The organism is Streptomyces sp. CBMA152, from assembly GCF_014596475.1.
In the GTDB taxonomy this organism is placed as follows: Bacteria; Actinomycetota; Actinomycetes; order Streptomycetales; family Streptomycetaceae; genus Streptomyces.
The window spans coordinates 1-57274 of the sequence record NZ_MECJ01000033.1 but is presented as its reverse complement, the minus strand read 5'-3'; the positions used below and the strand labels follow the sequence as shown (position 1 = coordinate 57274).

Genomic DNA, 57274 nt, shown 5'->3' with positions numbered 1-57274 from the left:
TCCGGGATCAGCCCGCGCACCTTGAGCATCCGCAGCGAGTGCCGTAGCGAGCCGTAAATATGGGCGGTCGCCTCGCGCAGCCGCTCGCGCGGGCGGCTGTTCTCCGGGTCGTCGACGACGGCCGGGAGCGCGAGCGGCGCCTCCGCGTCCGGCAGCAGCACGCGCACCGCGACCCGGCCCGGCCGGGGACCCCCGGCGCCGACCGCGACCAACGGGCCTGCCAGGGCGGATGCCAGCGTCTCGCCGTTGAGGCAGTACGCGTCGATCGTGACCTCGTCCTGGTGGAAGTACTGCGCGACGCGCTCGCCGAGGAAGATGCCGGCCGGGCGGGGCGAATGGCGGCGCGTCCCGGGCACGGTGTGTCCCACCGTCGCGAGGGGCCGCGACACCGTCGGGGGAGTGCCCTGCTGGGCCCGTTTGATCAGGCCCTCCTGCTCAAGCAGGACGAGCGCGCCGCGCACCGCGCCGCGCGAGACGTCGTACCGCTCGCAGAGCTCGGCCTGGGTGGGGATCCGGGCGCCGACGCGCAGGCCGCCGCCCAGGATGTGCTCGCGCAGGCCGTCCGCGACCACATCCCGCGGACGCCGCTGTCCGCCGGGTGACGCGCTGTCTCCAGACACGCCTCCACTCTACAACGGCCTGCCAATGAAGGAGAGTTGTCTGCCGAAGCCTGCCATTGGGCGCACCGGGTGCGGGAGTTCGGAGGGTGGATACGCGAGTGCCCTCCTCTCCGTACGTACGGAGAGGAGGGCACTCGGTGCGTCGGGCTTACAGCCCGTAGCGCTCGCGGGCTTCCTTCACGGACGAGGCCTTGACCTCGCCGCGGCGGGCCAGCTGGGCCAGGGCGGCGACGACGATCGACTGGGCGTCGACGCCGAAGTGGCGGCGGGCCGCGTCACGGGTGTCGGAGAGGCCGAACCCGTCGGCGCCGAGCGAGGAGTAGTCCTGCTCGACCCACTGCGCGATCTGGTCCGGGACCTGGCGCATGTAGTCGCTGACCGCGAGGACGGGGCCCTCGGCACCGGCCAGCGCCTGGCGTACGTACGGCACGCGCTCCTCGCCGCGCAGCAGCGCGGCGTCCGCCTCCAGGGCGTCGCGGCGCAGCTCGGTCCAGGAGGTCGCGGACCACACATCGGCGGCCACGCCCCACTCCTCGGCGAGCAGCTTCTGGGCCTCAAGGGTCCAGTGGATCGCGGTGCCGGAGCCGAGCAGCTGGATGCGCGCGGGGTTGGCGCCGGCCACGTTCAGCCCGGCCGACTCGGCCGTGTTGAAGCGGTAGAGGCCCTTGACGATGCCCTCGTCGATCCCGGCCGGCTTGGCGGGCTGCGGCATGGGCTCGTTGTAGACGGTGAGGTAGTAGAAGACGTTCTGGTCCTCGCCCGGGGCCGCCTCGCCGTACATCCGGCGCAGACCGTCCTTGACGATGGTGCCGATCTCGTACGCGAACGCCGGGTCGTACGTCAGCGCCGCCGGGTTGGTCGCGGCGATCACCGGCGAGTGGCCGTCGGCGTGCTGCAGGCCCTCACCGGTCAGGGTCGTACGACCGGCGGTGGCGCCCACCAGGAAGCCGCGGCCCAGCTGGTCGCCGAGCTGCCACATCTGGTCGGCGGTGCGCTGCCAGCCGAACATCGAGTAGAAGATGTAGAACGGGATCATCGCTTCGCCGTGCGTGGAGTACGCGCTGGAGGCGGCGATGAAGTCGGCCATCGAACCGGCCTCGGTGATCCCCTCGTTGAGGATCTGGCCGTCCTTGGCCTCGCGGTAGTACATCAGCTGGTCGCGGTCGACCGGCTCGTACGTCTGGCCCTTCGGCGAGTAGATGCCGAGCGAGGGGAACAGCGACTCCATACCGAACGTACGGGCCTCGTCCGGGACGATCGGGACCCAGCGCTTGCCGGTCTCCTTGTCGCGGATGAGGTCCTTGACGAGCCGCACGAACGCCATGGTGGTGGCCATGGACTGGTTGCCGGAGCCCTTGTCGAAGGCGGCGAACGCCTTGTCGGCCGGGGCGGGCAGCGGAGCGAGCGCGTGGGTGCGGCGGGCCGGGGCGGGACCACCGAGGGCGGCGCGCCGCTCCTGGAGGTAGCGGACCTCGGCGGAGTCGGCACCGGGGTGGCCATAAGGCACGACGCCGTCAACGAACTGAGAGTCGGAGATAGGCAGGTCCAGCAGATCCCGCATGTTCTTGAACTCGTCGTTGGAGAGCTTCTTCATCTGGTGGTTCGCGTTCTTGGACGCGAAGCCCTCACCGAGGGTGAAGCCCTTGACGGTCTGCGCCAGGATGACGCTGGGCGCGCCCTTGAATTCGAGGGCGGCCTTGTACGCGGCGTACACCTTGCGGGGCTCGTGACCACCGCGCGAGAGGTGGAAGCACTCAAGGATCTTGTCGTCGGAGAGCAGCTTCGCCATCTCGACGAGGGCCGCGTCCTTGCCGAAGAAGTCCTCGCGGATGTAGGCGGCGTCGCGGGTCTGGTACGTCTGGACCTGCGCGTCCGGGACCTCGCGCAGGCGCCGGACGAGGGCGCCGGTGGTGTCGAGCGCGAACAGCTCGTCCCAGGCGCCGCCCCACAGCGACTTCACGACGTTCCAGCCGGCACCGCGGAACTGGGCCTCCAGCTCCTGCACGATCTTGAAGTTGGCGCGGACCGGACCGTCGAGGCGCTGCAGGTTGCAGTTGATGACGAAGGTCAGGTTGTCCAGGCCCTCACGCGCGGCGAGCGCGAGTGCGGCGGTCGACTCGGGCTCGTCCATCTCGCCGTCACCGAGGAAGGCCCAGACGTGGGACGCCGAGACGTCCTTGATCTTCCGGTTGGTGAGATACCGGTTGAACCGAGCCTGGTAAATGGCGGAGAGCGGACCGAGACCCATGGAGACGGTCGGGAACTCCCACAGCCAGGGGAGGCGACGGGGGTGCGGGTAGGAGGGCAGGCCGTTGCCGCCGGACTCCTGCCGGAAGTTGTCGAGGTGGGTCTCGTTGAGTCGGCCGTCGAGGAAGGCGCGGGCGTAGATGCCGGGGGAGGCGTGGCCCTGGATGTAGAGCTGGTCCCCGGACCCGTCTGCTTCCTTGCCACGGAAGAAGTGGTTGAAGCCGGTCTCGTAAAGCCAGGCGGCGGAGGCGAAGGTGGCTATGTGGCCGCCGACGCCGTGCTTGGAGCCGCGGGTGACCATGGCGGCGGCGTTCCACCGGTTCCAGGCCGTGATCCGGCGCTCCATCTCCTCGTCACCGTCGATGACGGGCTCGGCGGAGCTGGGGATGGTGTTGACGTAGTCCGTCTCCAGCAGCTTGGGCAGGGCCAGGCCCGCACCCTCGGCGTGCTGGAGCGTGCGGCGCATCAGATACGCGGCCCGGTGCGGGCCGGCGGCCTTGGCGACGGCATCGAGGGAGGCCGCCCACTCGGCGGTCTCCTCGGTGTCACGGTCCGGGAGCTGGTCGAGCTCGCTCGGAAACTTGGCTACGGGGTCGGTCATGATCGCCGCCTTCCGGACTGGAGGGGGGTGGAGAAAAAGGGGCCTTGTCTGGCAGGACAGGGCGGTGGACCGGGTAAGTCCGCCGTTGACTGTAAGCCGACGATCGATGATCGATCAAAGTGTTGAGCGAAAAACTTCGCGAGAACGGGAAAGTCGGCACAGGGTGCCGCGGAATGGGGCACGGGGTGCCTTGTTTTCGCAGGTGGGGTGGGGTGCGGATGAGCGGGGGTGCCGGAGTATGAGCGGGTCCCACCCCCTCCGTCCCTACACCGATCCGGGGCTGCGCCCCGGGCCCCTCGGTCGGCTGCGGGCCGGTGGGGGCTGGTCGCGCAGTTCCCCGCGCCCCTAGGAGGGCCCGAAGGGCCCATTTAAGGGGCGCGGGGAACTGCGCGAGCAACCCAGCACGATCCGCAGCCGAAGCGGGGTGCAGGGGCGCAGCCCCGCCCGGGGGTCCGGGGGCTTCGCCCCCGGGTAACCCTCCTCCGCCCCCACCCACCCCCGGAGGGTTTAGGGAAGGGGTGGGGTGGGGCCAGGACCGGCTAGGCCCGGGGCGCGCAGCCCAGGACGTGGGACTTGACCAGGGTGCCGATGCGCGGATCGTGGCGGCGGAAGGCCTCCACCAGCTCCTGGTGCTCCTCCGCGTAGGACTTCTGCACCGTCCCCAGCCACCGGATGGACAGCGCGGTGAAGACCTCGATCCCCAGGCCCTCCCACGTGTGCAGCAGCACACTGTTGCCCGCAGCACGGACCAGTTCACGGTGGAACCCCACCGTGTGCCGCACCTGCGCCGTCCCGTCCGCCACCGCATCCGCCTCGTACAGCGCCGCCACATGCGGCTCAAGCGCCGAGCAGTCGGCGGCCAGCCGGTCCGCCGCCAGCTCGGCGGCGATCTGCTCCAGACCGGCCCGTACGGGGTAGCTCTCCTCCAGGTCGGCAGCGGTCAAGTTCCGTACGCGTACACCCTTGTTGGGCGCCGACTCGATCAGCCGCAGCGACTCCAGCTCCCGCAGCGCCTCCCGCACGGGAGTCTGGCTGACCTGGAGCTCCACCGCGATCCGCCGCTCCACGATCCGCTCACCCGGCTTCCAGCGGCCACTGACGATCCCCTCCACGATGTGCTCGCGGATCTGCTCGCGCAGCGAGTGGACGACGGGCGGGGTCATGACGGGCTCCTTCACGCGAGCGGTGACCTCTAGACAATACGGCGGCGCCCCCACCAGGAATCACTCCGGGCGGGGGCGCCTTCGTCACAGACCGTACGGCCGCGCGCCTTACAGGCCGAGCTCGACCTCGAACTCGCCGGCCTCCAGGATCGCCTTGACGGCCGTCAGGTAACGGGCCGCGTCGGCGCCGTCGACCAGGCGGTGGTCGTAGGAGAGCGACAGGTACGTCATGTCACGGACGCCGATGACCGTGCCCTCGGCCGTCTCGATGACCGCCGGGCGCTTGACCGTGGCGCCGATGCCCAGGATCGCGACCTGGTTCGGGGGCACGATGACCGTGTCGAACAGCGCACCGCGCGAGCCGGTGTTGCTGATCGTGAAGGTCGCGCCGGACAGCTCGTCCGGGGTGATCTTGTTGGCGCGGACCTTGCCGGCCAGCTCGGCGGTCGCCTTCGAGATACCGGCGAGGTTCAGGTCGCCCGCACCCTTGATGACCGGCGTCATCAGACCCTTCTCGGAGTCCACGGCGATGCCGATGTTCTCCGAGTCGAAGTACGTGATGGTGCCCTCGTCCTCGTTGATCCGGGCGTTGACGACCGGGTGGGCCTTCAGCGCCTGGGCCGCCGCCTTGACGAAGAACGGCATCGGGGAGAGCTTGACGCCCTCGCGGGCGGCGAAGGAGTCCTTCGCGGCCGCGCGCAGCTTCATCAGCTTGGTGATGTCGACCTCGACGACCGAGGTCAGCTGGGCCTGCGTGTGCAGCGCCTTCATCATGTTGTCGCCGATGACCTTGCGCATGCGGGTCATCTTGACCGTCTGGCCGCGCAGCGGGGACGCCTCCAGGGAGGGGGCGGCCTTCGCGGCGGGGGCGGCGGCCGCGACCGGCGCCGGGGCGACGGCCTTGGCGGCCTCGGCCGCGGCGATGACGTCCTGCTTGCGGATACGGCCACCGACGCCGGTGCCCTTGACCGCGCCCAGGTCCACACCGGACTCGGAGGCGAGCTTGCGGACCAGCGGCGTGACGTACGCGCCGTCGTCACCGGAGGTGGCGACCGGGGCCGGAGCCGGGGTGGCCGGAGCGGCCACCGGGGGGGCTACCGCAGCCCCCGCGGCTGCGGCGGGAGCACTTCCCGCGACGGGCTTGTCCGCCGTACCGGGCGTACCCGGCTTGTAGTCGGCGAAGAAGTCCCACCAGGCACGGTCGACCGAATTGGGGTCCTGGAGGTACTGCTGGTAGATCTCGTCGACGAGCCACTCATTGGCACCGAAGCCGGCTGCAGGGTTCTTGCCCTGCCCGTCTTGGTCGGTCGAGACGCTCGAATTACTGGGGGACTGAGACGACACGGCGGCAACCGCCCTCTTCCGCTTCACAAGGTGATGGACAGCGGAAATAAAGGCTACGCCTCCCTGGCCTGGAGGTGCAGACCGGGCGTGCCACAGTCGCGTAAGTCACACCGGAAAGCGTGTTTCGGGGCAGGATTTGGCGGGAAACAGATCGGGTTCCGCTCGTGAGTGGGTACGCCACAGCGCGGTTGCGGCCCTCGTAGGACCACATCCCTTGCCCACTCACACCCCGCTTACAGCGGCTCCACTGGAGCGGCTGCGCCGCGCGAATGTCTGCTTCCGGTTCGAGACTACGTCAATTCGCCGGTCGGGTGACGCCCGGAAGGGTGACCTGGATGCGGCATCCGCGTGATGATTCGGCCACGCCGATGTGACCGCCGTGCAGATCCACCGCCCAGCGGGCGATCGCCAGGCCCAGGCCCGTACCGCCGTCGCTGCCCGGCCCGTGCGGCGCCGAGGCGTCGCCCCGGTTGAACCGCTCGAAGACCCGGTGCCACTCCGACTTCGGGATGCCCGGACCCTCGTCCAGGACCTCCAGGTCCAGCGACTCCGGCTGCGGGCCGCGCCGGGCCCGTACCGTGACGCGGCCGTGCGGCGGGGAGTGCTTGACCGCGTTGTCGATGAGGTTGGCGACCACCTGGTGCAGCCGCTCCCGGTCCGCGTGCGCGGTCAGCTCCGGCGGCGAGACGTCCAGATGCAGATGCACGTCCGTACGGGTGTGATTGCCCGAGCCGGACGAGAGCCCGCGCCGGGAGGCGGCCAGATTGGCCTCCTTGAGCACCCCGGACAGATACGGCCAGACCTCGAAGCGGTGCGCCCGCAGCGGTACGACGCCGTGGTCGAGCCGCGAGAGGTCAAGCAGCGTCTCCACCAGGCGGCCGAGCCGCTCGGTCTGCTTCAGCGCCGTGCGCATCGTCTCTGGGTCGGCGGCCGAGACGCCGTCCACGACGTTCTCCAGGACCGCCCGCAGCGCCGCGATGGGCGTACGCAGCTCGTGCGAGACATTCGCCACGAGTTCCTTGCGGTGGCGGTCCACCGCCTCCAGGTCCTCGGCCATGCGGTTGATGGTGGAGGCGAGGTCGCCGAGCTCGTCGCGGCGGTCGGCGCCGCGCACCCGGCGGGTGTAGTCGCCGTGCGAGATGGACCGGGCGACGGTGTTCATCTCGTCCAGCGGCGCGGTCAGCCCGTGCGCCACGAACTGGGTGATCAGCAGCGTCGCGATCACCGAGAAGACGGTGATGAACCGCAGCTCGGTGCGGGTCTGCACGGCCACCATCAGCAGACCGGTGGTGATGAAGACCGAGACCACGACGAGCGTGCCCAGCTTGGTCTTGATCGAGACCGAGATGTAGCGCAGCCGGCTCAGCAGGCCGCCGCGAACCGGGGCGCGCGGCCCGTTCCTACGGGTCCGCCCGCTCACCGCTCCGGCCGCCGCCCGGCTCATGGCGCCGGGGTCTCCAGCGCGTATCCGACGCCATGGACCGTGCGGATGCGCTCGGCCCCGATCTTGCGTCGCAGCGCCTTGATGTGGCTGTCCACGGTCCGGGTGCCCGAGGCGTCCGCCCAGTCCCAGACCTCGGCGAGCAGCTGCTCGCGCGAGAGCACCGCGCGCGGGGTGTTCGCCAGGCAGCTCAGCAGGTCGAACTCGGTGGGCGTGAGGTGGACGTCCTCGCCGCGCACCCGTACCCGTCGCTGAGCGTGGTCGATCTCCAGCTCGCCCAGGCGCAGGATGCCCGTGCGCGGGGTCGCGGCGGCCAGCGTGGCCCGCTCGACCCGCCGCAGCAGCACGTGCACCCGCGCCGCCAGCTCCCGCATGGAGAACGGCTTGGTCATGTAGTCGTCCGCGCCGACGCCGAGCCCGACCAGCATGTCCGTCTCGTCGTCGCGGGCCGTCAGCATCAGCACCGGGACCGGCCGGCGGGCCTGGACCCGGCGGCAGACCTCCAGGCCGTCGAAGCCCGGCAGCATGATGTCCAGGACCATCAGGTCCGGCTGCCAGGCCTCGGCCGTGTCGACGGCGGCAGGGCCGTCGAGGGCCGTCTGGACCTGGAAGCCCTCGGCTCTCAGCCGCGCCGCGATGGCGTCGACGATCGTCGTGTCGTCCTCGACGACCAGCACCCGGCGCTGGGCGCCGGGGGTGGCCGCTACGCCGTTGTGGGTGGTGTGTGCCTGCTCCATCGCCCCGCCCTGATATTGCTTCCGGGGATCAGTGGGGTGATCCCCTGTGTCGGTCAGAGACTAGAGGCACCGGCCGCGTCCCGGCTACGCAGGGCGAACAGCGAGATGGACCACGTCAGGGACGCCCCGGGCAACTGCGATCTCTTCGGTCCTAACCCCGTGGAATCCGGCATTACGGAGAGCTTCCCCGAAGGCGGCCGACGGCTGCGCGGACCACACGGCGAGCACTCCGCCCGGCGTCAGCCGCTCCCGGCAGGCGGCGAGACCGGTGGGGGAGTAGAGGCTGTCGTTGCTCTCGGTCACCGTCCAGTCGGGCCCGTTGTCGATGTCCAGGCAGAGCGCGTCGAAGGTGTCCGGGGCGGTGTGTACGTACGCGACCAGATCGGTGTGCAGGACCTCGGTGCGCGGGTCGGCGAGCGCGGCCCGGGAGAGGGGCGCGAGCGGGCCCGTACGGTGCCACTCGATGACGGCCAACTCGCGTTCCACCACGGCGATCCGGCCCCACCGGGGGTCGGCGGCCGCGTGCGCCAGGGAGAAGCCGACACCGAGCCCGCCGATGAGTACGGAAGGCGTCTCGCGGCCGGTCGGCAGTGCGTCGTACGCGGCGTCCACCAGCAGCCGCTCGGAGCGTCCGTCGGAGGTGTCCATCAGGAACGTTCCGTTGGCGATGATCTCGAAGTGCGGGCCGCGTCTGCGGAGCACCACCTCGCCGTACGGTCCCTCGCGGCGGTCGAGAGTGATCGGGTCGGCGGCGGGCATCGGAAGACCTCCTCGGGAACGGAGCTGACGACTCCTTGCGCCGACGCATGGTCCGCGTCAAAGGTTGTCCAATGTGGCACAAGTCATAGACGTGTTGGGGAGCGTTCGCAGAGGGTGAGCGTTGTACAAGGGACGCTTACAAGGGAAGCGACAGGGTCGAGGGCGGGGGAGAAGACGGTCATCGAGACGGCGGAGGGCGGGGCCATCGCGAAGCCCCCTGTGACCAGCGCGGAAATCCCCGACGCGGACAGACGTCCGCCGCTGTGGGCCGCATGGGAGCTGCGGACGTGTCTGCGCCGGGCGGCCCATGTGCTGCCGTCGCCGACCGGCACGCCGTTCACCTTCGCGTACACGTTGCTGCTCCTCTCCACGTCGCTGTACGCGGAGTTCGGCGACCCGGACACCGTTCGTACGCTCGTCGAGAGCTCCAGCACCGATGTGCAGCACCTCACCCGTACGCCCGTGCTCGTGCTGCTCGCCAGCGCGCTGTGGATCGCGGGCGGGATCTCCTCGCCGTGGGCCGTCGGCTTCGTCTTCATCCTCACCGCGCTGGAGCGCCGCGTCGGCGGGCTGCGCGCGGCCGGGGTCTTCCTGCTCGGGCACGTGGTGGCGACGCTGGCCACCGAAGTGCCCGTGGGTGTCTCGGTGATGGCCGGTCAGCTGCCGGACTCCTCGCTGCACCGGCTCGACTACGGCATCAGCTTCGGTCTGATGGCGAGCGTGGGCGCGCTGGCCGGGCTGCTGCCCGCCGTGCTGCGCTGGCCGCTGCTCGGCGTGGTCGTGGTGCTGATCACGCAGGACCTCTTCGACATGGTGGATCCGCTGGCCAGTTGGGGCCATCCGCTGGCGCTGCTCGTCGGCGTGGTGTGCTGGCCGTTCCTGCGCCGGGCCGACGCCCGCAGGGCCGGGGTCCCGGAGCCGTCAGCGGTAGCCGACGGGCAGATGGGCTCGTACGTCCCGTAGCGCCTGCGGCTGGTGGATCTCGTCGGCGAGGACGACATGTCCCTCGTACGTGAACTGGTACATCAGCCCGTCGGCGACCGGCTTCCCGGTCGGGCGCGGCGGCAGATGCGCGAAGTCGGCGGCCGCCAGCGTCTTGCGCAGCCCGGCGAGTTCGGCGGGGGTGAGGCGGCCCTCGACCGGCTTCCCGTCCCGCTTGGTCGAGGTGTAGCTGCCGTCGGCGCGGACGACCAGCTCGTCGTGGCGGCCCACGAAGCCGCCGCTCACCACCAGCTTCAGCAACTGCCCGTCGTGGGACGGCGGCTTGGAGGACGTGGGCGCGGAGGCGGACGGGGAGACGGCCGGGGGCGGCGCGGTCCGCGACGCCGGGGCGCCGCTGTCGGCCGACGAGGTGGAGGAGCCGCAGCCCGCCGCCGCGAACAGCGCGGTGAGCAGCAGCAGGCCGGTGGTCGTCCGGTGCGTGACCTTGGGGCTCATGCCCCAGAGGATGCCGGATCCGACGGAGCGAAGTACAGGCTCGCCATGGCCGAGCGCGTCGTCCAGCCAAGTGCGCTGTAGAGCGCCTGCCCTTCCGGGGTGCCGACGAGGACGGCGGTGGTGGCGCCCGCCTCCAGGGCGGCGTTCTGCAGCGTGCGCATGACGAGGCTGCCCAGGCCCCGGCGCCGGTGCTCGGGCGCCGTCTCGATCTGGTCGGCGACGGCGGTCGTGCCGGTCGGGGCGAGCTGGCCGCGCGCGGCGAAGTGCCCGGCGTCGGTGCGTACGAGCACGCGCAGCACACCGCCGGTGGTCCAGCTGGTCAGCGTGTAGCCGCGGGGGGTCTTCGTACGGGCCCTCTCGGCCAGCGGCAGCGTCATCAGGAAGCCGGGCTGGTCGTAGTGCCAGCCGGGGCCGAGCCACGGCCGGACCGTGTCGTCGTCCGCGAACAGCTTCAGCCAGGTGGCGGGAGCGGTCGTCGCCTCGACCAGCTTGCGGACGGTCGGCTCGTCGGGCTCGGGCACCACGTGCCGGGACACGTGCTTGGTCTGGCCGACGTCGATGGTCCAGCCCCACGGCTCGGCGACCGGTTCGGCCGCGCCGCGCGAGACGACCCAGCCCTTGATCCAGGCCGCGACGATGTCCGGTACCGACTCCGATTCCATGGGTTCCCCTCGGGTGGCTCCTGTGGCAATGACGCTGCTCTCGGTAATAGTCACTTGATCATATGGACTCTTACAAGTGGTGATCGCTCAGAGCGAACGCCCGGTGGGGAACATTCCTGGGCTCACATGCATTGAGTCGGCATAGCTCAACTTGACTGCCGAAGGGGAGATCATGGCTCACTCGTCCGCACCGCTCACCCTGCCTGTGCTGCCGCTCGACGACGAGGTCGTGCTGCCCGGGATGGTGGTGCCCCTGGATTTGTCCGACACCGAGGTGCGGGCCGCCGTCGAGGCCGCCCAGGCGGCCGTCCGGGCCGAGGGCACCGCAGCGGGCAAGCCCAAGGTGCTGCTCGTCCCGCGCATCGACGGGGCCTACGCGTCGACCGGCGTGCTCGGCACCGTCGAGCAGGTGGGGCGCCTCTCCGACGGCGACCCCGGCGCCCTGATCCGCGGCCGCGGCCGGGTACGGATCGGCGCGGGCACCACCGGCCCCGGCGCGGCCCTGTGGGTCGAGGGGCTCTCCATCGACGAGAGCGTCCCCGAGCCCCTGCCCGGCCAGGTCGCCGAGCTGGCGAAGGAGTACAAGGCGCTCGCCACCGACTGGCTGAAGAAGCGCGGCGCCTGGCAGATCGTGGACCGCGTCCAGCAGATCGAGGACGTCTCCGCGCTCGCCGACAACTCCGGCTACTCGCCGTTCCTCACCACCGCCCAGAAGGTCGAGCTCCTGGAGACGGCCGACCCCGTCGCCCGCCTCAAGCTCGCCACCGAGCAGCTGCGCGAGCACCTGGCCGAACAGGACGTCGCCGAGTCCATCGCCAAGGACGTACAGGAAGGCGTGGACAAGCAGCAGCGCGAGTTCCTGCTGCGCCGCCAGCTGGACGCCGTACGCAAGGAGCTGCGCGAGCTCAACGGCGAGGCGGAGGGCGAGGAGTCCGACGACTACCGCGCGCGCGTGGAGGCCGCCGACCTGCCCGAGAAGGTGCGCGAGGCCGCCCTCAAGGAGGTCGACAAGCTGGAGCGCTCCAGCGACCAGTCCCCGGAGGGCTCCTGGATCCGCACCTGGCTGGACACCGTCCTCGAACTGCCGTGGAACGAGCGGACGGAGGACGTCTACGACATCAAGGGCGCCCGCGCCGTTCTGGACGCGGAGCACGCGGGTCTGAAGGACGTGAAGGAGCGCATCACCGAGTACCTGGCGGTCCGCAAGCGGCGGGCCGAGCGCGGTCTCGGCGTGGTGGGCGGCCGACGTGGCGGCGCGGTGCTCGCGCTGGTGGGCCCGCCCGGCGTCGGCAAGACGAGCGTCGCCGAGAGCGTGGCGCACGCCATGGGCCGCAAGTTCGTCCGCGTCGCCCTCGGCGGCGTCCGCGACGAGGCGGAGGTGCGTGGCCACCGGCGTACGTACGTGGGCGCGCTGCCCGGCCGTATCGTGCGGGCGATCAAGGAGGCCGGGTCGATGAACCCGGTGGTGCTGCTCGACGAGATCGACAAGATCGGCTCCGACTTCCGGGGCGACCCGGCCGCGGCCCTGCTCGAAGTCCTCGACCCGGCGCAGAACCACACCTTCCGCGACCACTACCTGGAGGTCGAGCTCGACCTCAGCGACGTCGTCTTCCTGGCCACCGCCAACGTCCTGGAGGCCATCCCGGAGGCGCTGCTGGACCGGATGGAGCTCGTCCGGCTCGACGGCTACACCGAGGACGAGAAGGTCGTCATCGCCCGCGACCATCTGCTCCCGCGCCAGCTGGAGCGGGCCGGTCTGGAGCCCGGCGAGGTGGCCCTGGACGACGCGGCGCTGCGCAAGCTCGCCGGGGAGTACACCCGCGAGGCGGGCGTACGGAACCTGGAGCGCGCGCTCGCCCGGCTGCTGCGCAAGACGGCGGCCCAGCACGAGAGCGGCGAGCGCGAGCTGCCGTTCACGGTCACCCCGGACGATCTGCGCGCGCTGATCGGGCGCCCGCACCACGTCCCGGAGTCCGCGCAGGACCCGGCCGAGCGGCGCACCTCGGTGCCGGGTGTGGCCACCGGCCTCGCGGTCACGGGAGCGGGCGGCGACGTCCTGTTCGTCGAGGCGTCGCTCGCCGACCCGGAGACGGGCGCGGCCGGGCTGACGCTGACCGGTCAGCTGGGCGACGTCATGAAGGAGTCGGCGCAGATCGCGCTGAGCTTCCTGCGCTCGCACGGCGCCGAACTGGAGCTGCCGGTCGCCGACCTCAAGGACCGGGGCGTGCACGTCCACTTCCCGGCGGGCGCGGTTCCGAAGGACGGCCCGAGCGCGGGCATCACGCTGGTGACGGCGCTCGCGTCGCTGCTCAGCGGGCGTCTGGTGCGTACGGACGTGGCGATGACCGGCGAGGTGTCGCTGACCGGGCGGGTGCTGCCGATCGGCGGCCTGAAGCAGAAGCTGCTGGCCGCGCACCGGGCGGGCATCACGACCGTGGTGATCCCCAAGCGCAACGAGCCCGACCTGGACGACGTCCCCGCCGAGGTCCTGGAGAAGCTGGAGGTCCACCCGGTGACCGATGTCCGCCAGGTCCTGGAGATCGCCCTGGCCCCGGCGGAGGTGCGGGTGCCGGTCGCGGCCTGACCGCAGCGGCAACGACGACTACGCGCGCGTGGCCTTCTCGTACAGCTCGCGCGCGTGGGCGTCGAAGAGCACCGCCGTCGACTCCACGTCCGTGTCGCCGCCGCTGAGGACGCCGATGAGGTGGCCGAGGCGGCCGGGCCCCCGGTAGTCCGCCAGCCACGGGCTGCCGCTGGTCCCGGTCCAGAACCCGGCGCACTCGATCCGTACGTCGCTCGCCATGTCGCTGTCGCGGCGGCTGTCGGTGGTGCAGGAGATCGGCCGGTTGTCGGGGTTGTGGTCCTCGGCCGGGTAGCCGACGACGGTGACCCGGCGCTCGGGCCCCGAGGCCCAGTCCGCCTCGGCGGCGCCCACCACGCTCTGAACGCTGCGCCCGCGCGCGTCCGGCTCCAGGGTGAGGAAGGCGTAGTCGTAGGCGTCGTCGCCGTCCTTGGACCACTTGTCGTCGGTCTGTACGGCCTTGACCTTCCAGGTCCCGTACGGAGTGGAGCCCTTCACCGCCCCCGAGAAGGCGGGCGCGAACTCCATGGAGCCGACCGAGCCGGAGTCGGCGCAGTGCGCGGCGGTCGCCACCACATTGCCCTTGGGGCTGGCGACGACGCTGGCGGTGCACCAGTGCTTGTCGCCGTCGACGAGGACGCCCACCGACGGCAGCCCGGCGGTGGCGCCGGCGGAGGTCTGCGGGGCGGGGGCGGGCGGCACCTCGTCGCTCTGGTCCGGCTGGGGTGCCGAGGCCGCCGACCAGCCGCATCCGGTGACCAGCGCCAGCATCCCCGTGGCGGACACTCGCAACACCGTTCGCATCACGCGCATGGCGACCATCCTGTCGTATGACGGGTCGGAATGCGTTGAGGCCCCCGGTGCGCGTCGACGCACCGGGGGCGCTGGGCTATCCGTTGGCCAGAGCTTGCAGGCGGTCGTACGCCCCGTTGAAGCGCGAGTGGTCGCCGACGGTGGGGCCGGAGGAGGTGTACTGCCACATCGTGTAGTAGCCCCAGCCGGCCGGGAGCGTGCCCGGGTCGGTGTTGTAGCGGGCGATCCACAGCGGGTCGGTGGAGCCGAAGGCGGCGGAGTTTCCGGTGCACTGGGTCCACCAGCTGGTGGCGGTGTAGATCACCGCGTCCCGGCCGGTGCGGGCCCGGTACTCGTCGGTGAAGTCGGCGATCCAGCTGACCATCTCGCTCTGCGAGAGCCCGTAGCAGGCGGCGCCGTACGGGTTCCACTCGATGTCCAGCGCGCCCGGCAGCGTACGGCCGTCTTGGGACCAGCCGCCGCCGTGGTCCACGAAGTAGTCGGCCTGGGTGGCGCCGCTCGTGGTGTCCGGTGTCGCGAAGTGGTACGCGCCGCGGATCATGCCGACGTTGTACGAGCCGTTGTACTGCTGCGCGAAGTACGGGTTGGTGTAGTAGGTGCCTTCGGTGGCCTTGACGTAGGCCCACTTCACGCCGCTGTTCCAGAGCGTGGACCAGGCGACGTTGCCGTTGTGGCTGCTGGTGTCGACGCCCTCCGTCTGGACGGCGAGGGTGGCGCCGGGCGGGCCACCGACGCCGTCGTGGGCCGCGACGCCCATGCCCATGGTGGCGGTGCCACGGGCGGGGGTGTGGGCGGCTTCCGCGGTGCCGGGGGCAGTCAGCAGCAGGGCGAGGGCGGAGAGGAGGATTCCGGCCGCGGCGAGGGGGCCGCGGCGGGCCGTTCCGGGTCTGTGCACGGGCATTGCGCGCCTCCGAAAGGCGTGGGTGGGGGGACGTGCCGGGGATATCGACATGTCGCTGTGGACATGTCATACGGAAGAAGCTACGCACGTAGACCGTGACGCGAAAGAGTTTCCGGAACTGCCAATGGCCCAGGCCACTGGTGCGTCGACAGCGGCCCTGTTCAGGCGCGTCGACGGCTCGTTCTTCGTAACCGACTTTCAGACAGCGGGAGTTGGCGTCAGTCGTCCAGCCAGCCGCGCAGGGTGGCCCGCGCGCCCGCCTGGAAGCGGGTGTCCGCGTCCAGGTCGTGCAGCAGGCGGGTGATCCGGCGCCGGGCGGTGTGCACATGGACGCCGAGGCGGCGGGCGATCGCCTCGTCCTTCAGGCCCTCGGCCAGCAGGCCCAGGAGCTCCAGCTGTTCCTCGCTCGGGCACTGCCCCTCGTCCGCTCCCTCGCCCGGTCCGTCGGTCCGCGCGGCCCGTAATCGCCCCAACTCCGCCCCCAGCAGTCCCGTATTGGACTAATCCCCCCTGAACGTGCACAGGATTCTCGCTCCGTGCACAGGTGCCTCACAAGTGGGCATGTCCACAAGTCACCGCAGAGGCCCCATTGAGGGGTTCAGGCACCACGGCTTGCATGGTCATGACCAGTCGGCGCTGTCAGGCGCCACCCGCCGTCCATCGGCCCGTGGAGGAAGACCTTGCGCAAGCCCAGAGCAGGCACGTCAGGAGCAGGCACGGCCAAAGAGGGATTACTCGCCCGGGGAGCGGGCGCAGCCGCCCTCCTCGGCGCGGCCGCGCTGCTCGCCACCTCGGTACCGGCGGCCCAGGCCGCACCCCCGGCACAGACCCCGGCCGCCGATGTCGTCCCCGGCACCGGAACACAGACCCCGGCCCTCGTCGACGGCCTCCACGAGAGCGCCGACGCCAAGGCCGCCCCGGCCGACGCGGCCCGCGGCCATCTCGCGGCGAAGGAGAGCCGCTACCGCATCGCCGACCCCGGCCGCGACCTCACCCCCGTACAGACGCTGAGGCAGGGCGCCGACGAGACCGTACGGCTCCAGCAGAAGTACCACGGGGTCGAGGTGCTGGGCGGGCAGTACGTGGTGCGGATGGAGAAGCAGGACGGCAAGCGGGTCGTCACCGGGACCTCCGGCAAGTACTTCACCGCGCTGACCACGTCGACCACCGCGACCGTCGCCGAGGACGTCGCCGTGCGCCGGGCCGTCTCCTCGGTCGCGGCCCGCGTCGGCGGCGCCACCCTCGGCAAGAAGGACATCCAGCGGGCCGAGGGCGCGAAGAGCGCGGCGGGGGCCGCGCTCACCGGCACCTCGGGCGGCCTGGTCGTCATCCCCAGGGGCGCGGGCGTGCTCACCTACCGCGTCACCGTGCGCGGCACCGAGGCGAACACCGGCAGACCGGTCCTCCAGGACGTGTACGTGGACGCGCACGCCGGGTTCCCGGTGCTCCAGTACAGCCGTATCAAGACGCTCACCGCGCCGAAGCCCGCCACGGGCACGACGGCGCACCAGGCGGTGCGGGGCCCGGCTCGGACACAGGCGAACGACAACCCCGGCACCACCGGCACCGGCGTCAAGTACAGCGGCGACAAGGTCCCGCTGAACATCTACTTCGACGCCTCCGCCAAGCAGTACAACCTGGTCGACTACGCGCGCATGGCGGCCACCAGCAAGAACACCCTGCACACCTGGGACGCGCGCGCGGTCGACGTCGGCGACGCGTCGGGGCAGTGGCCCAGCGGGCTCAAGGAGTTCACCAACGCGGGTCCGGACTACAGCGGCGACGCCACCGCCGCGGGCGCGGTCGACGCGCACTGGGCGGCCGGGCAGGTCTACGACTACTACAAGAACGTGCACGGCCGCGACAGCCTCGACGGGCGCGGCATGGGCATCGACTCGCTGGTCGGCGTGACGCTGTTCGGCGGCCCGTACGTCAACGCCTTCTGGGACGGCCAGAAGATGGTGTACGGCTCCGGGGACGAGCAGTACAAGACGCTCTCCGCCGACCTCGACGTGGTCGGCCACGAGATGACGCACGGCGTGGTCGAGAACACCGCGAACCTGGTCTACGCGGGCCAGTCCGGCGCCCTCAACGAAGCGCTCGCGGACTACTTCGGCAACGCCATCGACGTCACGGTCAGCGGGACGAAGATGGACGACCCGGACTCCGGGCTCATCGGCGAGAACCTGTGCCGCACCGCCAAGCCCCGCGACTGCGCCTTCCGCGACCTCAACGACGGGCGCACCACGTCCAAGGACTACCTCGGCGTCTCCTTCGCCACCGACAACGGCGGGGTGCACCTCAACTCGACGATCTTCTCGGGCGCCCTGTGGGACATCCGCCAGGACCTCGACCCCAAGGACCCCCTCCTCGCGGACAGGCTCGTCTACAAGGCGCTCTCCACGTACATGACGCCCCTGGACGGCTACACCGAGGCGCGCAACGCGATCCTCGCGGCCGCCAAGGACCTCAAGCTCTCCGGGCGCCAGCAGAACATCGTCAAGCGCTCCTTCAACGCCCACGGCATCGTGCCCGGCTGGGAGAACGCCATCGGCGTCGACTCCGACCAGCTCTTCGGCAAGCTCAACACCACCGGTACGGGCACGGCGGCGGGCGGCGGCTGGTGGGCCACCTCGAAGTCCAACGACGACGGCACCGAGCCGTACTCGATCTGGGCCGGCAAGGCGGACGGAACCGGCTCGGCCAAGTTGATCAGCCCCAACGACGGCCGCTTCCACGTGTATCCGGCCACCGACGGCAAGAGCGTGGTGTGGGCCGCGTTCGGCACGAGCAGCCTCGACATCCTGTCCCGGCCGATCGCGGGCGGCCCGATCAAGAAGCTGTACACCTCGACCACGAACGTCCAGAACCTGCGGGTCGAGAACGGCACCGTGGTCTTCGAGTCCTTCGACCCGTTCGGCGGGCGCCACGTCGGCTTCCTGAAGCCCGGCGACCGCGAGCCGACCTGGGTGGACGGCGGCAAGTACCAGCTCGGCACCGCGCTGCCGTCGCTGCGTCACGGCACCGTGGCGTACGCCAAGCTCTACCCGGTCGGGGACGACTACAAGATCGGTGTCGAGACGTACGACATCGCCACCGGCGCCACCCGTCTCGCCCAGCAGCTCGGGGAGCCGCAGGCCATCGGGCAGACCGGGATCACCGGCAAGAACGTGTTCTGGCTCGCCGACGAGAACCCGGCCGACCAGGGACAGATGGCGGTGCGCCGGTCCACCCTGGCGGGCACCGGGACGGTCGACCTCAGCCCCGAGGCCGGGCCGGGCGCGCTGATCCCGTTCGACCTGACCGCATCCGACGACGCGGTCACCGTGAACACCCTGCTGCCGGACACGCGGTACCGCAATGAGACCCTGCCCAAGCTGTGGCAGTTCAGCGCGGACGGCACCCGCAAGGAGCGGGTGTCCTGCAACCGCGGTGAGCAGCTGTACCCGTCGTCGGCGGGCGGCAGGAAGGTCGTCTGGCTGGACGGCACCACCGGCTTCACGGACCTGGTCACCCGGGACCGGCCCGCCGGAACCTGCTCGTAGTCGAGCTCGTAATTGAGCCAAAGGGCCCCCGGCAGCCGGTGCCGGGGGCCCTCGTCCACAGAGGACTGGTCAATACTGTCCCGTCGGGACAACCGTGGGATGGGAGCTGATGTGGACGGTCCGGACCAGGAGTTTCTCGCGCTCGAACGCGAGCTGGCGGTGTTCCTCCGGCGCGCCCGCGCGTCCTCCGGCGAGATGGCCCGCGCGGTCCATCCCGAGCTGGAGGCGGCCGCGTACGGGCTCTTCGTGCGCCTGGAGGAGGGCGGCCCACAGCGGGCCACCGAGCTCGCCGCGTACTTCGGCGTCGGCAAGGCGACCATGAGCCGCCAGCTGCGGGCCCTGGAGGACCTGGGCCTGGTGGCCCGCGAACCGGACCCGGCCGACGGCCGCGCCTCCCTCGTCCGCCTCACCGACGAGGGCCTGGCCCGCTTCCGCCGCGTCCGCGACGCCCGCCGCGCCCAGTACGTCACCAAACTGGCCGACTGGGACCGCACGGAAATCGCCGAACTGGCCCGCCTGCTGCACCAGTTGAATGCGAGGGCGGACATGCAGGAGCCGGGGGTGCAGCGCCCGTAGTGGGGTCACCTACGCTGCGGTACCGGGTGCCCTAAAGGGGCGCGGGGAACTGCGCGACCAGCCCCCACCGACCCGCAGACGAACAACCGGCAGCGTCAGAGCTCAACGAACACGACGGTCGCATCGTCATGCGTCTTACTGCGCCGCAGATACGTACGAGAGGTGTCGGCGCGCTCCAGCTCCCGAACGCGTTCGACAAGCCCCTGCGGGCCCGCCTTGCGCAGCAACGCCACACAGTCGACCCAGTCGCCTTCGCGGAACTTCTCCACCCACCGGCTGGCGCCGTCGGTCAGGGCGACGAGCGACCGTACCGACCGGGTCGGGATGCGCCCGGTGACAGCACGCGCGGCCACCGACGGATCGGCGGCCGCGGTGAAGAAGCCGCCCTCCTTGTTCCGGGCGAGCGCGTCGGCCACATCGTCAGACACCAGCGAAGAGCGCGGCACCCGGTCGAGCCGGTCGTCGAGGACCGCCCGGACCGTACCGTCGGGCGATTCGACGAGCAGGGCGGAGTCGGAGAGCACGAGGTGCTCCACGTACGACTCGTCCCAGCGCGCCAGGACCACCGTCGCCTGCGGAGTACGCGGGTGAGAAAGGTCACACGTGTCGCGGTGGGCGTCGGCGGTGCGCCTGATGGACTCGGCGAGGATCTCGGTCAGCGTCATGTCGCGCCGCGAACCGGACAGTTCGGTCAGTGCGCCGCCGAGCCGGGCGGTGAACCAGGGCACGTCGTGCACACAGTCGCCGTTGCCCGGTGGTGGCGTCACCCCGTCGAGCACCACCAGCGCCCCGCCCCGCCCGGCGGCAGGCAGTGCCGTGGTCGCCCAGTCCTCGTTGGGGCGGGCGGGGTCACCGGGGTCAGTGGTGAGTTCGATGCGCATACGGCCAGTCTGCACGACGCCTTCACGCACCTTCCATGGCCGGTGAATTGGCCTGGACCAGTGCGGCGGAGTGCGGTTTTCCCGACGGATGTGGACCTGTCAGAAAGCTGTGGGCGGGCATCCTGCCAAAGCCCGCGCGGAAGTTCCAACCGGCCGCGCGCACGAACGGGGGCAGGCATTCCGCGGGAGTTGATGGCCAACTCCCGAGTGTTGTTCACTCGTTCGGGTGGCGGGGTGGATGTTGCATGCCTCCTTCCCAAAACCACTGGAATGGTCGGAAGCCGCGCAGGGGTGGGAACGCGTCGCACAGGGCGCATCAGACGCATGACCGGTCGTCACCTCGGCTTCATGGGCGGACGAGTCAAGATTGAGAGCACCGGTGCAGAACAAGCGGCCTCGGGGCAAGGACGGCGACCCGGCCGAGGGCGCCGCGCGCACCGCGCGTGTACGGACCCGGCTGGTCGCCTCGGTCGCCGTGGTCTCGCTCACCGTGCTCGGCGCGGGCGCGCCCGCCGTGCTCACCGCGTCCTCCGACCTCAACGACTCGCAGAACCTGGTCACGCTCGCCCAGCTCGACCAGCAGGCCGTCACCCTCGCGCACGCGCTGGGCGACGAGCGCGACGACGTCACCGCGTACATCGCGGGCGGCCGCGACCCGCGCCAGGAGGCCGGGCTCAAGGACCGCGCGACCCAGGTCGACCGGCGTATCGACGAGATCCGCGCCAACGCCTCCGCCGCCCTCGGCCGCGACCTCGCCACCGTGCCGTCCCTGCGCCGCACCATCCTGACCGGCAAGGGCACCGCCCTGGAGGCCAACCGGGCGTACACGGACGTCATCGCCAAGCTGCTCGCCGTCGCCGACGAGCTCGCCGACAAGACACCGCCGCGCGCCGCCGAGGCCACTCGCGCCCCCGCCGACCTGGGCCGCGCCGCCGAACTCGCCTCCGCCACCCGGGGCCTGCTCGTCGCCGCGCTCTCCGTGCCGCAGAAGTCCACCGGCACGGTGTACGACCCCATCAGCGGGCGTTACGTACAGAAGGATCCGGGCGACAGCGACGAGGCGCACACCCGGGACGCGTTGAGCGCCGCCGGGCAGCAGGCGCGGGTGCGCGAGCAGTCGGCGCTCGCCGACTTCGACCAGGCCGCCTCGGCCGCCGCGCGCGACAAGCTCGCCACCACGGTCACCGGCCCGGACGTCGACGCCGCCGAGCGCTATCTCGCCCGTCTCACCGACCAGCCCCAACTCAGCGCCGCCGACCGCAAGCTGGGCGCCGACAAGGTCGACGCCGCGCTCACCGCCCGGGTCGACCGGATGCGCGGCACCCAGTCGGCCCTCGCGGCCGCCGAGGTCAAGCGGTTCGAGGCGCTGCGCGACGACGACGTCACCGACCTGGAGATCAAGGTCGCGCTGGTGGGCGCGCTCGTGCTGCTCGCCATCGGCGTCTCGTCCGGCACCGCCCGCTCGCTGACCCGCCCGCTCGCCGTGCTGCGGCGCGGCGCGGCCCGGCTCGCGGCGGCCCCCCAGACGGAGGAGCCGGTCCGCTTCACCGGCCGCAACGACGAGTTCGCCCAGGTCGTACGGTCCCTGAATACGCTCCACGGCCGCCTGTGCGACCTCGGCGTACGCGCCGACACCCTCGGCGCGGAGGTCGCGAGCGCGCGCGGCGCCGAGCTGGCGCTCGCCGACGAGCGGGCGGCGCTGCTCGCGGAGCGCGCCGAACTCACCGATTCCGTACGGGAGTTGACCGCGCAACTGGAGCGGACGCGCGGGACGGTTCAGCACACCTTCGTCAACCTCGGCCTGCGCAGCCTCGGTCTGGTCGAGCGTCAGCTCGGCATCATCGAGGGCTTGGAGGAGCGCGAGCAGGACCCGGACGCGCTCGCCACGCTCTTCAAGCTCGACCACATGGCCACGGTCATCCGCCGCCACGGCGAGAACCTGCTGGTCCTCGCGGGCGCGGAGCACCACCACAACCACCCGGGCCCGGTCCCGCTGGTGGATGTGCTGCGGGCCGCCGTCAGCGAGATCGAGCGGTACGAGCGGGTCGTCATCCAGGCCGTCCCGCCGCACGCGCAGGTCGCCGGGTTCGCGGCCGACGACCTCAGCCACCTCGTCGCCGAGCTGCTTGAGAACGCCACCTCGTTCTCGCCGCCCGACGTCCAAGTGCAGCTCTCCGGCTGGCAGTTGGAGAACGGCGAGATCATGCTCTCGGTCCAGGACGAGGGCATCGGCATCGGTCCCAAGCGCCGCACCGAGCTGAACCTGCGGCTCGCGGACCCCTCCACGTACGAGCCGGGGGAGCCCGGCACGGACGCGGGCGGCCTCGGCCTGCATGTCGCCGCGCTGCTGGCGCGCCGCCACGGCGTACGCATCGAGCTGCGCGAGCAGAAGCAGGGCGGGGTGGCGGCGGTGGTCGTGCTGCCCGAGCCGATCCTGCCGACGACGCCGCCGGTCGCGGCGCCGCATGTGATGCCGGCCCCGGGCGACGCCCCGAGGTTCACGCTGCCGGGGGCGCTTGCGGAGGCCAACTCCAATGTGCTGCCGGAGCGTACGGAACGGTCGGGGCAGATTCCGCTGGTCAAGGCGGAGGCGGCCGAGCCGGAGACGGTCGAGCCGGACGCCGGTGAGCCCGACGCGCACGAGCGGGTCGTGGACCAGCCGACGTTCGAGATGCGGCTTCCCACGCCCGAGCCCGAGGCGCCCGAGCCCGTCGTGCCCGCGCAGCGCATCACCGACAAGGGGCTGCCCAAGCGGACCCCGAAGGTGGTCAAGGCGGGCACCACCGCACCGGCCGCGCGCAAGGGCGGCGCCGATGTCGCCGACGCCCTGCGCCGCCGCCTCGGCGGGTTCCAGCAGGGCGCCCTGGAGGGCCGCCGGGACGCCGAGTCGGAGATCCAGGACGTACGTAACGAAGAGAAGACGGTACAGACACCACAACAGACGGGGGAGACAGTCGAGGAGGCACGCAGTTGACTGCGACCGGCACCGGCACGTTCGGACTGAGCAGCGAGGCACGCAATCTGCACTGGCTGCTGAAGAATCTCGTGGAGGAGGTGCCGGGGCTCATCTCGGTCGCGGTCGTCTCGTCGGACGGACTGCTGCTGCTCTCCTCCGACCCGGAACAGCGCCGCGCCCGCCCCGAGCCGCGCCCCCAGGGCCCGCGCGGCTCCAGCGCCGACCTCGCCACCATCGTCTCCGGCATCGCCAGCCTCACCCATGGGGCCGCGCGCCTGATGGACGGCGGCAACGTCAAGCAGACGGTGGTCGCGATGGAGCAGGGCAGCGTCTTCGTCATGGCCATCAGCGACGGCTCGCTGCTCGGTGTGCACGCCACACCCGACTGCGACATGAGTGTGGTCGCGTATCACATGGCGCTCTTCGTCGGCCGCGCCGGACATGTGCTCACCCCCGAACTCCGCAGCGAGCTGCGCCAGTCGATGGAGGCCGCCCAATGAGTCCGTCCGCCCCGAAGCTGCCGATACGAGGCGCCGGCCGCAAACCGGCCCGCGTACGCCCGTACTCGCTGACGGGCGGGCGCACCCGCTTCGGGCACGTCCTGCTCGTGGAGACGTTCGTGGCGGCCATCGAGGCGCCCGAGGAGCGCAAGGCGCTCACCGGGAGCGCGGCGCGGATCATGCCGGAGATGCTGGCGATCGTGGAGATCTGCCGCGCGATGCGGACGGTCGCGGAGATCTCGGCGCTGCTGCGGATGCCGCTCGGCGTCGTCCGCGTCCTGCTCAGCGACCTGGCCGACCAGGGAAGGATCCGTGTGTACGGGACCGGGCACGGCCCCGGCAGGCCCGACCGCGCACTGCTCGAAAGGGTGCTCAGTGGACTCCGCAGGCTCTGACGTCCTGGCCTCCGACGTTCCGGCTCCCGAGGAGCCCTTCGAGGAGGAGCTGAAGGACTGGCAGCGCGACCGCACCAGGGCCCCCATCGCCACCAAGGTCGTGGTGGCGGGCGGCTTCGGCGTGGGCAAGACGACGTTCGTCTCCTCGGTCTCGGAGATCACCCCGCTGCAGACCGAAGCGGTGATGACCCAGGCGAGCGAGGCCACCGACGACCTCGCGGCCACCCCGGAGAAGTCGACCACCACGGTGGCCATGGACTTCGGCCGCATCACCCTCGACGACGACCTCGTCCTGTACGTGTTCGGTACGCCCGGGCAGCAGCGGTTCTGGTTCATGTGGGACGACATCGTGCGCGGCGCGATCGGCGCGGTGGTCCTTGCCGACACCCGCCGCCTCACCGACTGCTTCCCGGCGCTCGACTACTTCGAGAGCTGCGGCCTGCCGTACATCGTGGCCGTCAACCACTTCGAGGGCACCGAGTCGTTCGAGGCCGAGGACGTCCGGGAGGCGCTGACGGTGGCGCCGCACATCCCTGTGGTGATCATGGACGCGCGGGACCGGATCACGGTGATCGAGTCGCTGCTGAGCCTGGTGTCGCACGCGCTGGAGGAGCTGCCGGAGTAGCTCCGGCACGTCCTCGCAAAACCCGATTCAAGACCCGCCACCCCCCGTGTCGTGCCCCTTTACGTATCGGTATCGGAGAAATTTCGTATGCGGAGAATCCTGATAGTCGGAGCCGGTCAGTCCGGTCTTCAGCTGGCCCTCGGACTTCAGTCCCAGGGGTACGAGGTCACCCTGATGTCCAACCGGACGTCCGACGAGATCCGGTCCGGCCGGGTCATGTCCACGCAGTGCATGTTCCACACGGCGCTCCAGCACGAACGGGACCTCGGCCTGAACTTCTGGGAGTCCCAGGCCCCGCGTATCGAGGGCGTGGGCGTGTCGGTCGCGGCGCCGGACGGCTCGCGCCCGATCGACTGGGTGGGGCGCCTCGACGGCTTCGCGCAGTCGGTCGACCAGCGGGTCAAGATGGCGGGCTGGATGGAGACGTTCGCGCAGCGCGGCGGCCAGCTGGTGATCCATGGCGCGGCCGTCTCCGACCTGGACTTCTTCGCCCGTACGTATGACCTGGTGCTGGTGTCCGCGGGCAAGGGCGAGCTGGTCTCGATGTTCGGCCGGGACGCCTCGCGCTCCCCGTTCACCGAGCCGCAGCGTGCGCTGGCGGTGTCGTACGTGCACGGGCTCGGCCCGCGCCCCGAGCACCCCGACTTCGACGCGGTGCGCTGCAATCTGGTGCCGGGTGTGGGCGAACTGTTCGTGATGCCGACGCTGACGACGTCCGGGCGTGCCGACATCCTCTTCTGGGAGGGCATCCCCGGCGGCCCGCTGGACGTGTTCCAGGGCGTGACGGACCCGTCCGAGCACCTGTCGTTGACCCTCTCCCTGATGGAGAAGTTCACGCCCTGGGAGTACGCGCGGGCGACGAAGGTCGAACTGACCGACGAGGGCGGTACGTTGGCGGGCCGCTACGCGCCGACGGTCCGCAACCCCGTCGGGCGGCTGCCTGGCGGCGGCCTGGTGCTCGGCGTGGCCGACGTGGTCGTCGCCAACGACCCGATCACCGGCCAGGGCTCCAACTCCGCCTCCAAGTGCGCGGCTTCCTACCTGGCGTCGATCGTGTCGCACGGGGACGGGGTGTTCGACGAGGCGTGGATGCGGGCGACGTTCGAGCGGTACTGGTCCACGGCGGGGCCGGTGGTGAAGTGGACCAACGCGATGCTGGGGCCGCCGCCGGAGCATGTTCTCAACCTGATCGGCGCGGCGTCCGAACTCCAGCCGGTCGCCGACCGCTTCGCGAACGGTTTCGACGACCCGGCGGACTTCGAGAACTTCTTCTTCGAGGAGGAGAGGACGGGGGCGTACTTGGCCGAGGTGTCCGCCCCCACCCCGCCCCTTCCCTAAACCCCTGGGCGGGCGGCCTGGTTCTTTTGGCTGCCCGCCGGTGGGGGTTGCTCGCGCAGTTCCCCGCGCCCCTGAAGATGGGCCCTTCGGGCCCTCCTAGGGGCGCGGGGAACTGCGCGACCAGCCCCCACGATCCGCAGCCGAACACCATCCCTCGGAGAGTTTCGGGAAGGGGCGGGGTGGGGGCTATTCCCCCGGGGGCGACTCCGGTGCGTACCCCTCGTCCGACCCCTCCGTCGCACCCGGCGGCAGCCGCGGAGGGTGGTACGAGCGCAGCGGGACCGCCGACGGGTCGGGGCGGACCGCGCCCAGGAGCGGGTTCGCCGCGATCGGGGAGATCTTCACCCGGGTCCCGGGGCGCGGGGCCTGGACCACCAGGCCGTCGCCGAGGTACATCGCCACATGCGTGGCCTTGGGGTAGTAGACGACCAGGTCACCGGGGCGCAGGGCGCGCAGCGGCACCCGGGGCAGCTCCGCCCACTGCTCCTGGCTGGTGCGCGGGATGGCCCGGCCCGCATGGGCCCACGCCTGGGAGGTCAGGCCGGAGCAGTCGTACGAGCCCGGCCCCTCCGCGCCCCACACATACGGCTTCCCGAGCTGACCCACCGCGTACTTGAGCGCCTGCTCACCCTCCTCGGAAGGCGCTCGCACCCCGCTCAACGCCCCCGTCGCCAGCAGATCCCGCTGAGCCTTCGCCATGCCCTGCTGCTCAAGCTGCGCCAGCTCCGCGAGCTGGTCCGCGCTCAGGGCGGAGAGCAGACCCTCCACGTCCTTCAGCCGCGCCCGCACCGCGTCCCGCGCGGTACGCCGCCGCGCGGCCAGCGTCGTCTGCTCGTCCAGCGCCTTACGGGCGGCCCGCGCCAGCGCGTCGGCCTGCCGCTCGGTCCGCGCGAGCCGGGTCACGGTCGCCCGGCGCGAGTCGGCGGCCCGCCGGAGCAGATGCCCCTGGTCCAGCGCGCCCTGCGGGTCGCGGGCCAGCAACAGCTGCATGTAGATGGAGAGTTCGCTGCGGCCCTGGTACTGCTCGCGGGCCAGGCGGCCGGCGGCCGCGCGGCTGTCCGCGAGCGCCACACGCGCCTTCGTCAGCCCGGCCGCGACCTTCTTCTCGTCCGCCGCCCGCAGCTTCAGCCGCTCCTCGGCCGCGTTGTACGCCTCGGACGCCTCCTCCGCCTGCCGGTACAGCGTCTGCAACTGCGTCAGCAGACCGCTCACCGAGCTCTCGGGCGGTGTGGGCGCGGCATGCGCGGTGGGGACGGCCGACACCAGTGCGGCCGCCACGGCCGCAGCGGTGCACACCGAGCGCAGAGTTCCGACTGACACGTGCTCACCTCCGGTCGGATGGTGGCACGGTGGCCCGCCGCGATGCCCGCCGAGCGGGGTGAACGGTGCGAATCCCTCACCCGTCCGGCCGTACACCGGTGCGGCCGCTTGCGTAGGCGCTACGACACCTGCTTACGACCGCTTACGACACCGGCAGCGCGTACAGCGTCGCCCCGTGCCACACCACCGCCGTGTCCGCGCCCGCCACCACGGCCCGGTAGACGCCCCGGTCCGCCGACTCCTCCTTGGTGCCCGCGTCCTGGAACTTCCACAGCCGCTCGCCGCTCGCCGCGTCGAACGCCGTGACCTGGAACGGGTCGAGGGCGAGGAGCGTACGCCCGGACGCGCCCGCCACCGTCCGCGTCTCCACCGGCGTGCCCAGCGCGAGGTCGGTGGTCCCCGCCCACCGCTGCTGCCCGTCCGCCGCCCCGAGCGCCGTCACCTGCGTACCGTTGTCCGGTACGTACACAACTCCCTTGTCAGAGACAGGAGTTCCGTACGCGGCCTTGCCCTTGGGGTGCTGCCAGCGCGGGTTCGTGGTGGTGAGGTCGAACGCCTGGAGGCCGCCGCCCGCCTGCGTCAGCAGGGTGCCGTCGGGGGTGAGCACCGCCGGGTCGGTCGGGAGCACCGAGCCGTATGTCCGCGACCACACGTCCTTGCCGGTCTTCGGGTCGACGGCGAAGAACTCCCCGAGCACCTGCTTGGCGCCCTTGGGCGGGGAGGCCGCCGGGCGGCGGGAGATCAGCTGGCCGCCGTACGGCGTGGCCCACTCGAAGGTCTCGCCCCGGCCCAGCGGTCTGCGCCACAGGACGGTGCGGTGGGTGATGTCGTACGCGTAGAGGGCGGAGTCCTTGCCGACGGTGGCGGTGAACCACACCGTGGTGTCCTCGTGCGCCCGGACCTCCGGGGTGCTCATGCCGGGGGCGAGTGAGGTGTACGCGACCTTCTGGCGGATGGAGCCATCCGCGACGGCGAACCAGATGAAGTCGGTGGGGCCCGCGCCGAACGCCAACTCGGCGTCGGCGGGCTGCAGTTGGGCCACCCCGGCCAGCTCCGGGCGGTTCCACAGCTGCTTTCCGGTGCGCAGGTCGACGCCGGTGAGCGCGGCGCCGGGGACGACCAGGACCGCGCCCTGGACGAGCGGGGTACCGAGCAGCTTGCCGCCGGGTACGGCGTATCCCCAGCGGGCGGTGGGTGGCGTGCCGGGCACGGGCTGCGGGCGGGCCACAGGCTTGGCGTCGACCGCCGGGCTCTTGGAGTCCCCGCCGTCCCCGTCGAACGCGAGCACCGCGCCCGCCCCGAGCGCGAGTCCGGCGATGGAGGCGAGCCCGGCTGTCAGGAGCGACCTGCGGTCGGCGGTGATACGGGAGAGGGGTGATCCGGGGGTGCTCGGGGTGGGGATGGCCGGGGGTGACCACGTGGGGAGCGGGGGTGCCGTCTCCGGTGCCGGGGGAGGGGCGGGGGCGGCCTGCGGGGCGGCGGGCACAGGCGCGGCACCCGGTGCCGCGTCGGCGGGCCACAGCACCGTGCCCCCGAGCGTCACCCCGGGCAACTCCCGTGCCTGCGCGGCCCGTTCCGCGATCGCCGTCGCCACGCCCGGCGGGAGCCAGGCGTCCGGCAGCACCGCGTCCACCCCGCCGGGCACCAGCTCCGCCGCCACCTCGGCGGGGGAGGGGCGCGAGCCGGGCGTCTTGGCCAGACAGCGGCCCAGCAGCGGGCGCAGCGCGGCCGGGACCGGGGTGAGGTCGGGGACGGAGTGCGCGATGCGGTGCGCGGCCGCGTCGGCCGGGCCCGCGTCGAAGGGGCCCGCGCCCCCGGCCGCGTAGGTGAGCAGCATGCCCAGCATGAACACGTCGGCGGCGGGGCCGGGCTTCTCCCCGGCGACCTGTTCCGGCGTCAGATAGCCGACGGTCACGCCGAGTCGGCCGCCCTCCCCGGCGCTCGCCGCGCTGGCGCCGCCGAGCACGCCGAAGGCGGTGACCAGCGGCCCGTCGGCGGTGAGCAGGACGACGTCGGCGCCCAGGCCCTGGAACGCCGCGCCGGTCACCGAGTGCGCCCGCTCAAGCGTGGTGGCGAGCGCCGCGCCGAGCGTACGTACGGTCGCCTCGGGCAGTGGTCCGGCGAGCGCCACCGCCTCGGCGAGGGTGAGCGCGGCCGCGAACGGGGTGGCCAGCCACGGCAGCCACTCCTCCGGCCCGGTCGCCAGCACCGGCGCCACCCATGGCCCGGCGAGGCGTTCGGCGGCCCGTGCCTCGTCGCGGAAGCGGCTGCGGAAGGCGGGCAGCGCGGCCAGATCGGGGCGGGCGGCGGTGACGGAGACACCGCGTCCGTCGGCGCCGTGGGCGAGATAGACCCGGGCCGTGCCGGTCTCGCGCAGTCTGGCCCGCATGCGATACGGACCGAGCTCGCGCGGTTCCTCGGCGGTCAGCGCCTCCATGGTTCAACTCCCCCTGCGGCACGGCGTGGACCAGCGAGCTTATCGCGCCAAGTACCCCGTCTACGTGCGGGGCGTCGGCTTGGTCCAGGGCCAGCGGCGGGGCTCGCGGCCCTCGGGGGCGTAGGTGTACTTCCAGCCGCGCTGGATGCCGAGCCGCTTGCTGTGTCCGGCGGGTTCGCGCCGGTACGCGTACACCGTCGGCGGGCCGCCGTCGGCGTCCGGGACCGGTACCTCGTACCACTGGGGCGGCTTGCCCGACGGGCCGATCAGGACGGGCAGGACGCGCCCGTCGAGGGGCCCGCCCACAAAGAGGGTGTTCTCGCTCTGCACGCCACAAGTGTCACACCGGTCACGGGCCGAGCTCGCGCACCGCGTGTCACAGAAGGTGGGTCGCCTCGGCGACGACGGGGACGATCCGGCGGGCGAGGACCCCGGCCGGGCCCTCGGCGGACTCCAGGGCGAGCGCCGCCCGTACGACGGCCGACGTCTGCGGGTCGGTCGCGGCGGTCGCGGTGAGCAGGGCGACGAGGTGGTCGACCAGCCAGTCGCGCAGCTCGGGCAACGGGGGCTGCTTCTCCTCGTCGAGCCAGATCAGCGAGGCGGCCTCGACGGCCGCGATCCAGGTGCGCACCATCAGCCGCAGCCGTGCACCCGGTGCCTCCACCCCGAGGTGGACGAGGATCTGCTCGGCGGCCGCCCGGCGCACCTCGTCGACTATCGCGGTCGTCCGCGAGGTCTCGGCGACGCTGCCGCCCTGGAGGAGCGCGGAGAACCCGGCGTCGTGCTGGTCCACGAACGCGAGGTAGCGGTCCAGGGCCTGGGCGAGCCGGTGGGTGAGCGGGCCGGTCTGGGCCTGGGCGAAGCACAGTTCCAGCTCGTCGGCGGCCGAGCGCAGCGCGGCCTCGTACAGCTGCTGCTTGCCGCCTGGGAAGTACCGGTACACCAGCGGCCGCGAGACCCCGGCCGCCTCGGCCACGTCGTCGAGCGACACGTCCTCCGGCGCCCGGTGCGCGAAGAGCGACAGCGCGGCGTCCAGGAGCTGAGTGCGGCGCTCCTCGACGCTCAGCCTGCGGTACGCGGGGGTGGTGGCCGGTGACGTCATGCTGGCAGCGTAATCCCCGTGCCGCAGCTTTGCCCCGGGGCCCGGGAGCAGTTGGCTCGGACCGATGCGCCCCCGCGCGGGCACGGCTGAGCGGCTGTGTGGCAGCGCACCGCGGTACCGGGTTGCTCAAGGGGCGCGGGGAACTGCGCGACCAGCCCAGCACGGTCCGCAGCCGAAGGACACCGCACCCCCGAAGCGGCTACCGCGCAAGCAACCCCGAGCTGACCCAGAGCCGACGGCTCACGCCATTGAGCACCCCGATGTCGTCCAGGAAGTCGGTCAAGCGCTTCGCCCCGTTCTGCATCACCTCGCGCCGGTGGCCGCTCGCCTTCACCTGCGCGACGGCCTCGCGACGGTCCAGGCCCACGTTCTCGTACACCTGCGGGTTGACGAAGCAGGTGGAGAAGACGCGCGCGGCCTCCCCGCAGCTGACCCGGGTGAGCTCCCGCTCCCAGCGCGGCGCGGTCACCATCTGGCGGCGCAACTCCTCGCGGGCGTACCGGACATGGCGGGCTTCCTCCACCACATGGATCCGGGTGACGCCGCGCATCAGCGTCTGCACCCGGTCGTCCGGGAACGTGAGCCGCTGCATCCAGTCCAGGATCTCCTCGCCGAGCAGCGTCGCGGCGAACGAACCCGGCGTCGTCGAGACGGTCTTCAGGACGCGCGCGAGGTTGTGGTAGAGCCGGGGGACCGGATACGTGGGCGATCCGCCCTTCTTGATCACCCGGGCGAACATCATCGAGTGCCGGCACTCGTCGGCTATCTCGGTGAGCGCATAGCGCACATGGTTGCTGGTCACCGGCTTGTCGTAGATGTGCCGTACGAGCAGCTGCATCAGGATGATCTCGAACCAGATCCCGAGCGAGCCGAGCGACGCGGCCTCGTGGCGCGCGAGCTCGAAGCGCTGGTCCTCGGACATCTTGCGCCACAGCGGGGTGTCGTAGAGGGAGAGGAGCTCCGGCGGCCAGAACCACTTGCCGTCCTCGAACGGCGCGTCCCAGTCGAGCTCCTTGTCGGGGTCGAAGGAGTGCCGCGCGGAGGACGCGAGCAGTCGTTCGGCGACCTCCTCGCGGTCCCTGAGCAGGCCGAGCGCGTCGTGGAGCAGCTCGCTTTCGGTCACGGTCGTCATGGCTGGTGGCACCTCGGCTGGGGGTCGGTCCGGGCCGATTCGCGATCGGCCGGGGCGGTATCGGTCGTGACGTACCGGCGGTCACCTCTTATGAGACTGCTTGTCAGCAAGCCCGTCAATCCCTTGGCCCCGACTTGTTGACCCGGCGTCTACCACCGTGTGAGCCTGCCAGTGAACCGGCGTGTAACGGACAGTCAGGCAATCCCCCCAGTACGTCCGTACGAGGTACGCGAGGCGAAGGAGCCGCACGTGTCGACGCAAGACCTCTATGTGAACGGCCCGCACGACCCCCTGTGGCAGGTCCCGGCGTCGGGCGCGGCGCGCTTCAGCTGGGAGGCCATGTTTCCTGGCCAGAAGAATGGCTCCGGGCGCGAACGCCTGCTCGCCCTCTACCAGAAGGGCAAGGACAAGCAGTGGGACGGCGCCAAGCGCATCGACTGGGACCTTGAGGTCGACCCGTACGACCCGCTCGGCACGCCCGACGAGTCGATGACGCTGTACGGGACGCGCTACTGGGCGAAGCTGACCGACGAGGACAAGGGCGAGCTGCGCAGGCACTACTCGGCCTGGCAGTTCAGCCAGTTCCTGCACGGCGAGCAGGGCGCGATGGTGTGCGCGGCGCGGATCGTGGAGTCGGTGCCGGACCTGGACGCCAAGTTCTACTCCGCGACCCAGACCATGGACGAGGCCCGGCACGCCGAGATCTACAGCCGGTTCCTGCACGAGAAGATCGGGATGCTCTACCCGGTCAACGACAACCTCCAGGGGCTGCTCGGCGACACCCTGCGCGACTCCCGCTGGGACATGCCGTACCTCGGTATGCAGGTGCTCATCGAGGGCCTGGCGCTCGCCGCGTTCGGGATGCTCCGCGACACCACGGACAAGCCGCTGCCCAAGCAGATCCTCGCGTACGTCATGCAGGACGAGGCGCGGCACGTGGCGTTCGGGCGGATGGCGCTGCGCGACTACTACAAGCAGCTCTCCGACGCCGAACTGCGCGAGCGCGAGGAGTTCGTGATCGAGGGCTGCTACTTGATGCGGGACCGGTTGCGCGGGATCGAGGTCCTGGAGAACTTCGGCATCCCCAAGGCGGAGGCCGAGGAGTTCTCGGAGCAGAACGAGTTCCTGCATCTGTTCCGCAAGCTGCTGTTCAGCCGCATCGTCCCCTGCGTCAAGGACATCGGCCTGTGGGGCAAACGCCTCCAGCAGGCGTACGTGGACATGGGCGTCCTCGACCTCGGCGACTCCAACCTCGACCTGCTCATGGCCGAGGACGAGGAGATCGCGGAACGCCTCGACCGCGAGCGCTTCGCCCAGGAGGAGACGGCACGGGTGACGGAGGTGGCGGACGCGATCGCGGAGGGAGCGGTGGGCTGAAGGAGGGGGGCGGGGGCCGACGGGCCGGTCCCCGCCCCCGGCTCACAGCGCCTCGGCACCCGCCTCACCCTGTGAGAGCGGCCTCCATCACCGCCTTCGCGATAGGCGCCGCGTCCCCGCCCCCGCTGATGTCCATCCGGTTCGCCTCCGCGTCCTCGACCACGACCGCGACGGCCACGGCGGGGCGGGGTGCGTCCGGGGACTGGGCCCAGGAGATGAACCAGGCGTACGGCAGGCCCCGGTTGCCGACGCCGTTCTGGGCCGTGCCGGTCTTGCCGCCCACCCGCACCCCGGGGATCGCGGCGCTGGTGCCCGTGCCCTTCTCCACCACGTCCACCATCAGCTGCTGGAGCCGCTCGGCCGTGGCCGGGTTCATCGCCTGCTTGTAGTCGCGCTCGGCGGTGCGGGCGAGGGTCGTGCCGTGCGCGCTGGTCGTACGGTCCACCAGATACGGGTACTTGAGTTCCCCGCCGTTGGCGACCGCCGCCGCCACCATCGCCATCTGCAACGGCGTGGCCGTCGTGTCGAACTGGCCGATGGAGGAGAGCGCCAGCTGGTCGGGGCCCATCTTCTTGTCGAAGTTGGACTTGGCGACACCCGAAGGGATGCGCAGCCGGGTGTCGTTGAAGCCGAACCGGCCGACCGCCTTCAGCATCCCCGCGAGCCCCACCTTGACCCCGAGGTTCGCCATCACCGTGTTGCAGGAGACCTCCACGGCGTACGCGAGCGAGGCGTTCTCGCAGCCGTTCGCCTCGTTGGGCAGCGTGGTGCTGGTGCCGGGCAGGACGTACGGGTCGGGTGTGACGGTCGGCGCGTTCACATCGGTGACGGCGCCCGCGTCCAGTGCGGCCGCCGCCGTCACGATCTTGAAGGTGGAGCCCGGCGGATACGACTGCCGGATCGCCCGGTTGAGCATCGGCTGGTCGGGGCCCGTGGTCAGAGCGGCCCAGGTCTTCTTCACCGCCGGCCCGTTCCCGGAGAGCCTGCTGGGGTCGTACGACGGGCTGCTGACCAGGGCGAGGATCTTCCCGGTGGACGGCTCGACGGCGGCGACCGCGCCCTTCTTGCCGCCCAGGCCCTTGTAGGCAGCCTGCTGCATCGACGCCTTGATGGTGGTGACCGCGTCGCCGCCGCGCTGCCGTTTACGGGTGAGGTCGCCCCACAGCGGGGTGAGCAGCGGGGAGGTGCCGGACAGGACGGCGTCCTCCGCGCTCTCGATGAGCGTGGTCCCGTAGATCTGGGACGCGTAGCCGGTGACGGGCGCGTACAGCGGGCCGTCGGTGTACGTGCGCTCGTACCGCAGCGGCTGGCCGGTGTCCTTGGAGCCGGTGACCGCGTCCTCGCCCACCAGGATGTCGCCGCGCGGCTGGCCGTAACGGGCCAGTGTGGCGCGGCGGTTGGCGGGGTTGGCGTCGAGCGCGTCGGCCTGGAAGACCTGGACGCGGGCCGCGTTGACGAGCAGCGCGACCAGCAGGACGAGGCAGAAGGCGGCGGCCCGCCGGATGTAACGGATCATCAGGTCCTCGTGCGGACGGGTGCGAGGGTGCCGGTGTCTACGGCCGGACGCGGGGTGCGCGCGCTGTCGCTGGCCCGGATGAGCAGCGCCACGATGATCCAGTTGGTGACGACGGACGAGCCGCCCTGCGCCAGGAACGGCATCGCCATACCGGTCAGCGGGATCAGGCCCATCACCCCGCCCGCGATCACGAAGACTTGGAACGCGAGGATCGAGGAGAGGCCGACCGAGAGCAGCCGTCCGAAGGAGTCGCTGAGCGCGAGGCCCGCGCGATAGCCCCGGGCGATGAGCAGCGCGTAGAGGAGGAAGATCACCGTGAGGCCCGCGAGGCCCAGCTCCTCGCCCGCCGTCGCCAGGATGAAGTCGGACTTCGCGGCGAAGCCGATGAGGATCGAGTGGCCCGCGCCCAGACCGGTGCCGAGCATGCCGCCCGCGGCGAACGCGAAGAGCGACTGGGCGAGTTGGCCGGGGCCCTGGCCCGCGTCGATGGAGGCGAACGGGTGCAGCCAGTCCTGGACGCGGCTGTGCACATGGGGTTCGAGCGAGCCGACCACCGCCGCGCCGACCGCGGCGAGCAGCAGCCCCACCGCGATCCAGCCGGTGCGGCCCGTCGCCACGTACAGCATGATCACGAAGAGTCCGAAGAAGAGCAGCGAGGTGCCGAGGTCGCGCTCCAGGACGAGGACGCCGACGCTCAGCAGCCAGATCGCCACGATCGGGCCGAGCACCCGGCCGGTGGGGAGCTGGAGGCGCCAGATGCGGCGGCCGGTGTACGCGAGCGCGTTGTGGTTGGCGGCCAGGTACGCGGCGAAGAAGACCGCGAACAGGATCTTGGCGAACTCGCCCGGCTGGAAGGAGAGTCCGGCGAGCCGGATCCAGATCTTGGCGCCGTTGACGGCCGGGAAGAAGATCGGCACGACCATCAGGACGAGCGCGGAGGCGGCCGAGATGTACGCGTACCGGGCGAGTACGCGGTGGTCGCGCAGGATCAGGACGACCGCGCCGAACAGCGCGACCCCGATGGTCGACCACATCAGCTGGGCGGAGGCGGCCGGGGTGTGCGGGGTCTCCAGGTCGAGGCGGTAGATCAGGACCAGGCCGAGGCCGTTGAGCAGGACCGCGATGGGCAGCAGGAGCGGGTCGGCGTACGGGGCGCGCAGCCGGACCGCGAGGTGCGCGAGCAGGGCGAGCAGCCCGAGCCCGGCGCCGTAGCCCGCCGCGTCCGGCGGGAGCGCGCCGCTCTTGGCGAGCCCGACGTCGGCGTAGCCGTAGACCGAGGCGAGGACGGCGCCGACGAGCAGCGAGAGTTCGACGCCCCGGCGCCGGGGGAGACGGAGGGCGGGCGGTGGCCGGTCCGCCGTCGTCGTTGCGCTCATGTCGGGCAACGTAGCAAGCGCGGCCGCTTATGTCCTTTATGTCATAGTGTGCCGAGGGGGGTATCGGCTGAGAGAACTGACGGACCGTCACTGAGGAGTACGGCCATGGGGCCCGTGGAGTTCATCGTCCTCGCCTTCCCCGAGGAGCAGCTGCGGGTGCGGGCCGTCGACTCGCTCGTCGGGGTGCGCAGATCCCGTTCGGTACGCATCGTCGACGCGCTGGTCGTCACCAAGACGGCGGGCGGGGAGGTGCTGGCGGCCGAGCTCGACGAGTTCGAGGAGCTGAGCGGCGTCCTGGTCGGCGACGGCGTCGAGCGGCTGATCGGACCCGAGGACGTCCAGGAGGCGGCGGAGCTCCTCGACCGGGGCAGCTGCGCGATCGTCGCCCTGATCGAGCACCTGTGGGCGGAGGAGGCGGCCAAGGGGGTACGGGCGGCGGGCGGCCATGTCGCGGGCTCGGTGCGACTGCCGCCGGAACGCCTGGACGAGGTCAGGGCCGCGCTGGCCGAACGGACGGCCGCCGGCAGAGAGAAGGGCTGAGTCGTGTTCATCAAGTCCACCCGGGATGTGGTCCGACCCGTGACCCGTCCGTCGGGCGCGCCCCTGTTGCGCGGCCTGCTGGCGAAGGCTCCCCGTCCGCCGCGTCCCGAGCCCGCCCCTCGGCCACCGGTGGAAGTGGCGCCCGACCCCGACGGCGCTGCCCTCGTCGACCGGCTGACCCAGCTGGGAAAGCTCGCCCAGGAAGGGCTGCTCACCCCCGAGGAGTTCGCGGCCGCGAAGGCCAGGCTCCTCGGGAGGTGAGCTGACGGTTCAGCACCAGCGCGGCACCGGGCCGAGGTTGTCGATGTAGAACGCCGACCCCCAGGCCCAGGTGCCGTCCTCAAGCAGATACCAGCGGTTGTTGCCGTTGACGCTGTCGCCGCGCGTCTTGCAGAAGATGTGGACGATCGAGTGGTACGGCGCGATGCCGACGATCCGGCTGCTGCGGGTCGGCTTGTCCCGCAGGAGCAGGCCGGACTTGGCCGTCACCCGGCCGGTGAAGTCGTTGTGGTCGGACGGTACGGCGCTCGCGGGACCCGCCGCCGCGAGGGCGGCGACGGCGCCGGTGGCCAGACACAGGCTCAGCGAAGCAAGGGGAAAACGCAGGGACATTGAAGCCTCCTGGGGGACGGGAGGGCCGTGGGGGACGGTCCTTGGCTCGCCCGGCTCACCCTAGGTTCGCTCCTTACCGCCCGCAAAGCGCTACGAGGGCTGCGTGCCGCCGGACGGATGACCCGCCGGACCCCGCACACCGGTCCCGGCCTGCGGGTCACCGCTGCCCGGCCCGTCGGTGCCGTCGCCGGACCCCGCGTACTCCGGCAGGGTCAGCCGCGCCACCGCACCCCCGTCCGGCGCGTTGCCGAACCGCAGCCCGGCGCCCAGGACCGACGCCTGGCCGACCGCGATGGTCAGGCCGAGCCCGTGCCCCTTGGTGCCGCCCTCGGTACGGAAGCGCTGGGGGCCGTGGTCGAGCAGATAGGCGGGGTAGCCGGCGCCGTGGTCCCGTACCGTCACGACCGGGCCGTCCACGGTCAGGACCACCGGCAGCGCGCCGTGCTTGTGGGCGTTGGCCACCAGGTTGCCGAGCACCCGCTCCAGGCGCCGCTTGTCGGTCTCCACGCAGGTGTCGCGGACCACCACGACCTCGGTCCGCGTCCCCGACGCGCGCACCACGCGCTCCACCAGCGGCCCCAGATACTCCAGATCGAGGTCGAGGGGCTCGCTGCCCGACTCCAGGCGGGAGATCTCCAGGAGGTCCTCGGTGAGCGAGCGCATCGCCCGCACCCGGTCCCGTACCAGCTCGGCGGGCCGTCCCTCGGGCAGCAGTTCGGCGGCCGCGTGCAGTCCGGTGAGCGGGGTGCGCAGTTCGTGCGCCACGTCGGCGGTGAAGCGCTGCTCGCTCAGCAGCTTGTTCTGCAGCGTCCCGGCCATGGTGTCGAGCGCCCCGGAGACGGTGGCCACCTCGTCCTGATGGCGCGAAGGGTCCTTCGTACGGGGGTCGTTGACCCGGGCGTCCAGGTCGCCCGCGCCGATCCGGCGGGCCACCGTGGCCGTCTGGTGCAGTCGGCGCGTGACCCGGGTGACGCCGAAGACGCCGACCAGCAGGGTGGCGCCGATGGCGAGGATGGAGGAGCCGAGGATCGCCTGGTCGAGGCCGTTGATGGTGCGGGCGCTCTGGCTGTAGTCGATGGTGACGGCCAGCGCGCGCCCGTCGGCCGGGCCCGCCGCCCACATGGTGGGGCGCCCGTTCACGTCGTCGGCGACGAGCGTGCCGCGCTTGCCGGAGACGGCGAGCTTGCGCAGCGAACCGGGCAGGCCCGCCGGGTCGAGTCCGGCGCCGGACGGCAGCGGCTCGCCCGCCTCGTACGCCTGGGACACGTCGTCCAGCTTGCCCAGCGCCTTGTCCCGGGCCTGGCCGACGGTCTGCCGGGTCACCGAGACATGGACGAGCACACCGAGCAGCGCCGCCAGGGCGCAGCACATGACGGTGATGAAGACCGCAGCCTTCCAGGTGAGCGTCGCCGTCCAGGCGGGCAGCCGGGGCCGCTTGATCGCTCGGGGTCGCTTCATCGCCTGCTCGCGGTGGGGTTCGGCGTTTTGGGACGCGGCGGGACCGGGTTGAGGGAGTGCTGCGGCTCCACCCGGATGATCTCGTCGCGGGTCGGCAGCATGGCGCGCTGGTGGTTGTCCCAGGACCAGGCGGTGCGGTACTCGTAGCCGGGGATGCCCGCGGAGACCGAGTGCAGGATGACGTCCCGGCCGGCCAGCTCCACCTCGATCAGCTGGTCGGAGGTGGACATGATCCGGGTCAGGGTGCCGTTCTTGTCCGGCATGTAGCAGCGCACGGCGAGCTGCTGCTCGGGCATCTTGATGCCGAGGATCATCTCGTCCCTGCCGTCGCCGGTCAGATCGCGGAAGTACGCCTTGAGCACCGGGCAGCCCTTGGGCTTGGACCGGCACTGATTGAGCTGGCGAACCGTTTCCTCGTACAGCCCGTCGGCCCCCGTGTACTGGTCGGGGTGGGCGCGCACCTCGGCCTGGACGACCGCGACCGGGTCGAGGTTGTGGACGTCGCCGCCGGGCACCTTGATGCCGGGCACCCGTTCCGTCTGGGACTCGCCGTAGTCCTGCGGGGTCGTCGTGGGCTTCGGCAGGTCCGGCCACAGGCGCACCGGGCCGACCGCCGTCGGGGTGGGGCCCGCGCCCTCCAGGCCGCCCGCGTTGCCGCAGCCGGAAACCAGCACTGCTGCGGCGCCGGCGGCGAGCAGTGCGGCGGCTGCGCGGGCGGGGCGGCGGTGGCGGGTCAAGGTGCTCCTGTCGTGCGGGCCTCGGCGCCGAGGGTAGCGGCGAGGGGCTACTGCGCCTTCACCAGGTCGGCGTAGAAAATGATGTTGGCCGAGCGGTGGCCGTTCCTGATCGGGCCGCCGCAGGTGATGAGGCGGAGTTCCGGACGGTCTGTCTTGCCGTAAACCTTATTCGTGGGGAAGTCGGTTTTGTCCACTTGCTGTGTCTCGCGGATCCGGAACACGGCCGTGGACCCGTCCGCGCGCCCCACCTCGATCACGTCTCCCACGTGCATCTTGTTCACATCGCGCATCAGCGCCGGGCCCTTGGCCGTGTCGTAGTGCGCGACGATCACGGAAGCGCCCTTCTCGCCCGGCGTGACGCTGCCGGTGTACCAGCCCGCCAGCTCCGCCTTGTCCACCGGCGGCACCTGGAGCTCCTGCTTCTCGTCCAGGCCCAGGTGGAGCACCGGACTCGCGTCGACCCCCGCCGAGGGGATGACCACCCGGGTCGGCTCGGCCGCCTTCAGCGGGCCGACCTGCTGGCGGGCCTGGGTGGTGGTGGCGTTGCGCACGGAGACGTCGGGCGCGGGCGCCTTGCCGCCACTGGACGAACCCGAGCCGCAGGCCATCAGCCCGCCGCCCAGGGCGAGGGCGAGCGCGGAGGCGGCCGCGATCCGCGCCGTGCGGGGCGGACGGGGGCGGGAGGTCGTGGACGCAGTCATGGTCACCACGGTAGGCGGCGGTTATTGCGGAGCTTTCCCGGCTTTGTAACAGCTCTCCATAGCCGTGGCGACCGTGTCATCACTGCTGGTACGGGTTCTGTCCGTGCATCTGACCCGGCTGCTGCTGGTACCCGGGCTGCTGCTGGTACCCGGGCTGCGGGGCCATGCCCTGGCCCGGCTGGGGACCCGCGGCCATCGCCTGGAGCTGCTCGGCCTGCTCCTTGGTGATCTCCTGCTCAAGACCGCAGAACGTGCACTGCGTACGGAACCGGGTCGACAGGGGGAAGAGCGGGATGAAGAAGAACGTGAACTTCTTGACGTACTTGCGCAGTCCATGGGCCGCGGGGTTGCCGCAGTTCCCGCAGACCAGCGTCATCATCGCCAGCTGGTACAGATAACCCCTGGTACCCCAGATGATCATTGGTGGTGCCCCTCCCGGTTCTTCGGCGCATGCCGTACACGCCCTAGCGGCTCCGCACTATACGAGCCGCGATATTGCCCTGCGCGGGCGGTGCTGGTCCCATGGTCGTGGGGGTGATGCGGGATGTCGGGACTGCGGGTGACACCGGTGCACCGGCACGGACAGGCACGGCTGTACGTCAGCCTTCCGGACGGCAGGAGCGCGGCCTGGTACGACAGGGAGAGCGGGCGGGTCAGCCTGCTCCTGGAGGAGTGCCGGGACGAGGTGCTGGCGGCCCTGGCGCCGTTCGTGGTGGGCGATGTGACCGTCGGGCCGCCGCCCGTGCCCACCTCGGCCGACCTGGCCCGGCTCTCCCTCCACCCCGACGACGACCTCGCGCCCAACCGGCCCGGCGAGGCGCTGTTCGCGGAGCTGGAGCGGCACGTCGAGCAGCGGCGCTTCCGGGCCGACCCGCGCCGGTCGGCGCTGGCCGCGCAGGAGCGGGTGGGGGCGGAGCTGGACGCGCTGGAGGGGGCGGGGTGGCGGGTGCTGCACTCGGTGCCGCTGCCGGGGGACGGCCGCATCGACCATCTGCTGATCGGCCCGGCCGGGGTGATGACGGTCCGCACACTCCCGTGCCACCGCCACCGAGTCCGGATCGCGGACCCGCTCGTCTCGGTCGGCCGCGCGGCCCCCACGCCCCAGCTGCGCTGGGCCCGCCGCGACGCCGAGCGTGCCGCCCTGGCCCTGGCGACGGCGGTCCGCCCGATCCTGGCGCTGCCGGGCGCGGATCGGGTGGACTCGGTCGCGTCTGTACGGGACGTACGGGTGCTGCGCGATACGGAGGTGGGCGAGCTGGCCCGTCTCGGCGGCGTCCTGAAGCCGGGGGACATCGAGGGGCTGCACTGGACGGCCCGGGACCGCCGGACGTGGACGCGAGCGTGAGTTGCCCTGTTTTTCGGCTGCGGATCGTGCTGGGTTGCTCGCGCAGTTCCCCGCGCCCCTAGGTATTTAGGGGCGCGGGGAACTGCGCGACCAGCCACAGACGGCCCGCAGTCGAACCACACGCCGCCCCCCTCACGCACCCCCCTCCCGCAACCGCAGCACCGTAGTCACCGGATGCCGCACCGTCCCCCGTTCCACCTCCGCCAGCAAGTGGCCCGGCTCGACGGGGACGTAGGGCACCTCGCCCCAGCCGGGGGCGATGGCCGTCGGGGTCCCCGGTGACGGACGCAGCCCCACCCGCCCCGCCTCGGCACGGAGCGCCGGGCCCAGCGGGCTCGACACCGCCACGGCGTCGTCGCCCGGGAGGACCAGGACCAGGGCCGTCGGGCGGCGCGCGGGGCCGACGAACCCCACCACCACCGCCTCCCACGTATCCGTGTGCCGGAGTTTGCGCCAGGCCCGGGCGCCGGGGCGGTACGGGGAGTCGAGGCGCTTGGCCACCAGCCCCTCCACCCCGCTCGCCGGAAGCGTTTCGTACCAGGTCAGGGCGGTTTCGAGATCCGACGTCGCCGGGACCGGCTGCAGGGGTGGGCCCAACTCGCCCAGCACGGCGAGAAGGCGGGCGCGGCGCAACGAGTACGACGCGCGGCGGACGTCCTCGTCCCCCTCGGCCAGCACGTCGAACGCCGCGTACGACGCCGGCAGCCGACGCGCGAGCAGCGCCGCCCGCGTCGGCGTCGCCGCCGCACGCCGCTGGACCGCCGCGAAGTCGGTGCGGCCACCCGTCCAGACCACCACCTCCCCGTCCAGCACACACCCCGAGGGCACCGCGAGCGCCGCCTCCACCAGGTCCGGGAACGCGGCCGTCACGATCCGGCCCGAGCGGGCCTGGAGCACCACCCCGTCGGCCGTGCGGAAGACGAGCATCCGGTGGCCGTCGAACTTCGGCTCGTACGACCAGCCGGGGCCCGTCGGAAGCTCCCGTACTGACTGGGCCAGGGCCACCTTCAGCGGCGGTCGCAGCGGCGGTGTCATGGGAGGCGGCCCGCCCTGTTCAGGTTGATCAACGGGGCCATCAGGTCGCCGTCCCTGGACAGGCGCGGCTCGATGTCGCCCAGAAGAAACACCAGGTCGGACTCCGTGCGGCAGGACTCGACCTCCTCCCACGACACCGGCGCCGACACCGTCGGCCGCTCCCGGGCCCGCAGGGTGTACGGCGCCGCCGTCGTCTTCGCGGCCGCGTTCTGGCTGTGGTCGACGAACACCTTGCCGGGCCGCAGCGCCCGCGCCATCCGATGGGTGACCAACTGCCCGAGCGCGGCCTCCGCCTCCTGGGCGAGCCCCTTGGCGTACGCCGAGACCTGCTCGGACGGGGTGGGTTCGAGGGGGACGAGGAGGTGGAGGCCCTTCGAGCCGGAGGTCTTCGCGTACGCGTGCAGGCCGTCCGCCGACAGGCGCTCGCGCAGCCACAGCGCCACCGCGCAGCACTCCACCACCGTCGCCGGGGCGCCCGGGTCCAGGTCGAAGACCATCCGGTCGGCCTGCGCGGGCGCGTCCGCCTGCCACTGGGGCGTATGGAACTCGACCACCAGGTTCGCCGCCCACATCAGGGTCGAAAGGTCCGGGATCAGGACCTGGCGCGCGGCGCTGTCCCGGGAGCGCGGCACCGACGCGGTCGTCACCCAGGAGGGTGTGCCGGGCGGCGGATTCTTGGTGAAGAAGAGCTGGCCCTCGGGGCCGTCCGGGTAGCGCAGGAACGACACCGGGCGCCCCCGCAGATGCGCGAGCAGCGCCCCGGCCACCGACGCGCAGTAGTGCAGCACCTCGCCCTTGGTGGTGCCGGTCGCGGGATAGAGCACCTTGTCGAGGCGGGAGAGCGCGATCCGCCGCCCCTCCACCCATGTGATCGGCGTCATACGATGAGAATCCCACTAATCCCGGCAGAGGGGATGAAGCGTGCGATCCATATGGAATGGTGCGATCTCCTTTGGGCTGGTCAGTATTCCGATCAAGCTCTTCAACGCCACCGAGAGCCATTCGATCTCGTTCCGCCAGATCCACACGGAGGACGGCGGCCGGGTCCGCTACCGCAAGGTGTGCGAGCTGGACGGCGAGGAGCTGGAGGCCGCCGAGATCGGCAAGGCGTACGAGGACGCGGACGGCTCGCTGATCCCGATCACCGACGACGACCTGGCCGCGCTCCCGCTGCCCACCGCCAAGACCATCGAGATCGTGGCGTTCGTCGCGGCCGACTCCATCGACCCGCTCCAGATGGACGCGGCGTACTACCTGAGCGCCAGCGGCGTCCCGGCGGCCAAGCCGTACACGCTGCTCAGAGAGGCGCTCAAGCGCAGCCAGAAGGTGGCCATCGCCAAGTTCGCGCTGCGCGGCCGGGAGCGGCTCGGCATGCTGCGGGTCGTCGACGACGTCATCGCCATGCACGGACTGCTGTGGCCGGACGAGATCCGCGCTCCCGAAGGTGTCGCCCCGGAGACCGGCGTGAAGGTCCGCGACGCCGAACTCGACCTGGCCGACGCCCTGATGGACACCCTCGGCGAGGTCGACGTGGACGCGCTGCACGACGACTACCGCGAGGCCGTGGAAGCCCTCATCGCCTCCAAGGCGGGCGGCGCGCTGCCCCCGTCCGAGGCCCCGCCCGAGACCGGCGGCGGCAAGGTCATCGACCTGATGGCCGCGCTGGAGAAGAGCGTGCGCGCGGCCAAGGAGGCGCGCGGCGAGGAGGCGGCGGAGTCGGCCGAGGTGACCGAGCTCAAGCCCCGTAGGACGGCGGCCCGCAAGAGCGCCCCGGCCAAGAGCGAGGCCAAGACCGCCCCCGCCAGGAAGGCCGCCGCGAAGAAGACCACGAAGGCGACCGCCAAGTCGACCTCCGCCGCGAAGAAGTCGGCGGCGTCCCCCAAGGCCACCGCGTCCGGCGCCAAGAAGTCCACCGCGACGACGGCCAAGAAGGCGGCCGCGAAGAAGACGACTCCCCGCAAGCGCGCGTCTGCCTGAGCAACCGGCGTACGCCTACGGGGAGTTCGAGGGTTCCCGCGTCAGTGCTGCGGCGTCACACCCCTCGGGCGACCGGCTCGCCCAGCGCTTCGAGCTCCGCGTCCAGGTCGCGCGCGTGCACCTCGCGGGGCAGCGCGAACATGCCGAGCGCGACCAGGATCAGGATGCCGACCCCGTACCAGAGGCTGAGGTCGAAGCTCTTGACGAAGTTGTGGCTCACGGCCTTCTGGCCCTGCGCGGTCAGGATCGGCTGGACCTTGTCGGCGCCCTGCACCGAGGACGGCAGACAGCTGGCCGGGACCTTCGTCGGGTCCGACTCGGCCGAGCGGTCGTGCACACAGGCCCGGAAGCCGTTGACGATGCCGTCGACGCCGTTCGCCGGGACACCGGCGGTGACCAGCTCCTGGCGCAGGGCCGGGGTGACCTTGTCGACGCCGTGGTTCGAGTCGCTGGCCAGGTGGCCGAAGAAGAGCACGCCGACCAGCGCGACACCGAGTGCCATACCGACCTGCTGGGTGGTGCCGAGCAGACCGGAGGCCGAACCGGCGTCCTTGACCGGGACCTTGGTGAGGATCGCGTCGATCATCGGCGCCACCACCAGACCGAAGCCGAAGCCGGTGACGACCAGCGGCGCGATCATCTGCCAGGACGGGATGCCCGGGCCGTAGTGGTGGGCGACGAAGATGTACGCGCCGAAACCGGCCGCGTTCAGGAGCGCGCCGCCGATCAGCGTCCAGCGTCCGATGAGCGGGGTGAACACCTCGACCGCGAGGCCGGAACCGGCGGCGGCGCCGACGGCGAAGGCCGCGCCCGTCAGACCGGCGCGCATCGGCGACCAGCCCAGACCCAGCTGCATGTACAGCGTCCACACCAGGAAGAAGCCGCCGAGCGCGATCCAGAACAGCGTCCACACCAGCATGCCCGCGGTGAACGCGCGCTCCTTGAACAGGCTGAGCACGACCAGCGGCGAGCCCACGGTCCGGGTGCGGTACCGCTCGAAGACGGCCAGCAGGGCGAACACCACGACCGAGCCGCCCATCAGGACGTACGTCCAGGCGGGCCAGCCAAGGGTGCGGCCCTCGGCGAGCGGATAGACCAGCATCAGGATGCCGGTCGTCACGATCACCACGCCGATGGGGTCGAGCTTGGGCGCGGCGGGCGACTTCGACTCCCCGACGAAGAACCAGGCCGCGATCAACGCGCCGATGCCGACGGGGATGTTGACCAGGAAGATCGGGCGCCAGTGCAGGTCGGCGATGTTCGCGTCGACCAGCACACCGCCGACGATCAGACCGGCCACGGACGCGGAGCCGAGCACACCGCCCCAGATGCCGAGCACCTTGCCGCGCTCCTCGGACGGGAACGTGACATGGATGATCGCGAGGATCTGCGGGACCATCAGTCCGGCCATGGTGCCCTGGAAGAAGCGGGCGCCGATGAGCATGCCGGGGCCGCTGGCCACACCGCAGAGCGTCGAGGCGATGGTGAAGCCCGCGACGCCGATCAGGAACATCTTCTTACGGCCGAAGATGTCGCCGAGCCGCCCGCCGGTGATCAGCAGGGCCGCGAAGCCGAGCACATATCCGGCCACGACCCATTCGATCTGGGTGTAGTCCGCGTGCAGGTCCTTCTGGATGCTCGGGATGACGACGTTGACGATCGTCACGTCGAGCATGTCCATGAACCCGGCGACCAGAACGATGATGAGTGCGAGCCAGCGGCGCGGGTCGAGCGTCGGCGCTTCGCCGTGCGCCGCCCCCGCGTGGCTGCCGCCGGGCAGGTCGGCTCCGGCGTGCGTGTCGTGAGTCATGGCGTGTCTACCTCTGGCCGATCGTGGTGACCGAGGCCGTCCCAGCCCGGTCATGACGGATGGAGCGTGAAGGGGTGAGTGCCATTTGCTGTTCTCCTCGCCAGGGAAGGCAGGAAAAATGCGCGTCACCAACATGACGACACAGGGTGTGGCGGTGTGACTTTTCGCAGGTCACACGCCGTATCCGCGGGTCACACCGGGGCCTGGTGACAGCGGGTCCCGGGGCTGCCGGTCCGGCCGGACAGACCGCCGCCCCGCGAGACCGGTAGGGAGATCTCGCAGGGCGGGGGCGCGGCGGGCGGGGGACACGTGAAAGCGCCCTCCCGCACGGGGTGGTGAGCCGAGCGCATGCTCGACACCCCGACTCGGCAAGGCACTCACACGCTCCGGCGACCTGAGCGGCCCAAGCGAAGTGTTGGGTTCCAGCGGCCCGAGTGGTCCAAGTGACCTAAGTGGCCTGGCTGGTGGAGACGTTCTAAGTGGCCGACGCTGCCCGAGTCGTTCAAGCGACCGGCTGCTCGGTGTACTCGGCGAGCAGGCGCTGCGCGATCGCGTCGGCGTCACCGGCCGGGACGAGAACGCCCTCGGGGGTCAGCCGCATCGGCTCGCTGCCCGCCATCCGCCAGTCGAACTTCGCGGCGAGTTCGAAGAGGTCGGACTGGATCAGCGGCCCGCCCTTCTCGTGCTCGGCCGCGAGCGCGGTCGGGTGGTACAGCTCGTAACCGCCGGGCAGGTGCAGGGTGAGGAAGTGGCAGCCGCCGGAGAGGGTGGTGGACCAGGTGTGCTCGGTGCCCTTGGAGATGTGTGCCATCGAGCCGGGGCCGAGCTTCGTCACCTCGCCGTCGATGTACATGATCAAGGAGCCTTCGAGGACGTAGTACGTCTCGTCGGACTCGGCATGTGTGTGCAGCGGCGGTCCGGGCGTCGCGGCGGCTATCTCGCCCTCCACCATGGCCGCGGTACCACCTGTCGCGCCACTCGGCAGGACGATTTCAAACCCGCGACGGCCGGCAGGGCGGTCCTCGGGTCGGATGATGGTCGTCATGAAACCCTCTCTGGCTGGATTTCTTATCAAGTGGTTACGGGTTTAGCACGAGGCGGCGGGTGCGGGTCAAGCAGCGCTCAACTTGCCCGTCATACGCGGCTCAAGCGGCACTCCGGCAGCTGATGCTTCCCCCGTATCGCCCTCTGCCGGGGCTCCGTGCGAGCGCGGGATTTCCGCAGTTGGACACTTGTGGAGAGCAGTTGTTGTGTGGTCAACGAAATTGCGTGTGAGGGAGCGTGTGGGGAGGAAAGACACGCGGTTGCTATTCGTGGCCGAATTCACCGGGTGTCGTCGCTGAGATTTCACGATATGCGCGGGCCGGAGCGGCCGAGATGTATCGGTGGATACGACGAAGGGCGGGAGCAAGCGCTGTCGGCGCCCGCTCCCGCCCTTCGTGGCCATGCGTTCAGCTCCGCCCGGGGGTCCGTACGTGCTCGGGGCGCGGCCCGTACCCGATCATCCGGGCGATCAGCCTGCCCACCGGCGTCACCCGGTCCGCGACCGCGAGCACCCTCGGCGGCCGCGACTCGCGCGTCCCGTCGAGCGTCGGCGCGATGAGCTGGTTCTGGAGCAGGATCTGCATCCGCTGGATGGCGACCGTCGGCGGCAGCCGCCGCCTCTGCACGGCCGCCAGATGCCCGGTGCCGAGCGTGCCCCGGCGCAGCGGTTCGGCCAGCAGATTGGCGGTGGCGACCGCGTCCTGGACGGCGACGTTGATCCCGAACCCGCCGACCGGCGACATCGCGTGCGCGGCGTCGCCGATGAACAGCAGCCCCGGCCGGTACCAGCGCCGCAGCCGCTCCACCCGGACCTCCAGCATCCGGGCGTCCGAGAACTCGATCTTGTCCGGCCGGTCGCCCATCCACGGCAGCAGCGCCCGCACGCTCGCCCGCAGCGCGTCGATGCCCTCGGTCTTCAGCTGGGCGTACCTCCCCTTGGGGATGACATAGGCGAACTGCCAGTAGTCCTCCCGGCAGATGCCGATGAGCAGACCCTGGGCGCCGAGGCGGATGAACGTGTCCGGCGGGTCGCTCTCCTCGCGCGGGATACGGAACCACAGGTCGTCCATCGGCGCCCCGAACCCCTGCGGGACCAGCCCGGCCGGGGCGCGCAGCACCGAGTCACGGCCGTCGGCGGCCACCGTGAGCACCGCTCTCAGCTCGTGCTCGCCGTCGGCGTCCCGGTAGCGCACGCCCGCCGCCCGGTCGCCCTCGCGGATCAGCCCGTGCACCTCCGCGCCCATTTTCAGATGGAAGTGCGGGTACTTGGCCGCCTCCTCGGCGAGCAGGCTGAGGAAGTCCCACTGCGGGACGAACGCGATGTACGGATACGCGCCGGAGAGCAGCCGCTGGTCGGCGACGAGTACGTCGCGGGTGTCGGTGACCATGTTGATCCCCGGCGTGGTGCGGTGCGGGAGCTCCAAGAAGCGCTCCACCAGGCCGAGTTCGGCCATCACGTCCAGGGTGGAGGGGTGGATCGTGTCGCCGCGGAAGTCCCGCAGGAAGTCCTGGTGCTTCTCCAGGACGGTCACGTCGATGCCGGCCCGGGCCAGCAGCAGCCCCAGCATCGTGCCGGCCGGCCCACCGCCGACGATGCAGCAGGTGGTTGTCTCGGTTGCCATGTCGTGCCACCTCGGCGTTGCGTGGTGAATACGTACTGTGATCGAGAACTGCGTACGATGAGTCGTCAGTTGCCGTGTGCCGCAAGGGAGTTGGTCGGGTTACGGCTCACCACGTCTGGCCGCCCTGCTGCTTCGTCGCCGCGTTGAGGCGGTTGTAGAAGTTGCTGACCGCGATCCACAGGACGAGGGCGGCGAGCGGCTGCTCCGCGTAGTGCGCCGTCGCCTCGGCCCATACGTCGTCGGGGACCGGCTCGGCGCGGTCGTTGAGGCGGGTGACCGACTCGGTGAGGGCGAGCGCGGCCCGCTCGGCGTCGGTGAAGTAGGGCATCTCGCGCCACGCGGCCACCGCGAGCAGCCGCTCCGCGCTCTCGCCGCCCTTCATCGCGTACCGGGTGCCGGAGTCCACGCAGGCGCTGCACGCGTTGATCTGGCTGGCCCGCAGATGCACGAGGTGCATGGTGGCGGCGGGTACGCCGGCGCTGTGCGTGGCCTTCGTCAGCTCGCGAATGGCTTCCATCGCCCCCGGGACGAGCGTCGCCGGGCTCGGCATCCTTGCTTCCATGACGGTTCTCCTGGCTGCCACTCGCGTCGTGGCCTTGGTTCCACTGTCATGGGGCTGACGAACCCGCGCACAAAAGTGTGACTAACGCATGGTCCGCCCGAGCGTGTCGGCGCCGGGGGCGTCGCCTGTCGACGGCTCCCCGCGCCTCACCGAACCAGGTGCCCGCGGTGCCGGGTGGTCGGCTCGGGCCGCCGACGTCAGCTGCCAGGGGACGCTGGTCACCATCACGCCGGGGGTGAACAGCAGGCGGCTCTTGAGCCACAGTGCGGACTGGTTGTGCAGCAGGTTCTCCCACCAGTGGCCCACCACGTACTCGGGGATGAACACCGCGACCACATCGCGCGGACTGTCGCGCCGCATCGAGCGTACGTATTCGACGACCGGCCGGGTGATCTCGCGGTACGGCGAGGCGAGCACCTTCAGGGGCACGCTGACGTCGAGGTCCTGCCAGCGGCGCTGGAGCTCGTCGGTGGCGGGTTTGTCGACGGCGACGGTGAGCGCTTCGAGCCGGTCCGGCTTGAAGGCGCGCGCGTACGCCAGGGCGCGAAGGGTCGGCTTGTGGACGGTGGAGACCAGGACCACCGCCAACACCCTTGAGGGCGGGACCAGTTGCTCGCGTGGGTCCTCCACCGCGAGCTCGGCCGACGTGGCGTCGTAGTGGCGCCGGATGCCGCGCATCATCACCCACAGCGCGAGCGCCGCGACCACCGCGAGCCAGGCGCCCTGGGTGAACTTGGTGATCAGGACGATCACCAGGACCAGGCCGGTGACGACCGCGCCGAGCGCGTTGACCACCCGCGCCGACTGGTGGCGGCGGCGCGCGGCCGGGTCGGGCTCGGTGCGCAGGGCGCGGTTCCAGTGCCGGACCATGCCGAGCTGGGAGAGCGTGAAGGAGGTGAACACGCCGAGGATGTAGAGGTGGATGAGGCCGGTGACGTCCGCCTTGTACGCCCAGAGCAGCGCGCCCGCGACCACGGCGAGCGCCAGGATGCCGTTGGAGAAGGCGAGCCGGTCGCCCCGGTTGTGCAGCTGGCGGGGCAGATAGCGGTGCTGGGCCAGGATCGAGGAGAGCAGCGGGAAGCCGTTGAAGGCGGTGTTCGCGGCGAGGATCAGGACCAGCGCGGTGACGGTCTGGAGGAAGTAGAAGCCGAGGCTGTGGTCGCCGCCGAAGACGGACGAGGCGAGCTGGGCGATGACGGTCTTCTGGGTGAAGGTGTCGCAGCTGCCGTCGATGCCGGTCAACTGGCAGGAGTCCTCGGTGATGTGGACCTTCGCCACGATCGCCAGCGCGGTGACGCCGACGAACATCACGACCGCGAGGACGCCCATCGCCGCCATGGTCCCGGCCGCGTTCTTCGCCTTGGGCTTGCGGAAGGCGGGCACGCCGTTGGATATCGCTTCCACGCCCGTCAGCGCCGTGCAGCCACTGGAGAACGCGCGCAGCACCAGCATGACCAGGGCCATTCCGGCGAGATGCTGGTCGCCGGGCGCGGCGTGGATGCCGTACGCGGCGGACTCGGCGACCGGCGCGTCCCCGAGCGCGTACCGGATCAGACCGGTCGCGACCATGATGATCACGCCGCCGATGAAGAGATAGGTGGGCGCGGCGAAGGCGCGGCCGGACTCGCGCACCCCGCGCAGGTTCATCGCGGTCAGGATCGCCACGAAGCCGAGCGCGAGCAGTACGCGGTACGGGTTGAGCGCGGGCACCGCCGAGATGATGTTGTCGACGCCCGAGGCGACGGAGACGGCCACCGTCATCACGTAGTCGACGAGCAGGGACGCGGCGACCACCAGACCGGCCGACGGTCCGAGGTTGCGTGACACCACCTCGTACGAGCCGCCGCCGCTCGGGTACGCGTGCACGACCTGGCGGTAGGAGAGCACCACGACCGCCATCAGCGCGACGACCGCCGCCGCGATCCACGGCGTGAAGTGGAGATAGGCCAGGCCGCCCAGGGTCAGGACGAGCAGGATCTCCTGGGTCGCGTACGCCACCGAGGAGAGCGGGTCGGAGGCGAAGATCGGCAGGGCGAGCCGCTTGGACAGCAGGGTCTCGCCGAGCTCCTCGCTGCGCATCGCCCGGCCGATCACGAGACGCTTGAGGACACCAGTCACGTTCAGCACGCGGCGAGCGTATGAACGGCCACGGGGAGTTGGGTGTTAAGGATCCGTCAGGATCGTTGACACGGAAGGACGAACCACAACAAACCGGCTAGCCGAGGCCGGAGACCTTGAACACGGTGCGGGCCGTCTCGCGGTCGATCCGGGCCGAGATCTGGCGCAACGCCGTCTCGCCGCAGCAGAGCGTGCCGCGCGCCAGGCTCGTACGGGAGCCCTCGTCCAACAAGCGCCACAGCGGCGGGTTGTTGATCAGCACCTGGGGGTCGATCTCGGCGCGGTTGCCATCCGCGTCGCGCAGCAGCAGCCGCTGGGCGACCCCGTCCGTCCAGCGCACCGACACCAGCCGGTCGGTGCGCACCACGCGGGTGCGGACCAGTGCGTGCGAGACCAGCAGACCGGGACCGGCTGACACCCGGGCCGGCCACAGCACCAGGAGCAGCAGCGCCGCGAGGCCGAGCCAGAGCGCGGCGCGCAGGACCGTGAGGGTGCCCGCGCTCGCGTCGATCAGCAGGAGCAGACCGAGCAGCACCGCCGCGCACCCACCCGCCGAGCGCGCCTCACTGGCCCAGCCCGTGTCGGACGCGACCGGGCCGTTGTCGTACGCGAGGGGTGCGGCCGGCCGCGAGGCGTGGGTCGTGGTGAGCGACGCCGACGTCCTGGCGGCCGACGACCACTGCGACCGGCGCCGTCCCATGGCTCTCATGGCTCTCATGTCCTGTGACGCTAGGGACTCGGGCCGGGTCTGTCGTCGGGCGTTGACGAAGTGTTGATGGGCGCCCGGTAAGTCTTGACGGTGGCCATACGGAGCCCCTGACAGCCCCTGGCGCTGACGCCCCGTCAAGATGCCGTCAAGACGGGGCCTCGCGGCATCAGGAGACCGTCAACACGGGCTTCGGGTCGAACGGTTGACCTGATGCTGGTGTTCGCACGGGATCGTACGAGCGGCCCGTGGCGAGGTGGGAGGGGCGCGTGAGCATCACCGCCGAGCAGAGCCAGGGGGCGGGGGCCCCGGTGAACGCAGGGATCCTCCCCGCGTCGGCCGTTCGTCACGGGGGGATCCCGCCGTCGCGGTCCGGAGGGGGTCCGCGTCGGGGACAGTCGTGGCGACGGTCTTACGAGGCCGTCGCCCGGCTGGTCCGCGACCTGCGGGCGGCCGTGCGCCGCCAGTGGTCCACCACGCCGGGCCGGCTGCGGTTCATGGGAACGGGCTGCGCGCTGCTCGGGACCGGACTGCTGGTCCTCCTGGTGGTCGCCGCCACCGGCGCGTCCGGCACCTGGGACGCCATCGAGCACCGCAACGCGCCCCGCACCCTCGCCGCGACCCAGCTGGAACTGGCGCTCAACGACATGGACGCCCAGACCGCCAACATCCTGGTGTCCAGCGGCGATTCGGGCACCGGAAAGGGCCGCCTCGACCGCTCGTACACGGAGGCGAGAAGCCGGTACGAGACCGCCCAGGAGACCATCAGCCGCTCCCTGCGCACGCTCGGCGCGGCCTCCGAGGGCGACAAGGGCACCCAGGACGCCGTGGTCGCGCTCACCGACGAGTTCGCGCACTACCAGGAGTTCGTCGGGCGGGCCCTGGAGAACGACGAGCACCCCGGCGGCAAGGACGCGGCCCGCAGCGACTACCGGACCGCGACCGACCTCCTCGCCCATGTGATGCTGCCCAACGCGAGCCGGCTCGTGGACGCCAACGACGCGGTCTACCAGGCGGACTACCGCGCGGCGCACTCCGACGTGAACGTCCAGCTGGCCGCCGAGATCGTCCTGGGCGTGCTTCTTGTGGTCGCCCTCATCTCCCTCCAGATCCAGCTCAGCCGCCGCTTCGGTCGGGTGTTCAACCCGGGCCTGCTCGCGGCGACGCTGTGCGCGCTGGTCGCGGTGGTCAGCGGCATGCAGCTGCTGACCACCACCTCCAACCAGCTGAGGATCGCCCGCCACGACTCCTTCGACTCGGTGGTCGCGCTGGCCCGTTCCAAGGCCCTCGGCTACGACCTCAACGCGGACGAGAGCCGCTACCTCCTGGACCCCGACCACCGTACGGAGTACGCCACGGGCTTCCTGGACAAGTCGCGGAAGCTGTACGGGGTGGCGGGGGACGACGTCGACGCGTACGGCAGCCAGCTGGACGTGACCTGGGGCGATTACCGCAATGGCCGCGGGGACAAGGACTTCACCGGCGAGTACCGGCGCGAGCTCGACAACCTCACGTTCCCGGGGGAGCGGGAGGCCGCCGAGAAGACGGTCGACGCGTACGTGGTCTACCAGCAGGACGACCGCAAGTTCCGCAAGCTGGTCGCCGAGAACAAGATCCGGGAGGCCACCGAGTTCTGCGTCGGCTGGGCCCCGGACACCTCGAACGCGCACTTCGGGGCGTGGATGCAGGCGCTGGACGAGGTGACCGCGATCAACAGCGACCACCACTACCGGGCGATCGCGTCGGGCCGCGACGCGATCTCGTACCTGGCTCCGACAGCCGGGACGGGCCTTGTGCTGATGGCGGGGCTGGTGGCGTTCGGACTGCGGCCCCGGCTGGCGGAGTACCGCTGAGAGTCCGCCGAGGGGCGGCACGGGCTCAGCCGAGCCCCGGCACCATCGACACCAGCAGGTCGATCAGCTTGATCCCGACGAACGGCAGGACGAGCCCGCCGAGCCCGTAGACCGCGAGGTTGCGGCGGAGCAGGTCGTGCGCGGAGGCCGGGGTGTAGCGCACACCGCGCAGGGCGAGCGGGATCAGCGCGATGATGATCAGGGCGTTGAAGATGATCGCCGAGGTGATGGCCGAGGTCGGGCTGTGCAGGCCCATCACGTTGAGGCGGTCGAGCCCCGGGTAGGCCGAGGCGAACATCGCGGGGATGATCGCGAAGTACTTGGCGACGTCGTTGGTGATGGAGAACGTGGTCAACGCGCCCCGGGTGATGAGGAGTTGCTTACCGATCTCGACGATCTCGATGAGCTTGGTCGGGTTGGAGTCGAGGTCGACCATGTTCCCGGCTTCCTTGGCGGCCGAGGTGCCGGTGTTCATCGCGACGCCGACGTCCGCCTGGGCGAGCGCGGGGGCGTCGTTGGTGCCGTCGCCGGTCATCGCGACGAGCTTGCCGCCCGCCTGCTCCTTCTTGATCAGGGCGAGTTTGTCCTCGGGCGTGGCCTCGGCCAAGTAGTCGTCCACGCCTGCCTCCTGGGCGATCGCGCGGGCGGTCAGCGGGTTGTCGCCGGTGATCATGACGGTACGGATGCCCATGCGCCGCAGCTCCGCGAACCGCTCGGCGATGCCGTTCTTGACCACGTCCTTGAGGTGGATCACCCCGAGCACCCTCGGCCCGTACCCGTCGTGCACACCCACGAGCAGCGGGGTGCCGCCCGAGGCCGAGATGGCGTCCGCGAACCGGCGTGCCTCGACGGGGACCTGACCCCCGTACATCTCCACCCAGTCCACGACCTGGGCGGCGGCGCCCTTGCGGATGTGGGAGACGGCCCCGTTCTCCCAGCGCAGATCGACCCCGCTCATCCGGGTCTGCGCGCTGAACTCCACGAACCGGGCGCCCTGGAGCTCCCCCTCGGCCGGCTCGCGCAGCCCGTACCGCTCCTTGGCGAGGACGACGACCGAGCGGCCCTCGGGGGTCTCGTCGGCGAGCGAGGCGAGCTGGGCGGCGTCCGCGAGGTGCACCTCTTCGATGCCGGGCAGCGGGACGAACGCGCAGGCCTCGCGGTTGCCGAGGGTGATGGTGCCGGTCTTGTCGAGCAGCAGGGTGTTGACGTCACCGGCGGCCTCGACCGCCCTGCCGGACATGGCGAGGACGTTCCGCTGCACCAGCCGGTCCATGCCCGCGATGCCGATCGCCGAGAGCAGCGCGCCGATCGTCGTCGGGATGAGGGTCACCAGAAGCGCCACCAGGACGGTCGTGGACTGGGCGGCGTGCGCGTACTCGGCCATCGGCTGCACCGCGACCACCACGAGCACGAAGATGATCGTGAGCGCGGCGAGCAGGATGTTCAGCGCGATCTCGTTCGGCGTCTTCTGCCGGGAGGCGCCCTCCACCAGGGCGATCATCCGGTCCAGGAAGCTGTGGCCGGGCCGTGAGGTGACCCGGACGACGATCCGGTCGGACAGGACGGTGGTGCCGCCGGTCACGCCCGAGCGGTCGCCGCCGGACTCCCGGATGACGGGCGCGGACTCCCCGGTGACGGCCGATTCGTCGACGGCGGCAACGCCGTCGACGACATCCCCGTCCGCCGGGATCAGCTCGCCCGCCTCGACGACCACGAAGTCGAAGGGCTTGAGGTCGGTGGCCGCCACCGCCTCGGTGCGGGCGTGCAGCAGATCGGTGCCGACCCGCCAGTTGTCGCGCAGCCGCAGCGCCACCGTGTCCGTACGGGCCCGCCTGAGCGAGTCGGCCTGGGCCTTCCCGCGCCCCTCGGCCACGGCCTCCGCCAGGTTCGCGAAGATCACGGTCAGCCAGAGCCAGACGCCGATCACCCAGGTGAAGACGGACGGGTGGACGAGCGCGGACAGCGTGGTCAGCGCGGCCCCGATGGCGACGACGAAGAGCACGGGCGTACGCACCAGAGCGCGCGGATGCAGCTTGCGCAGGGCGTCGGGGAACGCCTTCAGGAGCTGTACGGGTTCGAAGAGGCCCCCGGGACGGCGAGCGTTCCGACGCGTCGGCCGGGGGCCCAGCGGACCTCGGGGCGGGAGACCGGTCGGGGCCGGGGCGGGCGGGGCCTGCTGGGGAGCGGCGGGAGACATCGAGGAAGCCCTTCGGGGGCGGGGGATGTTCCGGGGCGACGGTCTCGGGGCCGCACGGGAGCCGGGTCGGCGCCTGGGCCCCGGCGCCGACCCGGCCGGGTGGGACGCGGGGCGGGGAGGCGCCGCGTACTTCCGGAAGGTAGATCCATGCAGGTGCCACGCAGGGCTGTTTTGACGGGCTTCTGACGGCCTGCTGACGGCGTTCTGGCGGCATTCCGCACGGCCTCGCGGCGGTCGTTTCCGGTGGCCTTGCGGAAGCGTTCCGGGGGCCGAATCCGGGTGCCCGACCGGTAGTGGCCGGGACCCGCGTATGAAAGGCGTCAAGGACACGGCAGCGGCCGTAAGGAGGCCGTCAACGGAACGTGCGGAGGCCGTGCGGAGAGGTTTGCTCTACAGGTCCGCTCGTTTCGTGGCTCGTTTTCGGGCCTCTTCCAGTTTCAGGAGCTTGCGATGGCCGACGTGGCCTTCGTCGTCACCACGATCGCGGTTTTCGCGTTGGTGGCGCTCATTGCCAAGGGGGTGGCGAAGCTGTGACTGCCGAGAACATTGTCGGTCTGATCGTGGCCGTCGCTCTG

The 57274-nt window shown here is 71.4% G+C and carries 48 protein-coding genes and 1 pseudogene (1 of these 49 cut by a window edge); 15 read left to right on the top strand and 34 right to left on the bottom strand.

All coding sequences use genetic code 11. The annotated features are described in order from the left end of the window. The 7 genes from BG418_RS40670 to BG418_RS33230 all read right to left on the bottom strand — a co-directional run. Positions 1–620 carry the 5' portion of a winged helix-turn-helix domain-containing protein gene (locus BG418_RS40670; RefSeq protein WP_317453844.1) on the bottom strand. The gene continues 280 nt to the left of window position 1, outside the view, so 620 of the gene's 900 nt are visible here — the first part of the coding sequence; it begins with the start codon at positions 618–620; the stop codon falls past the left edge of the window. A gap of 148 nt (positions 621–768) precedes the next feature. Continuing rightward, on the bottom strand, positions 769–3468 hold the full coding sequence (aceE, locus tag BG418_RS33255; RefSeq protein WP_188277783.1) for a pyruvate dehydrogenase (acetyl-transferring), homodimeric type: 2700 nt from the start codon (positions 3466–3468) through the stop codon (positions 769–771). A 539-nt stretch (positions 3469–4007) separates the two neighbouring features. Beyond that, complete coding sequence (locus BG418_RS33250; protein ID WP_188277782.1) at positions 4008–4631, bottom strand: GntR family transcriptional regulator; 624 nt, start codon at positions 4629–4631, stop codon at positions 4008–4010. Positions 4632–4739: 108 nt separating this feature from the next. Further along, entirely contained in the window at positions 4740–5975 is a 1236-nt protein-coding gene (sucB, locus tag BG418_RS33245) for a 2-oxoglutarate dehydrogenase, E2 component, dihydrolipoamide succinyltransferase (protein ID WP_188277781.1), read from the bottom strand. Positions 5976–6270: 295 nt separating this feature from the next. Beyond that, complete coding sequence (locus BG418_RS33240) at positions 6271–7419, bottom strand: ATP-binding protein (protein ID WP_223185809.1); 1149 nt, start codon at positions 7417–7419, stop codon at positions 6271–6273. Further along, positions 7416–8153, bottom strand: a complete 738-nt coding sequence (locus tag BG418_RS33235) for a response regulator transcription factor (RefSeq protein WP_067163879.1) — start codon at positions 8151–8153, stop codon at positions 7416–7418. The genes BG418_RS33240 and BG418_RS33235 overlap by 4 nt, the downstream gene beginning before the upstream one ends. A gap of 84 nt (positions 8154–8237) precedes the next feature. After that, on the bottom strand, positions 8238–8912 hold the full coding sequence (locus tag BG418_RS33230) for a spermidine synthase (RefSeq protein ID WP_188277780.1): 675 nt from the start codon (positions 8910–8912) through the stop codon (positions 8238–8240). A 219-nt stretch (positions 8913–9131) separates the two neighbouring features. Here BG418_RS33230 and BG418_RS33225 point away from each other — a divergent pair, with 219 nt between their 5' ends. Then, positions 9132–9875, top strand: a complete 744-nt coding sequence (locus BG418_RS33225; RefSeq protein ID WP_188277779.1) for a rhomboid-like protein — start codon at positions 9132–9134, stop codon at positions 9873–9875. Here BG418_RS33225 and BG418_RS33220 read toward each other — a convergent pair. Both BG418_RS33220 and BG418_RS33215 read right to left on the bottom strand, forming a co-directional pair. Further along, a complete protein-coding gene (locus tag BG418_RS33220; protein ID WP_188277778.1) occupies positions 9834–10349 on the bottom strand; it encodes a hypothetical protein in 516 nt (171 codons plus the stop codon). The two genes, BG418_RS33225 and BG418_RS33220, sit on opposite strands and share 42 nt — an antisense overlap. Next, positions 10346–11011: a GNAT family N-acetyltransferase gene (locus BG418_RS33215; protein ID WP_188277777.1), complete on the bottom strand. Its 666-nt coding sequence runs from the start codon at positions 11009–11011 to the stop codon at positions 10346–10348. Before BG418_RS33215 ends, BG418_RS33220 begins: the two co-directional genes overlap by 4 nt. Positions 11012–11183: 172 nt before the next feature. Here BG418_RS33215 and lon point away from each other — a divergent pair, with 172 nt between their 5' ends. Then, positions 11184–13595, top strand: a complete 2412-nt coding sequence (lon, locus tag BG418_RS33210; RefSeq protein WP_188277776.1) for an endopeptidase La — start codon at positions 11184–11186, stop codon at positions 13593–13595. Between the two features lie 18 nt (positions 13596–13613). Here the strand turns inward: lon and BG418_RS33205 are convergent, their stop codons facing one another. The 3 genes and pseudogenes from BG418_RS33205 to BG418_RS33195 all read right to left on the bottom strand — a co-directional run. Next, on the bottom strand, positions 13614–14405 hold the full coding sequence (locus BG418_RS33205; RefSeq protein ID WP_223185808.1) for a serine protease: 792 nt from the start codon (positions 14403–14405) through the stop codon (positions 13614–13616). Between the two features lie 76 nt (positions 14406–14481). Further along, positions 14482–15306, bottom strand: a complete 825-nt coding sequence (locus BG418_RS33200; protein WP_188277775.1) for a lysozyme — start codon at positions 15304–15306, stop codon at positions 14482–14484. 218 nt (positions 15307–15524) lie between these two features. Beyond that, positions 15525–15707, bottom strand: a pseudogene (locus BG418_RS33195) (helix-turn-helix domain-containing protein); the annotation flags it as partial. A 279-nt stretch (positions 15708–15986) separates the two neighbouring features. On the opposite strand from BG418_RS33195, the gene BG418_RS33190 reads away from it, so the two are divergent. Together BG418_RS33190 and BG418_RS33185 are read left to right on the top strand one after the other, a co-directional pair. Further along, positions 15987–18851 carry a M4 family metallopeptidase gene (locus BG418_RS33190; protein ID WP_188277774.1) on the top strand — a complete coding sequence of 955 codons (2865 nt, stop codon included), beginning with the start codon at positions 15987–15989 and terminating at the stop codon, positions 18849–18851. Between the two features lie 99 nt (positions 18852–18950). Continuing rightward, entirely contained in the window at positions 18951–19427 is a 477-nt protein-coding gene (locus BG418_RS33185; RefSeq protein ID WP_188277773.1) for a MarR family winged helix-turn-helix transcriptional regulator, read from the top strand. Between the two features lie 95 nt (positions 19428–19522). Here BG418_RS33185 and BG418_RS33180 read toward each other — a convergent pair whose 3' ends face one another. Then, positions 19523–20308: a protein phosphatase 2C domain-containing protein gene (locus BG418_RS33180; protein WP_188277772.1), complete on the bottom strand. Its 786-nt coding sequence runs from the start codon at positions 20306–20308 to the stop codon at positions 19523–19525. A 379-nt stretch (positions 20309–20687) separates the two neighbouring features. On the opposite strand from BG418_RS33180, the gene BG418_RS33175 reads away from it, so the two are divergent. The 5 genes from BG418_RS33175 (at position 20688) to BG418_RS33155 (ending at position 26122) form a co-directional block, all read left to right on the top strand. Next, on the top strand, positions 20688–23282 hold the full coding sequence (locus tag BG418_RS33175) for a nitrate- and nitrite sensing domain-containing protein (RefSeq protein WP_317453843.1): 2595 nt from the start codon (positions 20688–20690) through the stop codon (positions 23280–23282). Then, positions 23279–23764 (top strand): roadblock/LC7 domain-containing protein, encoded by a 486-nt coding sequence (locus tag BG418_RS33170; RefSeq protein ID WP_188277770.1) that lies wholly within the window; start codon positions 23279–23281, stop codon positions 23762–23764. The genes BG418_RS33175 and BG418_RS33170 overlap by 4 nt, the downstream gene beginning before the upstream one ends. Beyond that, positions 23761–24159 carry a DUF742 domain-containing protein gene (locus tag BG418_RS33165; protein ID WP_188277769.1) on the top strand — a complete coding sequence of 133 codons (399 nt, stop codon included), beginning with the start codon at positions 23761–23763 and terminating at the stop codon, positions 24157–24159. Before BG418_RS33170 ends, BG418_RS33165 begins: the two co-directional genes overlap by 4 nt. Then, on the top strand, positions 24140–24784 hold the full coding sequence (locus BG418_RS33160) for an ATP/GTP-binding protein (RefSeq protein WP_188277768.1): 645 nt from the start codon (positions 24140–24142) through the stop codon (positions 24782–24784). The genes BG418_RS33165 and BG418_RS33160 overlap by 20 nt, the downstream gene beginning before the upstream one ends. An 87-nt stretch (positions 24785–24871) precedes the next feature. Next, positions 24872–26122, top strand: a complete 1251-nt coding sequence (locus tag BG418_RS33155; RefSeq protein ID WP_188277767.1) for a styrene monooxygenase/indole monooxygenase family protein — start codon at positions 24872–24874, stop codon at positions 26120–26122. A gap of 186 nt (positions 26123–26308) precedes the next feature. On the opposite strand, the gene BG418_RS33150 is transcribed toward BG418_RS33155, so the two are convergent. From BG418_RS33150 to BG418_RS33130, 5 genes are all read right to left on the bottom strand, one after another. Beyond that, complete coding sequence (locus BG418_RS33150) at positions 26309–27442, bottom strand: C40 family peptidase (protein ID WP_188277766.1); 1134 nt, start codon at positions 27440–27442, stop codon at positions 26309–26311. Positions 27443–27584: 142 nt separating this feature from the next. Continuing rightward, positions 27585–29879, bottom strand: a complete 2295-nt coding sequence (locus BG418_RS33145; RefSeq protein WP_188277765.1) for a PQQ-binding-like beta-propeller repeat protein — start codon at positions 29877–29879, stop codon at positions 27585–27587. A 60-nt stretch (positions 29880–29939) separates the two neighbouring features. After that, positions 29940–30209 (bottom strand): hypothetical protein, encoded by a 270-nt coding sequence (locus BG418_RS33140; RefSeq protein ID WP_188277764.1) that lies wholly within the window; start codon positions 30207–30209, stop codon positions 29940–29942. Positions 30210–30255: 46 nt separating this feature from the next. Further along, entirely contained in the window at positions 30256–30981 is a 726-nt protein-coding gene (locus BG418_RS33135) for a TetR/AcrR family transcriptional regulator (protein ID WP_188277763.1), read from the bottom strand. Between the two features lie 199 nt (positions 30982–31180). Then, positions 31181–32113 carry a diiron oxygenase gene (locus tag BG418_RS33130; protein ID WP_188277762.1) on the bottom strand — a complete coding sequence of 311 codons (933 nt, stop codon included), beginning with the start codon at positions 32111–32113 and terminating at the stop codon, positions 31181–31183. A gap of 249 nt (positions 32114–32362) precedes the next feature. Here BG418_RS33130 and BG418_RS33125 point away from each other — a divergent pair, with 249 nt between their 5' ends. Continuing rightward, positions 32363–33490, top strand: coding sequence for a ferritin-like domain-containing protein (locus tag BG418_RS33125; RefSeq protein ID WP_188277761.1), 1128 nt, complete (start codon positions 32363–32365; stop codon positions 33488–33490). 64 nt (positions 33491–33554) lie between these two features. On the opposite strand, the gene BG418_RS33120 is transcribed toward BG418_RS33125, so the two are convergent. Both BG418_RS33120 and BG418_RS33115 read right to left on the bottom strand, forming a co-directional pair. Next, the gene (locus tag BG418_RS33120; RefSeq protein ID WP_188277760.1) at positions 33555–35006 is read right to left on the bottom strand and encodes a penicillin-binding transpeptidase domain-containing protein; all 1452 of its coding nucleotides are present in this window, start codon (positions 35004–35006) and stop codon (positions 33555–33557) included. Beyond that, positions 35006–36382, bottom strand: coding sequence for an FtsW/RodA/SpoVE family cell cycle protein (locus tag BG418_RS33115; RefSeq protein ID WP_188277759.1), 1377 nt, complete (start codon positions 36380–36382; stop codon positions 35006–35008). Before BG418_RS33115 ends, BG418_RS33120 begins: the two co-directional genes overlap by 1 nt. A 105-nt stretch (positions 36383–36487) precedes the next feature. On the opposite strand from BG418_RS33115, the gene BG418_RS33110 reads away from it, so the two are divergent. Both BG418_RS33110 and BG418_RS33105 read left to right on the top strand, forming a co-directional pair. Then, positions 36488–36922 carry a DUF6325 family protein gene (locus BG418_RS33110; RefSeq protein ID WP_188277758.1) on the top strand — a complete coding sequence of 145 codons (435 nt, stop codon included), beginning with the start codon at positions 36488–36490 and terminating at the stop codon, positions 36920–36922. Between the two features lie 3 nt (positions 36923–36925). Further along, entirely contained in the window at positions 36926–37183 is a 258-nt protein-coding gene (locus tag BG418_RS33105; RefSeq protein WP_188277757.1) for an SHOCT domain-containing protein, read from the top strand. A 9-nt stretch (positions 37184–37192) separates the two neighbouring features. Here BG418_RS33105 and BG418_RS33100 read toward each other — a convergent pair whose 3' ends face one another. The 5 genes from BG418_RS33100 to BG418_RS33080 form a co-directional block, all read right to left on the bottom strand. Continuing rightward, positions 37193–37534 (bottom strand): SH3 domain-containing protein, encoded by a 342-nt coding sequence (locus BG418_RS33100; RefSeq protein ID WP_188277756.1) that lies wholly within the window; start codon positions 37532–37534, stop codon positions 37193–37195. A 90-nt stretch (positions 37535–37624) separates the two neighbouring features. Further along, positions 37625–38992, bottom strand: coding sequence for a HAMP domain-containing sensor histidine kinase (locus BG418_RS33095; RefSeq protein WP_188277755.1), 1368 nt, complete (start codon positions 38990–38992; stop codon positions 37625–37627). Then, positions 38989–39729: a hypothetical protein gene (locus BG418_RS33090; RefSeq protein WP_188277754.1), complete on the bottom strand. Its 741-nt coding sequence runs from the start codon at positions 39727–39729 to the stop codon at positions 38989–38991. Before BG418_RS33090 ends, BG418_RS33095 begins: the two co-directional genes overlap by 4 nt. Before the next feature lie 47 nt (positions 39730–39776). After that, positions 39777–40430, bottom strand: a complete 654-nt coding sequence (locus tag BG418_RS33085; protein ID WP_188277753.1) for a class F sortase — start codon at positions 40428–40430, stop codon at positions 39777–39779. Between the two features lie 79 nt (positions 40431–40509). Next, complete coding sequence (locus tag BG418_RS33080; RefSeq protein WP_188277752.1) at positions 40510–40851, bottom strand: zinc-ribbon domain-containing protein; 342 nt, start codon at positions 40849–40851, stop codon at positions 40510–40512. 123 nt (positions 40852–40974) lie between these two features. Here BG418_RS33080 and BG418_RS33075 point away from each other — a divergent pair, with 123 nt between their 5' ends. Then, positions 40975–41775 (top strand): nuclease-related domain-containing protein, encoded by an 801-nt coding sequence (locus tag BG418_RS33075; protein WP_188277751.1) that lies wholly within the window; start codon positions 40975–40977, stop codon positions 41773–41775. 132 nt (positions 41776–41907) lie between these two features. Here BG418_RS33075 and BG418_RS33070 read toward each other — a convergent pair whose 3' ends face one another. Both BG418_RS33070 and ligD read right to left on the bottom strand, forming a co-directional pair. Continuing rightward, the gene (locus BG418_RS33070) at positions 41908–42810 is read right to left on the bottom strand and encodes an ATP-dependent DNA ligase (RefSeq protein WP_188277750.1); all 903 of its coding nucleotides are present in this window, start codon (positions 42808–42810) and stop codon (positions 41908–41910) included. Beyond that, positions 42807–43691 (bottom strand): non-homologous end-joining DNA ligase, encoded by an 885-nt coding sequence (gene ligD, locus BG418_RS33065; RefSeq protein ID WP_188277749.1) that lies wholly within the window; start codon positions 43689–43691, stop codon positions 42807–42809. The genes BG418_RS33070 and ligD overlap by 4 nt, the downstream gene beginning before the upstream one ends. Before the next feature lie 40 nt (positions 43692–43731). Here ligD and BG418_RS33060 point away from each other — a divergent pair, with 40 nt between their 5' ends. Continuing rightward, complete coding sequence (locus tag BG418_RS33060; RefSeq protein WP_188277748.1) at positions 43732–44787, top strand: Ku protein; 1056 nt, start codon at positions 43732–43734, stop codon at positions 44785–44787. A gap of 55 nt (positions 44788–44842) precedes the next feature. Here the strand turns inward: BG418_RS33060 and BG418_RS33055 are convergent, their stop codons facing one another. From BG418_RS33055 to BG418_RS33030, 6 genes are all read right to left on the bottom strand, one after another. Next, positions 44843–46597, bottom strand: a complete 1755-nt coding sequence (locus tag BG418_RS33055; protein ID WP_188277747.1) for an MFS transporter — start codon at positions 46595–46597, stop codon at positions 44843–44845. A 502-nt stretch (positions 46598–47099) separates the two neighbouring features. After that, positions 47100–47642, bottom strand: a complete 543-nt coding sequence (locus BG418_RS33050; protein ID WP_188277746.1) for a cupin domain-containing protein — start codon at positions 47640–47642, stop codon at positions 47100–47102. 406 nt (positions 47643–48048) lie between these two features. Then, positions 48049–49263 carry an FAD-dependent oxidoreductase gene (locus BG418_RS33045; RefSeq protein ID WP_188277745.1) on the bottom strand — a complete coding sequence of 405 codons (1215 nt, stop codon included), beginning with the start codon at positions 49261–49263 and terminating at the stop codon, positions 48049–48051. Positions 49264–49369: 106 nt separating this feature from the next. Continuing rightward, positions 49370–49825 (bottom strand): carboxymuconolactone decarboxylase family protein, encoded by a 456-nt coding sequence (locus tag BG418_RS33040; RefSeq protein WP_188277744.1) that lies wholly within the window; start codon positions 49823–49825, stop codon positions 49370–49372. An 81-nt stretch (positions 49826–49906) separates the two neighbouring features. Continuing rightward, a complete protein-coding gene (locus BG418_RS33035; protein WP_188278308.1) occupies positions 49907–51904 on the bottom strand; it encodes an APC family permease in 1998 nt (665 codons plus the stop codon). A 136-nt stretch (positions 51905–52040) separates the two neighbouring features. Further along, on the bottom strand, positions 52041–52661 hold the full coding sequence (locus BG418_RS33030; RefSeq protein ID WP_223185807.1) for a hypothetical protein: 621 nt from the start codon (positions 52659–52661) through the stop codon (positions 52041–52043). 485 nt (positions 52662–53146) lie between these two features. Here BG418_RS33030 and BG418_RS33025 point away from each other — a divergent pair, with 485 nt between their 5' ends. Beyond that, positions 53147–54502, top strand: a complete 1356-nt coding sequence (locus BG418_RS33025) for a hypothetical protein (protein WP_188277743.1) — start codon at positions 53147–53149, stop codon at positions 54500–54502. A 25-nt stretch (positions 54503–54527) separates the two neighbouring features. On the opposite strand, the gene kdpB is transcribed toward BG418_RS33025, so the two are convergent. Further along, positions 54528–56699, bottom strand: coding sequence for a potassium-transporting ATPase subunit KdpB (gene kdpB, locus BG418_RS33020; protein WP_188277742.1), 2172 nt, complete (start codon positions 56697–56699; stop codon positions 54528–54530). Positions 56700–57274: the final 575 nt, after the last annotated feature.

Bases quoted from the DNA above. Each gene is read 5' to 3' on its own strand.
- BG418_RS33050 (WP_188277746.1), bottom strand. From the start codon at position 47,642: ATGACGACCATCATCCGACCCGAGGACCGCCCTGCCGGCCGTCGCGGG.
- BG418_RS33185 (WP_188277773.1), top strand. From the start codon at position 18,951: ATGGGAGCTGATGTGGACGGTCCGGACCAGGAGTTTCTCGCGCTCGAA.
- BG418_RS33230 (WP_188277780.1), bottom strand. From the start codon at position 8,912: ATGCCCGCCGCCGACCCGATCACTCTCGACCGCCGCGAGGGACCGTAC.
- BG418_RS33155 (WP_188277767.1), top strand. From the start codon at position 24,872: ATGCGGAGAATCCTGATAGTCGGAGCCGGTCAGTCCGGTCTTCAGCTG.
- BG418_RS33100 (WP_188277756.1), bottom strand. From the start codon at position 37,534: ATGTCCCTGCGTTTTCCCCTTGCTTCGCTGAGCCTGTGTCTGGCCACC.
- BG418_RS33115 (WP_188277759.1), bottom strand. From the start codon at position 36,382: ATGAGCGCAACGACGACGGCGGACCGGCCACCGCCCGCCCTCCGTCTC.
- BG418_RS33120 (WP_188277760.1), bottom strand. From the start codon at position 35,006: ATGATCCGTTACATCCGGCGGGCCGCCGCCTTCTGCCTCGTCCTGCTG.
- ligD (WP_188277749.1), bottom strand. From the start codon at position 43,691: ATGACGCCGATCACATGGGTGGAGGGGCGGCGGATCGCGCTCTCCCGC.
- BG418_RS33030 (WP_223185807.1), bottom strand. From the start codon at position 52,661: ATGAGAGCCATGAGAGCCATGGGACGGCGCCGGTCGCAGTGGTCGTCG.
- BG418_RS33165 (WP_188277769.1), top strand. From the start codon at position 23,761: ATGAGTCCGTCCGCCCCGAAGCTGCCGATACGAGGCGCCGGCCGCAAA.
- BG418_RS33205 (WP_223185808.1), bottom strand. From the start codon at position 14,405: ATGCGCGTGATGCGAACGGTGTTGCGAGTGTCCGCCACGGGGATGCTG.
- BG418_RS33095 (WP_188277755.1), bottom strand. From the start codon at position 38,992: ATGAAGCGACCCCGAGCGATCAAGCGGCCCCGGCTGCCCGCCTGGACG.
- BG418_RS33250 (WP_188277782.1), bottom strand. From the start codon at position 4,631: ATGACCCCGCCCGTCGTCCACTCGCTGCGCGAGCAGATCCGCGAGCAC.
- BG418_RS33110 (WP_188277758.1), top strand. From the start codon at position 36,488: ATGGGGCCCGTGGAGTTCATCGTCCTCGCCTTCCCCGAGGAGCAGCTG.
- BG418_RS33215 (WP_188277777.1), bottom strand. From the start codon at position 11,011: ATGGAATCGGAGTCGGTACCGGACATCGTCGCGGCCTGGATCAAGGGC.
- aceE (WP_188277783.1), bottom strand. From the start codon at position 3,468: ATGACCGACCCCGTAGCCAAGTTTCCGAGCGAGCTCGACCAGCTCCCG.
- BG418_RS33145 (WP_188277765.1), bottom strand. From the start codon at position 29,879: ATGGAGGCGCTGACCGCCGAGGAACCGCGCGAGCTCGGTCCGTATCGC.
- BG418_RS33045 (WP_188277745.1), bottom strand. From the start codon at position 49,263: ATGGCAACCGAGACAACCACCTGCTGCATCGTCGGCGGTGGGCCGGCC.
- BG418_RS33130 (WP_188277762.1), bottom strand. From the start codon at position 32,113: ATGACGACCGTGACCGAAAGCGAGCTGCTCCACGACGCGCTCGGCCTG.
- BG418_RS33135 (WP_188277763.1), bottom strand. From the start codon at position 30,981: ATGACGTCACCGGCCACCACCCCCGCGTACCGCAGGCTGAGCGTCGAG.
- BG418_RS33235 (WP_067163879.1), bottom strand. From the start codon at position 8,153: ATGGAGCAGGCACACACCACCCACAACGGCGTAGCGGCCACCCCCGGC.
- BG418_RS33055 (WP_188277747.1), bottom strand. From the start codon at position 46,597: ATGACTCACGACACGCACGCCGGAGCCGACCTGCCCGGCGGCAGCCAC.
- BG418_RS33070 (WP_188277750.1), bottom strand. From the start codon at position 42,810: ATGACACCGCCGCTGCGACCGCCGCTGAAGGTGGCCCTGGCCCAGTCA.
- BG418_RS33085 (WP_188277753.1), bottom strand. From the start codon at position 40,430: ATGACTGCGTCCACGACCTCCCGCCCCCGTCCGCCCCGCACGGCGCGG.
- BG418_RS33220 (WP_188277778.1), bottom strand. From the start codon at position 10,349: ATGAGCCCCAAGGTCACGCACCGGACGACCACCGGCCTGCTGCTGCTC.
- BG418_RS33075 (WP_188277751.1), top strand. From the start codon at position 40,975: ATGTCGGGACTGCGGGTGACACCGGTGCACCGGCACGGACAGGCACGG.
- BG418_RS33200 (WP_188277775.1), bottom strand. From the start codon at position 15,306: ATGCCCGTGCACAGACCCGGAACGGCCCGCCGCGGCCCCCTCGCCGCG.
- BG418_RS33025 (WP_188277743.1), top strand. From the start codon at position 53,147: ATGGGAACGGGCTGCGCGCTGCTCGGGACCGGACTGCTGGTCCTCCTG.
- BG418_RS33080 (WP_188277752.1), bottom strand. From the start codon at position 40,851: ATGATCATCTGGGGTACCAGGGGTTATCTGTACCAGCTGGCGATGATG.
- BG418_RS33040 (WP_188277744.1), bottom strand. From the start codon at position 49,825: ATGGAAGCAAGGATGCCGAGCCCGGCGACGCTCGTCCCGGGGGCGATG.
- lon (WP_188277776.1), top strand. From the start codon at position 11,184: ATGGCTCACTCGTCCGCACCGCTCACCCTGCCTGTGCTGCCGCTCGAC.
- BG418_RS33035 (WP_188278308.1), bottom strand. From the start codon at position 51,904: ATGCGCAGCGAGGAGCTCGGCGAGACCCTGCTGTCCAAGCGGCTCGCC.
- BG418_RS33180 (WP_188277772.1), bottom strand. From the start codon at position 20,308: ATGCGCATCGAACTCACCACTGACCCCGGTGACCCCGCCCGCCCCAAC.
- kdpB (WP_188277742.1), bottom strand. From the start codon at position 56,699: ATGTCTCCCGCCGCTCCCCAGCAGGCCCCGCCCGCCCCGGCCCCGACC.
- BG418_RS33240 (WP_223185809.1), bottom strand. From the start codon at position 7,419: ATGAGCCGGGCGGCGGCCGGAGCGGTGAGCGGGCGGACCCGTAGGAAC.